The organism is Exiguobacterium sp. Leaf187 (assembly GCF_001423925.1).
GTDB lineage: Bacteria > Bacillota > Bacilli > Exiguobacteriales > Exiguobacteriaceae > Exiguobacterium_A > Exiguobacterium_A indicum.
This window is the reverse complement of record NZ_LMPR01000011.1, coordinates 155,409-213,079: the sequence shown is the minus strand read 5'-3', so window position 1 is coordinate 213,079 and position 57,671 is coordinate 155,409. Positions and strand designations below refer to the sequence as shown.

At 47.6% G+C, this 57,671-nt stretch carries 54 protein-coding genes and 4 riboswitches (1 of these 58 only partly in view); of the genes, 27 read left to right on the top strand and 27 right to left on the bottom strand.

The window, feature by feature from the left end:
• Positions 1–268, top strand: partial view of an SF0329 family protein gene (locus ASF99_RS15095; protein WP_055969762.1) — the 3' portion only. 245 nt of this gene lie to the left of the window's left edge; only the last 268 of its 513 coding nucleotides appear in the window; its start codon lies beyond the left edge, outside the window; its stop codon occupies positions 266–268.
• A 45-nt stretch (positions 269–313) separates the two neighbouring features.
• Here the strand turns inward: ASF99_RS15095 and ASF99_RS15090 are convergent, their stop codons facing one another.
• Positions 314–1,309, bottom strand: a complete 996-nt coding sequence (locus tag ASF99_RS15090; RefSeq protein ID WP_029343007.1) for a tRNA dihydrouridine synthase — start codon at positions 1,307–1,309, stop codon at positions 314–316.
• Positions 1,310–1,416: 107 nt separating this feature from the next.
• Positions 1,417–3,024 (bottom strand): FMN-binding glutamate synthase family protein, encoded by a 1,608-nt coding sequence (locus tag ASF99_RS15085; RefSeq protein ID WP_055969760.1) that lies wholly within the window; start codon positions 3,022–3,024, stop codon positions 1,417–1,419.
• A gap of 142 nt (positions 3,025–3,166) precedes the next feature.
• Between ASF99_RS15085 and ASF99_RS15080 the strand changes: the two genes are divergently transcribed.
• The gene (locus tag ASF99_RS15080) at positions 3,167–3,661 is read left to right on the top strand and encodes an LURP-one-related/scramblase family protein (RefSeq protein ID WP_055969757.1); all 495 of its coding nucleotides are present in this window, start codon (positions 3,167–3,169) and stop codon (positions 3,659–3,661) included.
• On the opposite strand, the gene ASF99_RS17640 is transcribed toward ASF99_RS15080, so the two are convergent.
• On the bottom strand, positions 3,658–5,163 hold the full coding sequence (locus tag ASF99_RS17640; RefSeq protein ID WP_055969754.1) for an MFS transporter: 1,506 nt from the start codon (positions 5,161–5,163) through the stop codon (positions 3,658–3,660). The two genes, ASF99_RS15080 and ASF99_RS17640, sit on opposite strands and share 4 nt — an antisense overlap.
• Positions 5,164–5,341: 178 nt before the next feature.
• Complete coding sequence (locus tag ASF99_RS15070; RefSeq protein WP_055969751.1) at positions 5,342–5,881, bottom strand: histidine phosphatase family protein; 540 nt, start codon at positions 5,879–5,881, stop codon at positions 5,342–5,344.
• A gap of 209 nt (positions 5,882–6,090) precedes the next feature.
• Positions 6,091–6,168, top strand: a riboswitch (glycine riboswitch).
• Between the two features lie 160 nt (positions 6,169–6,328).
• On the opposite strand from ASF99_RS15070, the gene ASF99_RS15065 reads away from it, so the two are divergent.
• Positions 6,329–7,696 (top strand): amino acid permease, encoded by a 1,368-nt coding sequence (locus ASF99_RS15065; RefSeq protein WP_023469822.1) that lies wholly within the window; start codon positions 6,329–6,331, stop codon positions 7,694–7,696.
• Between the two features lie 40 nt (positions 7,697–7,736).
• Here the strand turns inward: ASF99_RS15065 and ASF99_RS15060 are convergent, their stop codons facing one another.
• Positions 7,737–9,266 carry a cryptochrome/photolyase family protein gene (locus ASF99_RS15060; protein WP_055969748.1) on the bottom strand — a complete coding sequence of 510 codons (1,530 nt, stop codon included), beginning with the start codon at positions 9,264–9,266 and terminating at the stop codon, positions 7,737–7,739.
• A gap of 179 nt (positions 9,267–9,445) precedes the next feature.
• Here ASF99_RS15060 and ASF99_RS15055 point away from each other — a divergent pair, with 179 nt between their 5' ends.
• Positions 9,446–10,951, top strand: a complete 1,506-nt coding sequence (locus ASF99_RS15055; protein WP_055969745.1) for a glycosyltransferase family 2 protein — start codon at positions 9,446–9,448, stop codon at positions 10,949–10,951.
• Positions 10,952–11,144: 193 nt separating this feature from the next.
• Positions 11,145–12,638 (top strand): malate:quinone oxidoreductase, encoded by a 1,494-nt coding sequence (locus ASF99_RS15050; RefSeq protein ID WP_023469819.1) that lies wholly within the window; start codon positions 11,145–11,147, stop codon positions 12,636–12,638.
• Positions 12,639–12,683: 45 nt separating this feature from the next.
• Here ASF99_RS15050 and ASF99_RS15045 read toward each other — a convergent pair whose 3' ends face one another.
• Positions 12,684–13,226, bottom strand: coding sequence for an ECF transporter S component (locus ASF99_RS15045; protein ID WP_023469818.1), 543 nt, complete (start codon positions 13,224–13,226; stop codon positions 12,684–12,686).
• A 250-nt stretch (positions 13,227–13,476) separates the two neighbouring features.
• Between ASF99_RS15045 and ASF99_RS15040 the strand changes: the two genes are divergently transcribed.
• Positions 13,477–14,046 (top strand): hypothetical protein, encoded by a 570-nt coding sequence (locus ASF99_RS15040; RefSeq protein WP_055969741.1) that lies wholly within the window; start codon positions 13,477–13,479, stop codon positions 14,044–14,046.
• A gap of 43 nt (positions 14,047–14,089) precedes the next feature.
• On the opposite strand, the gene ahpF is transcribed toward ASF99_RS15040, so the two are convergent.
• The 6 genes from ahpF to ASF99_RS15010 form a co-directional block, all read right to left on the bottom strand.
• Complete coding sequence (ahpF, locus tag ASF99_RS15035; protein WP_055969738.1) at positions 14,090–15,619, bottom strand: alkyl hydroperoxide reductase subunit F; 1,530 nt, start codon at positions 15,617–15,619, stop codon at positions 14,090–14,092.
• Between the two features lie 14 nt (positions 15,620–15,633).
• Positions 15,634–16,197: an alkyl hydroperoxide reductase subunit C gene (gene ahpC, locus ASF99_RS15030; RefSeq protein WP_023469815.1), complete on the bottom strand. Its 564-nt coding sequence runs from the start codon at positions 16,195–16,197 to the stop codon at positions 15,634–15,636.
• Positions 16,198–16,418: 221 nt separating this feature from the next.
• Positions 16,419–17,819 (bottom strand): decarboxylating NADP(+)-dependent phosphogluconate dehydrogenase, encoded by a 1,401-nt coding sequence (gene gnd / locus ASF99_RS15025; protein ID WP_035395489.1) that lies wholly within the window; start codon positions 17,817–17,819, stop codon positions 16,419–16,421.
• A gap of 20 nt (positions 17,820–17,839) precedes the next feature.
• On the bottom strand, positions 17,840–19,186 hold the full coding sequence (locus ASF99_RS15020; RefSeq protein WP_055969735.1) for a GntP family permease: 1,347 nt from the start codon (positions 19,184–19,186) through the stop codon (positions 17,840–17,842).
• Between the two features lie 24 nt (positions 19,187–19,210).
• Complete coding sequence (gntK, locus tag ASF99_RS15015) at positions 19,211–20,752, bottom strand: gluconokinase (protein WP_055969732.1); 1,542 nt, start codon at positions 20,750–20,752, stop codon at positions 19,211–19,213.
• Positions 20,745–21,461, bottom strand: coding sequence for a GntR family transcriptional regulator (locus tag ASF99_RS15010; RefSeq protein ID WP_023469811.1), 717 nt, complete (start codon positions 21,459–21,461; stop codon positions 20,745–20,747). Before ASF99_RS15010 ends, gntK begins: the two co-directional genes overlap by 8 nt.
• A gap of 182 nt (positions 21,462–21,643) precedes the next feature.
• On the opposite strand from ASF99_RS15010, the gene ASF99_RS15005 reads away from it, so the two are divergent.
• The 3 genes from ASF99_RS15005 to mmuM all read left to right on the top strand — a co-directional run bounded on the left by ASF99_RS15005 (position 21,644) and on the right by mmuM (position 25,090).
• Positions 21,644–22,561: a ketopantoate reductase family protein gene (locus tag ASF99_RS15005; RefSeq protein WP_055969729.1), complete on the top strand. Its 918-nt coding sequence runs from the start codon at positions 21,644–21,646 to the stop codon at positions 22,559–22,561.
• A gap of 36 nt (positions 22,562–22,597) precedes the next feature.
• Positions 22,598–22,699: riboswitch (SAM riboswitch) on the top strand.
• 77 nt (positions 22,700–22,776) lie between these two features.
• Positions 22,777–24,180 (top strand): amino acid permease, encoded by a 1,404-nt coding sequence (locus ASF99_RS15000; RefSeq protein ID WP_023469809.1) that lies wholly within the window; start codon positions 22,777–22,779, stop codon positions 24,178–24,180.
• Positions 24,155–25,090, top strand: coding sequence for a homocysteine S-methyltransferase (gene mmuM / locus ASF99_RS14995; protein WP_023469808.1), 936 nt, complete (start codon positions 24,155–24,157; stop codon positions 25,088–25,090). Before ASF99_RS15000 ends, mmuM begins: the two co-directional genes overlap by 26 nt.
• A 68-nt stretch (positions 25,091–25,158) precedes the next feature.
• On the opposite strand, the gene ASF99_RS14990 is transcribed toward mmuM, so the two are convergent.
• Positions 25,159–25,581 carry a MarR family winged helix-turn-helix transcriptional regulator gene (locus ASF99_RS14990; protein WP_035395500.1) on the bottom strand — a complete coding sequence of 141 codons (423 nt, stop codon included), beginning with the start codon at positions 25,579–25,581 and terminating at the stop codon, positions 25,159–25,161.
• Positions 25,582–25,763: 182 nt separating this feature from the next.
• Between ASF99_RS14990 and ASF99_RS14985 the strand changes: the two genes are divergently transcribed.
• Positions 25,764–26,219, top strand: a complete 456-nt coding sequence (locus ASF99_RS14985; protein ID WP_055969726.1) for a CBS domain-containing protein — start codon at positions 25,764–25,766, stop codon at positions 26,217–26,219.
• Positions 26,220–26,245: 26 nt separating this feature from the next.
• On the top strand, positions 26,246–27,484 hold the full coding sequence (locus tag ASF99_RS14980; RefSeq protein ID WP_055969723.1) for an MFS transporter: 1,239 nt from the start codon (positions 26,246–26,248) through the stop codon (positions 27,482–27,484).
• Positions 27,485–27,533: 49 nt separating this feature from the next.
• Here the strand turns inward: ASF99_RS14980 and ASF99_RS14975 are convergent, their stop codons facing one another.
• Complete coding sequence (locus ASF99_RS14975) at positions 27,534–27,959, bottom strand: DUF1801 domain-containing protein (RefSeq protein ID WP_055969720.1); 426 nt, start codon at positions 27,957–27,959, stop codon at positions 27,534–27,536.
• 85 nt (positions 27,960–28,044) lie between these two features.
• On the opposite strand from ASF99_RS14975, the gene ASF99_RS14970 reads away from it, so the two are divergent.
• Positions 28,045–28,392 (top strand): hypothetical protein, encoded by a 348-nt coding sequence (locus ASF99_RS14970; RefSeq protein ID WP_035395505.1) that lies wholly within the window; start codon positions 28,045–28,047, stop codon positions 28,390–28,392.
• A gap of 66 nt (positions 28,393–28,458) precedes the next feature.
• On the opposite strand, the gene ASF99_RS14965 is transcribed toward ASF99_RS14970, so the two are convergent.
• Positions 28,459–29,631 (bottom strand): M20 family metallopeptidase, encoded by a 1,173-nt coding sequence (locus tag ASF99_RS14965; RefSeq protein ID WP_055969717.1) that lies wholly within the window; start codon positions 29,629–29,631, stop codon positions 28,459–28,461.
• A gap of 139 nt (positions 29,632–29,770) precedes the next feature.
• On the bottom strand, positions 29,771–30,601 hold the full coding sequence (locus tag ASF99_RS14960; protein ID WP_023469801.1) for an SDR family oxidoreductase: 831 nt from the start codon (positions 30,599–30,601) through the stop codon (positions 29,771–29,773).
• A 135-nt stretch (positions 30,602–30,736) separates the two neighbouring features.
• Here ASF99_RS14960 and ASF99_RS14955 point away from each other — a divergent pair, with 135 nt between their 5' ends.
• Entirely contained in the window at positions 30,737–31,606 is an 870-nt protein-coding gene (locus tag ASF99_RS14955) for a hypothetical protein (protein WP_055969714.1), read from the top strand.
• Between the two features lie 82 nt (positions 31,607–31,688).
• A complete protein-coding gene (gene htpG, locus ASF99_RS14950; protein WP_055969711.1) occupies positions 31,689–33,551 on the top strand; it encodes a molecular chaperone HtpG in 1,863 nt (620 codons plus the stop codon).
• 275 nt (positions 33,552–33,826) lie between these two features.
• Here the strand turns inward: htpG and ASF99_RS14945 are convergent, their stop codons facing one another.
• From ASF99_RS14945 to ASF99_RS14930, 3 genes are all read right to left on the bottom strand, one after another.
• Entirely contained in the window at positions 33,827–35,410 is a 1,584-nt protein-coding gene (locus tag ASF99_RS14945) for a Na+/H+ antiporter NhaC family protein (RefSeq protein WP_035395513.1), read from the bottom strand.
• Between the two features lie 110 nt (positions 35,411–35,520).
• Positions 35,521–35,699: riboswitch (Lysine riboswitch) on the bottom strand.
• A gap of 92 nt (positions 35,700–35,791) precedes the next feature.
• Positions 35,792–36,529 carry a uracil-DNA glycosylase family protein gene (locus ASF99_RS14935; RefSeq protein WP_055969705.1) on the bottom strand — a complete coding sequence of 246 codons (738 nt, stop codon included), beginning with the start codon at positions 36,527–36,529 and terminating at the stop codon, positions 35,792–35,794.
• A 124-nt stretch (positions 36,530–36,653) separates the two neighbouring features.
• A complete protein-coding gene (locus ASF99_RS14930) occupies positions 36,654–36,974 on the bottom strand; it encodes a heme oxygenase (RefSeq protein WP_023469797.1) in 321 nt (106 codons plus the stop codon).
• Positions 36,975–37,063: 89 nt separating this feature from the next.
• Here ASF99_RS14930 and ASF99_RS14925 point away from each other — a divergent pair, with 89 nt between their 5' ends.
• From ASF99_RS14925 to ASF99_RS14905, 5 genes are all read left to right on the top strand, one after another.
• Positions 37,064–37,723, top strand: coding sequence for an SAM-dependent methyltransferase (locus ASF99_RS14925; protein WP_081637345.1), 660 nt, complete (start codon positions 37,064–37,066; stop codon positions 37,721–37,723).
• 12 nt (positions 37,724–37,735) lie between these two features.
• Positions 37,736–38,617 (top strand): ABC transporter ATP-binding protein, encoded by an 882-nt coding sequence (locus ASF99_RS14920; RefSeq protein WP_055969703.1) that lies wholly within the window; start codon positions 37,736–37,738, stop codon positions 38,615–38,617.
• On the top strand, positions 38,614–39,420 hold the full coding sequence (locus ASF99_RS14915; protein ID WP_055969700.1) for an ABC transporter permease subunit: 807 nt from the start codon (positions 38,614–38,616) through the stop codon (positions 39,418–39,420). The genes ASF99_RS14920 and ASF99_RS14915 overlap by 4 nt, the downstream gene beginning before the upstream one ends.
• Before the next feature lie 124 nt (positions 39,421–39,544).
• Positions 39,545–40,618, top strand: coding sequence for a 23S rRNA (adenine(2503)-C(2))-methyltransferase RlmN (rlmN, locus tag ASF99_RS14910; RefSeq protein ID WP_023469793.1), 1,074 nt, complete (start codon positions 39,545–39,547; stop codon positions 40,616–40,618).
• 63 nt (positions 40,619–40,681) lie between these two features.
• Positions 40,682–42,118, top strand: a complete 1,437-nt coding sequence (locus ASF99_RS14905) for a DEAD/DEAH box helicase (RefSeq protein WP_055969697.1) — start codon at positions 40,682–40,684, stop codon at positions 42,116–42,118.
• A 21-nt stretch (positions 42,119–42,139) separates the two neighbouring features.
• On the opposite strand, the gene ASF99_RS14900 is transcribed toward ASF99_RS14905, so the two are convergent.
• The 5 genes from ASF99_RS14900 to ASF99_RS14880 form a co-directional block, all read right to left on the bottom strand.
• Positions 42,140–43,456 carry an NAD(P)/FAD-dependent oxidoreductase gene (locus tag ASF99_RS14900; protein ID WP_055969696.1) on the bottom strand — a complete coding sequence of 439 codons (1,317 nt, stop codon included), beginning with the start codon at positions 43,454–43,456 and terminating at the stop codon, positions 42,140–42,142.
• 76 nt (positions 43,457–43,532) lie between these two features.
• Positions 43,533–44,168: a nitroreductase family protein gene (locus ASF99_RS14895; RefSeq protein ID WP_023469790.1), complete on the bottom strand. Its 636-nt coding sequence runs from the start codon at positions 44,166–44,168 to the stop codon at positions 43,533–43,535.
• 52 nt (positions 44,169–44,220) lie between these two features.
• Positions 44,221–44,856 (bottom strand): nitroreductase family protein, encoded by a 636-nt coding sequence (locus tag ASF99_RS14890; RefSeq protein ID WP_055969693.1) that lies wholly within the window; start codon positions 44,854–44,856, stop codon positions 44,221–44,223.
• A 1-nt stretch (position 44,857) separates the two neighbouring features.
• Complete coding sequence (locus ASF99_RS14885; RefSeq protein ID WP_023469788.1) at positions 44,858–45,313, bottom strand: MarR family winged helix-turn-helix transcriptional regulator; 456 nt, start codon at positions 45,311–45,313, stop codon at positions 44,858–44,860.
• 154 nt (positions 45,314–45,467) lie between these two features.
• Positions 45,468–46,133, bottom strand: a complete 666-nt coding sequence (locus ASF99_RS14880; RefSeq protein WP_023469787.1) for a YczE/YyaS/YitT family protein — start codon at positions 46,131–46,133, stop codon at positions 45,468–45,470.
• A 152-nt stretch (positions 46,134–46,285) separates the two neighbouring features.
• Between ASF99_RS14880 and ASF99_RS14875 the strand changes: the two genes are divergently transcribed.
• The 6 genes from ASF99_RS14875 (at position 46,286) to ASF99_RS14850 (ending at position 51,963) form a co-directional block, all read left to right on the top strand.
• A complete protein-coding gene (locus ASF99_RS14875) occupies positions 46,286–47,071 on the top strand; it encodes a DUF817 domain-containing protein (protein WP_023469786.1) in 786 nt (261 codons plus the stop codon).
• Between the two features lie 87 nt (positions 47,072–47,158).
• Positions 47,159–48,424, top strand: coding sequence for a DUF2325 domain-containing protein (locus tag ASF99_RS14870; RefSeq protein WP_055969690.1), 1,266 nt, complete (start codon positions 47,159–47,161; stop codon positions 48,422–48,424).
• A 63-nt stretch (positions 48,425–48,487) separates the two neighbouring features.
• Complete coding sequence (locus ASF99_RS14865; RefSeq protein WP_023469784.1) at positions 48,488–49,126, top strand: DUF975 family protein; 639 nt, start codon at positions 48,488–48,490, stop codon at positions 49,124–49,126.
• A 112-nt stretch (positions 49,127–49,238) separates the two neighbouring features.
• Positions 49,239–49,341, top strand: a riboswitch (SAM riboswitch).
• 74 nt (positions 49,342–49,415) lie between these two features.
• Positions 49,416–50,474, top strand: coding sequence for an LLM class flavin-dependent oxidoreductase (locus ASF99_RS14860; RefSeq protein ID WP_023469783.1), 1,059 nt, complete (start codon positions 49,416–49,418; stop codon positions 50,472–50,474).
• A complete protein-coding gene (locus ASF99_RS14855) occupies positions 50,471–51,418 on the top strand; it encodes an ATP-grasp domain-containing protein (RefSeq protein ID WP_023469782.1) in 948 nt (315 codons plus the stop codon). The genes ASF99_RS14860 and ASF99_RS14855 overlap by 4 nt, the downstream gene beginning before the upstream one ends.
• Before the next feature lie 77 nt (positions 51,419–51,495).
• Positions 51,496–51,963: a hypothetical protein gene (locus ASF99_RS14850; protein ID WP_023469781.1), complete on the top strand. Its 468-nt coding sequence runs from the start codon at positions 51,496–51,498 to the stop codon at positions 51,961–51,963.
• A 40-nt stretch (positions 51,964–52,003) separates the two neighbouring features.
• Here ASF99_RS14850 and ASF99_RS14845 read toward each other — a convergent pair whose 3' ends face one another.
• The 3 genes from ASF99_RS14845 to ASF99_RS14835 form a co-directional block, all read right to left on the bottom strand.
• Positions 52,004–53,884, bottom strand: a complete 1,881-nt coding sequence (locus tag ASF99_RS14845) for a PhoX family protein (RefSeq protein ID WP_055969687.1) — start codon at positions 53,882–53,884, stop codon at positions 52,004–52,006.
• Positions 53,885–53,998: 114 nt separating this feature from the next.
• Complete coding sequence (locus ASF99_RS14840) at positions 53,999–54,379, bottom strand: NUDIX domain-containing protein (RefSeq protein ID WP_055969684.1); 381 nt, start codon at positions 54,377–54,379, stop codon at positions 53,999–54,001.
• A 64-nt stretch (positions 54,380–54,443) separates the two neighbouring features.
• Complete coding sequence (locus ASF99_RS14835; RefSeq protein ID WP_023469778.1) at positions 54,444–56,066, bottom strand: ABC-F family ATP-binding cassette domain-containing protein; 1,623 nt, start codon at positions 56,064–56,066, stop codon at positions 54,444–54,446.
• 299 nt (positions 56,067–56,365) lie between these two features.
• On the opposite strand from ASF99_RS14835, the gene ASF99_RS14830 reads away from it, so the two are divergent.
• Complete coding sequence (locus ASF99_RS14830) at positions 56,366–57,235, top strand: prohibitin family protein (RefSeq protein ID WP_035395536.1); 870 nt, start codon at positions 56,366–56,368, stop codon at positions 57,233–57,235.
• Positions 57,236–57,455: 220 nt separating this feature from the next.
• Positions 57,456–57,671 (top strand): hypothetical protein (locus ASF99_RS17635; protein ID WP_235515956.1); only part of this gene is annotated, 216 nt, incomplete at its 3' end.

Genomic DNA, 57,671 nt, shown 5'->3' with positions numbered 1-57,671 from the left:
CTGGTTGAAGCAGTCGCATGCGTTATCCACTGAGATCGAACGACAGGTCAAACAGGACGGATATCTAGAGAACTATGAGATGCAGCAAGACTTGTTGCAGTATCCGAATCTTCCTTTTGAACAAGCGCTCGTTCATCCACATCCTTTCATCCGTGGCATCGCACGTCTCGATCGGCGACTCGGCAAACGACGTTTTCTGTTGCTGACGCATCAGTCTGACTTTGAACAGTGGTGTGCGGATACGCGACAAACCGTTGAACACTGGTGACACGAAAAAGCACGCTTCCTCGAGACGAGGAGGCGTGCTTTGCTGTTAGATTGAAAACGAGTTGACCTCGTGAATCCCTTCTTCTTCAACGAAGGCGTCGAGTAAGGCACGCACTTCGTCCGTTGAGTTCGTCTCCATCAATTTGACCCGCAGTTCACTCGCGCCGCGGAATCCGCGGACGTAAATCTTGAAGAACCGGCGTAATGGTTTGAAGAGACGGGGCTCAAATTGAGCCGAGTAATGATCGTGCAAATCAAGCTGCAGACGTAACAAATCGAGGAGTTCTTGGCTCGAATGTTCTTTTTTCTCGACTTCGAACGCGAACGGATTGTGGAAGATCCCGCGACCGATCATGACACCGTCGACACCATATTTCTCGACGAGTTCAAGACCATGTTGGCGATCGTTGATATCCCCGTTGATCGTCAGTAACGTCTGTGGTGCGATCTCATCGCGTAACTTCTTGATTTCCGGAATCAATTCGAAGTGCGCTGGAACGGCGCTCATCTCTTTACGTGTCCGGAGATGAATCGAGAGGTTCGCGATATCTTGCTCGAGGATGTGGCGCAACCAATCGTGCCACTCTTCGACCTTCGTATAACCGAGACGCGTTTTGACGCTGACTGGGAGACCGCCCGCTTTTGCAGCTTGGATCAGTTCAGCCGCGACTTCCGGACGATTGATCAAGCCGGAGCCTTTACCGTTCACGGCGACGTTATGGACGGGACAGCCCATGTTGATGTCGATCCCGCTAAAGCCCATCTCTGCCATGCCGATGCTCATTTCGCGGAAATATTCCGGTTTGTCGCCCCAGATGTGAGCAACCATTGGTTGTTCATCCTCCGTGAACTCGAGACGTCCGCGGACGCTCTGCTTGCCTTTCGGATGACAATAGCTTTCTGTATTCGTGAATTCCGTGAAGAAGACGTCCGGACGCGCCGCTTTCGCGACGACGTGGCGGAAGACGACGTCGGTGACGTCTTCCATCGGTGCTAAGACGAAAAATGGTCGTGGTAAGTCCTGCCAAAAGTTCTTTTTCATAGTATATTAAACCCTTTCCTTAAGGTAATGCACATGTGTGGTTAAAGAATTTCATCAACTATACACTTTAAGCGCTCTGGCTAAAAAGTGCAAGTGAGTGCTATTCGTTACCGTGAGGAAAGAGAGCGATCCATCATATGCCGTGTCATCCAGTCCGGTCCCGGAATCAGGTGTCCGGCTTCGTCCTTGTAGATGACGTGTTCGGGGCGAAGTTCCGTCGGCGAGACGAGTCCTGCTGCCGCCGTCAGGTTATAAAGACCTTCTCGTAACGAAATGATGTAGTTCGTCACGCGGAAACTTTTTTCGTCGACGATCAGCGCCTTTTGCAGCTTCGGGTCGGTCGTCGCGACACCGACCGGACAGTGATTCGTGTGACAGACTTGCGCTTGGATACAGCCGACATTAAACATCAGACCACGTGCGATATTGACGAAGTCGGCACCGAGGGCGAGAGCTATCGCAATCTTATCGGCACTGATCAGCTTACCGGACGCAAACACTTTGACCTTGTCGCGTAAACCAGCTTCCGTCAGGAGTTGGTGGACGAACGGTAAGGCGGAAAAGAGTGGTAGACCGGCAGCATCCGCGAGTTCTTGGAACGTCGCGCCTGTTCCTCCTTCACCTCCGTCGACCGTCATGAAGTCCGGATGACGTCCGGATTCTTTCATATAAGCAATCAACTGCCGCATGTCTTCAAGATTACCGACGACGACTTTGATTCCGACCGGTTTCCCGCCGATCTCACGTAGACGTTCGACCCAGTCGAGCATCGTCTCTGGTGTCGTGAATTCGTTGAAGCGGTTCGGACTATCGATGCCGACACCGACTTTGACCTTCCGGACAGCAGCAATCTCTTCCGTAACCTTTGATCCTTCGAGGTGACCACCGCGTGTCTTAGCCCCTTGGGCGAGCTTGAGTTCGAAGGCTTTGACTTGCGGTAACTCACTTTTTTTCTGGAACTCATCGAACGAAAAGTCACCGTCTTCCGTTCGGACACCGAACAGACCGGGACCAATCTGACAGATGATGTCGACGTCACCTTTTAGATGAAAATCGGATAGCCCACCTTCACCGGTATTCATCCAGCTGCCTTTAGCGCGACCCAGTCCGATCGAGAGCGCAGTGATCGCCCGGTCACCGAGTGCCCCGAAGCTCATCGCGGATTGACCGATCAGTCCTTTCACTTGATAGGGATGCCGACAGGTCGTCGCGCCAATGACCGGAGCATCCTCCTCTTTTAAGAGGTATGGTGAAATTTGCTTCGCAACGAGATGTTCTTTACGTGTAAATAGTTCATCGCGGTCAATCTGATAGATGTGTGTGTCGACACGTTCCGACTGGTCGATGCGTAATTCCTGACGATTCGTTGGAAAGAGGGCGTTTTGTACATAAAAACCAGCTTCTTCAAAATCACGTTCCGATCCAAAACCGAGAATCCGACTTTGATATTTGCCGGAAAGGACGGCCGTCTTGTATTCATTACGGGAGAAGGGTTTCCCTTCGTTATTGTTGAGAAATAAGTATTGGCGGAGTTCCGGTCCCATGTTCTCGAGGATATAGCGCATTTTTCCGAGGACAGGGAAGTTTCGCAGGACCGCGTGTTCTTGCTGACGACGATCGGCGCGCCAGACATGCCAAAGAAGAAGCGGTGGGACAAGTATGATCAACAGGGCGATGGCGAGTAAAATGAAGAGAACAATCGTATCGATAGACATCAAAATTCCTTCTTTCCCGTAGATTCGTGATATGTAAGTTGATACCACCGAAATTCCGGACACAAACGATAATTTCCAGATATTGAATCTTTTCCGTCGATGATCGCGTAAATGAGACTATACACTAAAGGAGGAGACCGGTATGCATACACTCTATATGAAAGAAAAAGCGTTCAGTTTACGTGGACGATTCTCGATTCAAGACGAGGTAGGGCACGATGCCTATCACATCGAGGGTAGTTTTATGAAATTACCGAAGACCTTTACCGTAACGAACCGAAACGGAGAAGTCGTCGCCGAAATCGAGAAGAAAACGTTCAGTTTCCGACCGGTCTTTTATGTCGAAGCAGCAGGGCAATCATTTGAAATTATTAAAGAGCTTACCTTCTTCAAGGACCGCTATACGATTAACTCGGATCAGTTCGAAGTGACGGGTGACTGGTGGGATGTCGATTTTGAAGTTCTACAACAGGGACAACGGATTGGTCGCGTGCAGAAAAAATGGATTTCTTGGACCGATCAGTACATCATTGAAGTCGAAGATGAAGCAATGGAAGAATTGTTGATCGCCCTCGTCGTCGCGATTGATTGCGTCAAGGCGGAGGAAAGTTCAAACTCTACATCTTTCATTGATTAAAAGGGGCATGATTTAGGATGGAACAGTGGGACGTATACACAGCAGATCGTAAGAAAACAGGACGGCTCTGGACACGGGGAACGCCACATACAGCCGGCGATTATCACATGACGATTCACGTCTGTGTTTTTAACGCCAAAGGAGAGATGCTCGTCCAACAACGGCAACCGTTCAAATCTGGTTGGCCGAACATGTGGGATGTGACGGTCGGAGGCAGTGCGATTAGTGGGGATACGAGTCAGATGGCAGCGCAACGGGAACTGTTGGAAGAGCTTGGACTCGATATCGATTTCACAGGCATTCGTCCGTTTTGGTTTTGTTTCTGGTAAGAAGAACGTAAAGAACAGATACACGGAACAGCAGAGGAAGAAGACGATCATCGAGACCGTATATCCCGCATGGCCGAGTGCGTAACTCCAAATGATCGTAAAGATCGTCTGCGTCGCATAAGCGATTGCCCAGAAGAGACCGAATAAGACGGTAATCTTTTGCGGTGTCATCCCTTTTCGTTCGTGTGCCAAGTTCATGAAGATCGGATACTGGATGTACATCGCAAATCCGGAAATGAACGCAAAGACATACGAAACGAGTGGCGAGATGTTTCCGAACAAGACCGTGACGAGGAAACTCGCGATCATGACCGTCCCGCTGATCAACAGAATCGGTTTACGAGGTGTTCCTTTGTTACCGATCCGTAGACCAACGAACGTTCCGACGATTCCGGCACCGGAGACTAGCAGATTGACGAGCGAACCGTTCAACTGCGTGTACGTATCGAACACAGGTTTCAAGCCAACGAGCGATAAGATATAGAGCGTCAGGAAACCGCCGAAAGCAACCGCATATTTCCAGAGGAATGGATCACGAACAGCATCTCCGTAACCGTAAGGCGTTTCGTCCGCGTCCGGAGCATCGTTCAACTCGAACGATTCACTACCGATCCACCATGCGAAGAAGAGGATCGCTGTCAGACTCGCGAAGATCGTCAACGTCAGTTTCCAGTCACTGACGAATTGATCAGCGAACAAGGTGAACAAGAGCGAAACAACGAATGCACCGACGTTATAGGAGACAGTATTGAAAGCGTTGATGCGTAATTTTTCAGCCGGATCTTGAACGTAACGTGTCACGACCGGGTTCATATAGACGATGACCATTGAACCACCGAGTCCCATGACCATGCGAGCGACCGTATACGCCCAGTAGTTCGGCAGGTAGATGGCGACAATCGACATCATCAGGAAGAACAGTGCGAGTAACGGTGCTTTTTTCGGACCGAGCTTCATCAAGATGAGCGCGGCGAGAATGTTGGCGAAGACACGCGCCGTCGTAATCGAATAATTGACGAGTTGTGAGATGAGGGGGTCAACGGTCTGATTGCCGAAGAAATGCGCCGTGATTTGTGGCGTCAACGACGAACCTGCAACCCAGTTCATGGCGAAGGTCGCATAGGCGAACCAGAGGACGATCATCATGAAATAGCCTTTTTTTGTGGTAGACATAAAAATCCCTTCTTTTCTGAAGTTCCGTTTCATACCTGAATCGAAAACTACTTAACTTTATTATCAATTCGTTTAATATAAAGCCGTTTCGAAGGGAAGTAAAATAGATAGTTCTTATGCTTTTCATAAGTAAAAAGAATAGATTATATCAAGTCATATGCCTAAAATGAATAGATTTTCAAAAAGCTTCCAAGTGTTCGACGATTGTTTGTTGCTGAATACGTGTCACCTTAAAAATATCCGGATTCTTCAGCTGTAAACTTTCTTCGAATCCAAACGTAGGGTCAATCGAATGCAGATATAAAGATAACAAATTCCCATGTGTCACGAGAATGGAACCATCATGCTGTTGCAACGCTTCTTCAACGACACGCGTGATGCGCTTAGTTGCTATCCGGCTAGATTCACCACCAGGACACGTATAGTCTGGATCGATGAACGTTCGACGAAGATGGTCCTGCCAATCGTCAAGTGGAATAGCACTTAACCGTCGTTCTTTTAAGTCCTCTTCTTGTGCAACGGGTAGTTTCAGAGCAGTCGCAAGTGGTTGAATCGAGTCGAGCGCTCGGCGATACGGACTCGAAATAAGATGTGTGATTGGAAGCTCAAATAACTGCGTACACAGTCGTTGCGCCTGTTCTTCTCCACGAGGTGTTAACGGGGCTTCCGGTGCTTGACCAGTCGTTTCACAGTGGCGAATCAAGTAAATCGTCGACATGAATGTTTCATCCTTTCGTGATCAAGTCGTGCTGTATGATTTCTGGAAAAGATGGTAAAGTCCTTTTCATAGATTGAAAAATCATTTTGAAAAAGTCGTTGACAAACGCTGTCGAGATTACTAGAATTAGAAACAATTCATCGATGCAGCGACGCATCGGATAATCAAATAAAGAGAAAGCTATGATTGTCATGGGTCACACTATGGCAGGAGCAGCTTCTGGAGAGACCGTGTCGACACGGCGCCGAAGGGTTCACAATCTCAGGCAAACGGACAGAAGAGTAATCACATGCAGCGACGGGCATTCATGGAATGTCGTAGTGGCGTGTATGGGTTATTCCTTTGATTTTGTTGAGATTGGACATTCGTCCAGTCTCTTTTTTTCTTTTTCAGGACCGACAGAACGGTCTGAAGCGTAGAGAAACCATCACAAGGAGGAGTTCAGGTTTGGAACAGCAAGGATTAAAGCGGGATTTATCGAATCGTCATGTACAGTTGATTGCCATTGGTGGAACGATCGGAACAGGGTTGTTTTTAGGATCAGGAAAAGCGATCCAACTCGCCGGACCATCGATCATTTTTGCCTACTTACTCGTCGGGATCGCGATCTTCTTCGTCATGCGCGCACTTGGGGAATTGTTATTGTCAAAAGCAGGTTATCAGTCACTCACGGATATCGCAGAAGATTATCTCGGACCACGTGCCGCATTCGTGACCGGTTGGACGTATTGGTTCTGCTGGATCATGACAGCGATGGCGGACATTATCGCTGTCGGTCTGTACGTCAAGTATTGGTTTGATATCCCGCAATGGATTCCAGCCGTTCTTGCACTCTTGATTTTACTTGGTTTTAACTTATTAACCGTTAAATTGTTCGGTGAACTCGAGTTTTGGTTCGCCTTGATCAAGGTCGTGACGATCCTTGCCTTGATCGGTGTCGGAATCGTCTTACTCGCCATTGGTTTTAAAACAGACGCTGGTCCCGTGACGGTATCGAATCTCTGGTCACATGGTGGATGGATGCCAAACGGAATTACTGGATTCCTGCTATCGTTCCAAATGGTCGTCTTTGCCTATGTCGGTGTTGAGCTCGTTGGGGTATCCGCAGCGGAGACAGCGGATCCGAAGAAGAACATCCCATCCGCGATCAATAAGATTCCGCTTCGGATCTTATTCTTCTATGTCGGTGCCTTACTCGTCCTCTTGATGATCAACCCATGGACAGGATTAAGTGCGACAGAAAGTCCGTTCGTCAAGACATTCAGTCTGATCGGGATTCCACTCGCAGCAGGAATCATCAACTTCGTCGTACTGACATCTGCTGCTTCTGCATGTAACAGCGGAATGTTCTCGACGAGCCGGATTCTGTATAACCTGGGAAATCAACAGCAAGCATCGAAAAAGTTCTCGAAGTTGAACAAAAACCATGTCCCAGCAAACGCCTTGTTCGTCTCGACGATCGTCGTCTCAGTCGGTGCCTTGCTCAGTAAACTGTTACCAGGACAAGCGTTCAGTATCGTCACGACGATCAGTGCGATCTGTTTCATCTGGGTTTGGGGTGTCATCCTCGTCTGTCATCTCCGGTACAAGAAACAAAATCCGGAATTGCATGCAGCGTCGACATTCAAAGCACCATTGACACCACTCGTCAATTACCTCGTACTCGGATTGTTTGCAGTCATTCTCGTCGTCATGCTGTTTGCTGACGATACACGTCCAGCTTTGTTGCTGACACCGGTTTGGTTCCTTGGACTATTCGGACTGTATCACCTCCGGAAAAAGAAACAACAAGCAGCTAATCAAAAAAGTGCGTAAGCCAAAACAAGCCGGTCGGATCTAATCCGACCGGCTTGTTTCATGGTGTATCGAAAGCACCATCCTGTAATTGTTTCCGGAGTGCTTTAGCTTTCTTTCGAATATCGCGTTTGCTGTCCGCATCGCGCTTTCCCCATTGCCGATACATCATCGACATCCGCTGATTATCAGCGAAGCGTTTTTCATGCCGGTCGATGAAGTCCCAGTACAAGGCGTTAAACGGACAGGCATCCTCTCCGAGCATGTCCTTTTGATGGAACGGGCATCCCTTGCAATAATCACTCATCTTATGGATGTAATTTGCCGAAGCGATGTACGGTTTAGTCGATAACGTTCCCCCATCGGCATGAAGCGCCATTCCGAGGACGTTCGGTAAGACGACCCAGTCGTAGGCATCGATGTACATCTCATTGAACCAATCTGCCGTCTGTTGCGGCGAGATCGCAAACAGATTAGCGAAGTTCCCGAGCACCATCAAGCGTTGGATATGGTGATTGTGGGCATGCTCGACGACGGGACGCAACGATTCTGCGACACAGTTCATGTTCGTCTTCCCGGTCCAGAAAAAGTCCGGTAGATCCGCTTCGTGACGTAGCGCATTGACGGAAGCATAGTCCGGCATCTCGGCTAAGTAAACAGCGCGCATGTATTCACGCCAGCCGAGGATTTGTCGAATAAAACCTTCGACCGCATTGAGCGGAGCATCTTGATCTTCGAGGGCGGCTTCGACTTGACGAATGACTTCTTCCGGTGTCAACAAGCCGAGATTGATTGCTGCTGACAAGAGTGAGTGCGATAACGTATCTTCACCGGTCAGCATAGCGTCTTGATATGTCCCGAACGTCTCGAGTCGTTCTTCGACGAAACGATGGAGAGCCCGCGTCGCTTCCTTTCGCGTAACCGGCCAATGGAAGGAATCAAGTGCTCCCGGATGATCGGAAAAATCACGCTCGACCTTGTCGATGACGTCCTTTGTGATACGATCGGGACGAAACTGAACGGGATCCGGAAACGTCGTTCCGGACTTCGCTGGTTTTCGGTTCTCGGCGTCAAACGACCACTTTCCACCAATCGGTTTAGAGCCGTTCATGAGAACGTTTCGTTCCTTACGCAGTTTGCGATAAAACCGATCCATCTTGTATGGTTTGTCGCCGATTGCTTCAATCGCTTCTTCCTGTGTCAGTAAAAACAACGGAACGTCAGAACAGACCTCGACCGTGATCTTCTTCGGTAAGGCGTCTTGCCACTTGTGCATTGCCTTGCGCATCGGTTCGTCCGTAATCGCCGTATAGAATACATGATCCGGATCATGATCTTTCCGGTGCGCCTTGAATGCCTGATCGAACGAGTCGGCTTCCCGGTAATCAACGGTGAAGCCTTTCTCGCGTAGTTCTTCAGCGAAATGCCGCATCGCCGAGAAGACGAGGACAAGTTTTTGTTTATGGTACGTCTTCCACTTGGAGCGTGAGGACGCTTCGACCATTAGGATGACGTCATCTTGTTTGTTTGCTTCCTGCAATAAGGGGAGATCGTGATTCAATTGATTACCAAATATCCAGCGTGTCGCCATGAGAGTCCCTCCTTTATCTTTGTTATATGATTACCGTTTTTGAATAAATTCATACGTTCGTGTGTGTTCCAAACGATACTTGCAGGACAATTAAATTTTGTTTATACTATAAGTATTTTACATTAAAAACCAATATAGTTGATAAATTGAATCACCTTTGAGGATGAGGAGTGAATCAAGTGAGGTCAAAGATTTCATCAGTACCAAAAGACTATGAGGTTTTAAATGCAAAACGTCTAAGACGTCATGTTGCTGTTACAGTCGTTATTCCAGTGTACAACGCGATTATCTATCTTGAACGAACGATTAACTCCGTTTTAGTACAGACGATCGGTATTCGAAACGTGACGATCATTGCGGTAGATGATAAATCCACAGATGGCTCACGCCGTCTGTTAAGACGCTTATCTTCCTTATATCCTCAACTTGTCAGCATACTGCTGAAAAACAATACGGGCACGCCTGCGATGCCACGTAATCTAGGTTTGGCTCTTGCACGATCGAAATATGTTACGTTTTTGGATGCGGACGATTGGTTAGCGCATGATGGATTACGAATTTTGAATGAGACGATGGATCGAACCGGAGTGGACTACGCCGTCGGACGTACGATTCAAGTGTCTACGAATCAACCGAACCGAATCATCGGTGTTCACGAATCAAATCGTAATCGTGATCACGTTTCTCCTTATACGTTAAAGCATGCGTTTTATCATCTCGGTCCACGTGCCCGTATGATGCGTCGAGACTTTCTGCTACGTCATGCGATTCAATTTCCTTCGATGAAATTCGCCGAAGATAAACAATTTTTTATCGATGTCTTAATACGAACGGATGCGATATCAACGGTCACTGCTCCCATCTATTATTTGAACCGTCTCGAGGAAAATGACTCATTAACGAAGCAGACTGATATCATGGAAAAGATGGAAACGAATCTTATCGTCTTACGACGTGTGTTGGAATATAAATTACCTGTTGAAAAGGAGCGTCTCATCCTCAATCGACTGATTGAGTTTGACTGCATCACACGTTTGTACGATCGTAAGCACTTTCTCAAGAGTCATGATCCGTCAGCCTATCATCAAATGTTTGCGCGCGTCGTTGCCTTATTTACGCAACACCGTTCCTATCCCATCGATTCATTGATTGAAAAGCCGTTCAATCGTCTGTTGTATCATTACTGGAACACCGGACGTTTTGATGATTTCATGGATGCTGTCAAGTGGTCGAAATCGAGAGAAACAAAGGAAATCGAATGGGTGGATGATCAACCTTACTGGAGTATTCCATTAGGCAGTGATCAGAAACAAATGCTAGCTCTCCCTCTATATGTGAAGGTGCACGAATTACAACTGACAGAAGAAGGACTCGAGCTAACGGTTCAAACACTTGGAGATCGTCGAATTCGTGTAGAAGGGATTACACTGCAACATCGTAATTGGATGGAAGAAACGCATCTTTTAAAGACAGATGTCACAGATCTTGAAAAACATTATTATCGCTTGCAGGTAGAACTACCCAAACAAATGGAGCGGGGGAGTTATCTTGTTTATCTACGTTTTGATGACTATGGACAGCAGGTCATGGCTATTTCGATGGAGGAGCCAGTGATTCAAAAAAGCTATCACACCTATCGTTGGTATGAAACCATTAAAGGAAACTTAGGATTACGCATCAAATGAGCGGAATCGTCTGCTTCGAAAAGAGGCAGACGATTTTGTAAAATCAGCTGCCGCGGCACATTTCTGAATGTAAAAGAAGTTCCTTTCTGTGCAAGCTATGATAGGGTTATAATGGAAAGGTAAGTTGTCGTCATGAGGGGGAAGTTTTTCATGACAGGTAGTCCATAATATCAACGGGGATAGGAAGGATATCATGAGCAGTATGCCTAAAAAAACAGACGTTATTTTAATTGGTGCCGGAGTCATGAGCGCGACGTTAGGGGTCTTATTAAAAGAACTCGCGCCTGAGATCAACATCAAGGTATTCGAGAAACTCGCGAGTGCCGGGGAAGAGAGCTCGAACGAGTGGAACAATGCAGGAACAGGTCACGCCGCATTATGCGAACTGAACTATACGACGGAAAACGCTGATGGTTCAATCGATATCAGTAAAGCGGTCAAAGTAAACGAACAGTTCCAACTGTCACGTCAATTCTGGTCGCATCTCGTCAAGGAAGGTGTCTTGCCGAATCCGAAAGAATTCATCATGCCGATTCCACATATGAGTATGGTTGAAGGAACAGAAAACGTAGAATTTCTGAAAAAACGATTGGAAGCGCTATCAGCTAATCCGTTGTTTGCGGGAATGGAATATTCAGAGGATCCAGCGAAATTAGCCGAGTGGATTCCACTCATCATGAACGGTCGGACGTCACCCGAGCCGATTGCTGCGACAAAAATCGATTCAGGAACGGACGTCAACTTTGGTGCGTTGACACGAATCCTGTTTGAATATCTCGAACAGCACGATGTAGAGATCAACTATCAGCACGGTGTCGAGGATTTGAAACGTGTTGACGGAGGTTGGGAAGTCAAAGTGAAGAATGAGCGCGATCACCGGATCGAGCATCATACGGCTCAGTTCGTCTTCATCGGGGGTGGCGGCGGTAGTTTACCATTGCTCCAAAAAACAGGCATCGAGGAATCGAAGCAGATCGGTGGTTTCCCAGTCAGTGGCTTGTTCCTCGTCTGTAAAAATCCTGAAATCATTGAACAGCATCATGCGAAAGTCTACGGAAAAGCGAAAGTCGGAGCACCGCCGATGTCAGTACCGCACTTGGATACACGATACATCGATGGGAAGAAATCACTCCTCTTCGGACCGTTCGCTGGCTTTTCACCGAAGTTCCTTAAGACAGGATCGAATCTTGATTTGATTGCGTCCGTCAAACCGAATAACGTCTTGACGATGCTTGCTGCGGGAGCTAAAGAGATGGGATTGACGAAGTATCTGATCGAACAAGTCCTCTTGTCGACGGAACAACGGATGAACGAGTTACGAGAGTTCATTCCGAATGCGAAGACAGAAGACTGGGATGTCGTCGTCGCTGGTCAACGTGTCCAAGTCATCAAGGATACACCACAAGGAAAAGGGACACTCCAGTTCGGAACAGAAGTCGTCAGTGCGGCCGACGGATCTGTCGCTGCCTTACTCGGGGCGTCACCAGGTGCCTCAACAGCGGTTCCAGTCATGCTCGAAGTACTCGGAAAATGTTTCCCGTCCGAATTACCGGCGTGGGAAGCAAAAATCAAGGAGATGATTCCGTCTTACGGGATCTCACTCGTTGAACATCCGGAGCTGTTCGAACAGATCCATGCCGAAACAGCAAAAACGCTCGAACTCGAACAAGGTCAACCGATTCGCTAAACGAAAACCCTCCGACTCTACGAGGAGCCGGACGGTTTTTTTGATTTAGCGGAAGTTACGGAAGAAGCGTGTTTTCTTCAGTGCAATCCCGACTGGAATCGCGACAAGGATTCCGAGGACGTTTTGAATAATGTTTCCTGTAATGGAACCGAATGGTGCGACCCAGTTGCTGAACATAATCCCTTCATGTACGAAGTAGACGAGCAGCATGACAGGAGCGGAAGCGATCATCCCGATCAAGTTGAATGTGACATTCGTTCCGTTGCGACCACCTGACCACGCGATGTAACCAACAATCAGCCCTTGAAGTCCACGTGCGATGATCGTACCAGGGGCCCAAATCGTATAGCCCAATAGAAGATCAAATAAGCCCATTCCAACAGCACCGGCAATCAATGCTGTCCGTGGACCGAATAAAATGGCAACAAGAAAGAGCATCGCTGTTCCCATATGAATGAGACCACCGTTTGGAGCGATGGGTAATTTAATATTGATGAACATCGTTGCAACAAGAACAAGTGCGATTGACATCGCAGTGATGACGAGCTGGCGGGTACGAGTGCTAGAATACGGTGCTGCTTTTTGCATGTGGCTAACCTTCTTTATGATAGATTTTAAGATATCTTCAATCTATCAGATGACTGGACTAGTCAAAAGTGTCAACTTTGAATTATTTATAGGGGTCAGTTTTGAATACAAATCTTGATCTGTTCTTAATTCCATAAGAGTACGATCTATTGATACACTCTTGAATGAAAAAATCCATAAAACGGTTGTCGTTTTCGAATCTATTCCTCGTTTTTTTCGTACAATGAACAGCGAAAGGGAGGGGAAGTCAGTGAAATATCAGATTGCGACAGCTGTTTTTTTATTCGCTTCATTGTCATCAGTCACATCAGAGGCAAAGGACCAGACGACACAACACCAACGTTATTACGCAGCATATGAAAAAATCGTGGAAAACATAAATCGGACACATGAAAATGCGGACGTCACGTTGCTTGCAGCAAATCAATTCGCAGACGAGGACTGGGTTTCGCCGGAACGTTTTCAAGAACGGGCACTCGAACGGTTGAAGCCGCTACGTGTCCAAACGAGCTTAGAGTGGGATAGTGAACGAACGCTTGAACGTACGGAACGTGGAAACGATGTCCGGATCATCGGAAATTTCGAGACGGAACTCTTGGAACAGAGTAAACGCCAACGATTATCCGATGTCTTTTCGATGACGTCTCTTGCGATCGATGGTGGAAAGTGGATGCAAACCGGATTCTCCGGTACTCCAATCGATGCTTTGCAAACGATGGTCGTAACGGTCAGTGGTACATACGCGAAGCAAGGCATCTTAACAAGACATCACATCACGAAAGAATATCATTGTTCATGGTACGGTGAAATCTACTATTGAGGCAGAAAAAGAGCGAAACTCGTTTGAGTTCCGCTCTTTTTCATTAATTCCGGATCAAGTGATCGAAAGCACCGAGTGCAGCTGTTGCACCAGATCCCATCGAGATGATGATCTGTTTATACGCGCTATCTGTGCAGTCTCCTGCAGCAAAAACGCCTGGTACGTTCGTTGCGCCGTGGCGATCGACTTGGACTTCACCGAACTTGTTACGGTTCACCGTTTCACCGAGCCAGTCTGTGTTCGGTACGAGACCGATCTGGACGAAGACACCCTCGAGCTCGACGTGACGTTCGACGTTCGTTTCGCGCTCGATGTACGTGATACCGTTCACTTTGTCCGTTCCTGTGATTTCCTTCGTCTGTGCGTTGACGACGACCGTGACGTTCGGAAGTGAAGCGAGGCGTTCTTGAAGAACAGCGTCTGCTTTTAATTCCGGTGCGAACTCAAGGACCGTGACATGCTTGACGATTCCTGCGAGATCGATGGCTGCTTCGATTCCTGAGTTTCCGCCACCGATGACTGCGACACGTTTTCCTTCGAACAACGGACCATCACAGTGTGGGCAGTAGGCGACGCCTTTGTTCTTGAATTCGAGTTCGCCTGGGACACCAACGTTACGCCAGCGTGCACCTGTTGAAAGGATCAAACTCTTCGTTTTCAAGACAGCACCATTCTCAAGCTCGAGCTCAAGGAGGTCCTTCTTCTCAAGGCGAGTTGCCCGTTGTAGGTTCATGACGTCGATGCCATATTCCTTGACGTGCTCCTCAAGACTTGCGACGAGTTTTGGTCCTTCCGTGTACTTCATGCTGATGAAGTTTTCGATGCTCATCGTATCCATGACTTGTCCACCGAAGCGTTCTGCGACGATTCCTGTCCGGATACCTTTACGGGCTGCATAGATGGCAGCACTCGATCCAGCTGGACCACCACCGACGACGAGGACATCGTATGGATCTTTATCAGCGAAATCAGAAGCATCGGCACCTGTGCCAAGCTTCGCCAAGATTTCTTCAAGTGACATCCGTCCGTTACCGAACGCTTCGCCATTGACGAAGACCGTCGGAACAGCCATGATCTCTTTTTGTTCGACTTCTTCCTTAAATGCCGCACCATCAATCATCGTGTGACTGATGTTCGGGTTGAGGACGCTCATGACGTTCAATGCTTGTACGACATCTGGGCAGTTGTGGCAGCTCAAGCTGATGTACGACTCGAAGTGGTACGTTTCTTGAATGCCTTGAATCTGCTTGATGACTTCCGCATCGACCTTCGGTGCTCGACCGCTGACTTGTAGCAGAGCGAGAACGAGGGACGTGAACTCATGACCGAGTGGGATTCCCGCGAACGTGATTCCGCTTGTCTCACCGACACGGTTGACTGTGAAACTTGGTGTCCGGGGAAGGCTTGCCTGCTCGACGGAGATGCGTGGTGTCATGCTTGCGATCTCTTCGACGAGTGCGCTCATCTCAAGCGAGACGGCGTCTGTCCCAGCGCTAACCGCTAGGACGAGATCGCCTTCGAGAAGCTCGAGGTATTGCGCGAGTTGTGCTTTAATGTCTGGTGCTAAAGCCATCGCGAATCCGCTCCTTAAATTTTTCCGACGAGGTCAAGGCTTGGTGTGAGTGTTGCAGAGCCTTCTTCCCATTTCGCTGGGCAGACTTCGCCTGGATTGTTACGTACATATTGTGCCGCTTTGATTTTGTTGACGAGGGTGCTCGCATCACGACCGATACCGCCTGCGTTGATCTCAACTGTTTGGATGACGCCGTCTGGGTCGATGATGAACGTACCGCGGTCAGCAAGACCATCTTGTTCGTTCAAGACTTCGAAGTTACGTGAGATGACGTGTGATGGGTCGCCGATCATGACGTACTCGATTTTACCGATTGTTTCTGATGTTTCGTGCCATGCTTTATGTGTGAAATGCGTATCTGTTGAAACAGAGTAAACTTCAACGTCAAGCGCTTTGAGTGTTTCGTATTGGTTTTGAAGATCTTCGAGTTCTGTCGGGCAAACGAATGTAAAGTCTGCAGGGTAGAAACATACGACACTCCATTTACCGCGAAGGTTGGCATCCGTTAGGTCAACGAATTCTCCGTTGTGGAATGCTGATGCACTGAATGGTTTTACTTCACTTCCGATTAAAGACATGATAAAAATCCTCCTCAAGGGTTCTATTTTTAGAATCTGTTCTAGTGCATACAAGGAATCTGTATTTATCACACTAGAATAATTCTAATCTAATACTAATTTCATATAGACCAACACTTTTGTCAAGGTATAATCGGCAATTTCTTATTTCAGGAAAGATTGTGTGAACAAAAAAAGAAATCCCGACTCCTAAATGAAACAGGAGTCGGGAGCTGTATTCTTTATTGCCAGTCCGTGTGGAAGATCCCTTCGCGGTCTGTCCGAGCGTACGTATGAGCACCGAAATAATCGCGTTGTGCTTGCAACATGTTGGCATTCGAATTCGCTGTCCGGTAGCTATCGTAATACGTCAGTGACGTCGATAGAGATGGGAGTGCAAAACCAGATAATGCACCCTCGGCAACGACGTGACGTAACGATTCTTGATACGCCTGTACTTTCTCAGCGAAGAACGGGGCGAGCATCAAGTTCGAGAGGTTCGCATCATTTTTGAACGCTTCACTGATGACGTTCAAGAAGTCGGCCCGGATGATACATCCACCACGGAAAATCAAGGCGATTTCCTCGAGGCGTAAGTTCCAGTCATACAACTCAGACGACGTTCGGTACTGGGTGAAGCCTTGCGCGTATGCGGCAACTTTCCCCATATAAAGCGCTTGACGAATCCGTTCGACCCACGCGTCTCGCTCAAGCGTTGACAAGTCTTCTGGTCCCTTTAGGACAGCAGACGCTGCGACGCGTTCTTCTTTAATAGCTGAAAGGTAACGCGCGAACAGGGCTTCTGTAATGATCGAAGAGGCGATCCCATTATCAATGGCTTGCAGGCTCGTCCATTTTCCAGTTCCTTTTTGACCGGCTTGATCGAGAATGACATCAATCAACGGTTGCCCTGTCTCGTCATCCGTTTTTCGGAGGATATCCGCTGTGATCTCAATCAAGTAACTTTTCAGTTCACCTTCGTTCCATTCAGCGAAGATATCCGCGACTTCCGTGACGTCGAGTCCAAGACGGAAACGGAGGAAGCTATACGCTTCAGCAATCAGTTGCATGTCCGCATACTCGATTCCGTTATGGACCATCTTGACGAAGTGACCAGCGCCTTTCGGACCAATATAAACACAACATGGATCTCCTTCGACGTGAGCGGCGATCTTCGTCAAGATCGGTGCGACATGTTCGTAAGCTTCTTTCGATCCACCAGGCATGATCGCAGGACCGGTCCGCGCACCGACTTCACCACCCGATACACCGACGCCGATGTATTCGATCCCATGGCGTTGTAACTCGTCGAAACGACGCTCTGTATCGAGGAAGTGAGAGTTCCCACCATCCATGATGATATCGCCTGTTTCGAGATGCGGAAGCAACGATTCGATGACTGAATCAATCGCGCTACCAGCCGTGACCATCATGAAGATTTTCCGTGGACGAGCGAGTGATTGAACGAATGCTTCAATGTCATAGTACGGATGAAGAGGTAGTCCCTCATCATGTGCGACGAGATCGTCCGTTAAATCACGTGTGTAGTTATAGATAGCGACTTCTTCTTGATGACTCGCCATATTCAGTGCCAGGTTGCGTCCCATGACGCCAAGCCCGATGACTCCGATAGAATGTTGCATAAGTAGAACGACTCCTTTTCTTAGACGACGAGGCTGAGGAGAAGAACGAACCCAAGTCCACAAACGGAAATGATCGTCTCAAGCACAGTCCATGTCGCAAACGTTTCTTTTAATGATAATCCGAAATACTCTTTAAACATCCAGAAGCCTGCATCATTGACGTGTGAAGCGATCAGACTACCTGCACCAGTCGCGAGAACGACGAGCGCTAAGTTGACGTCGGATTGCTCCAGTAACGGAATGACGAGACCTGCCGTTGATAGGGCAGCGACTGTTGCGGAACCAAGTGAGATCCGGAGAATCGCAGCAATCAACCAAGCGAGTAGAATCGGGGATAACGCTGATCCCTCAAATAATTGGGCAACGTATTTCCCGACACCACCGTCAATCAAGACTTGTTTGAAGGCACCGCCACCGCCGATGATCAATAGCATCATCCCGATTTGGGCGATTGCCGTCGTACAAGATTCCATGACCGTTTGCATCGGAATCTTACGCGCGATCCCCATCGTGTAGACCGCGACGAGTAATGAAATCAACATCGCCGTCGAGGCGTTCCCGATAAACTCGATTGCCGAGATGACGCTGTTTTCACCCCATCCGAGTGTTTCTTGTAAAAGCGTGAAGATCGTTGCGACCGACATCAAAAGAACCGGTAGCATCGCCGTGAAGACACTGATGCCGAAGCCTGGTGTCTCGTCTAAATCAAATTCTTTTTGTTCCCCGAGTGACGCGATGTTTCCTGTCCGTGTAAACGATTCAGGAACGAGTCGTTTCGCGATTTTTGTAAAGATAGGACCAGCGATGATGACTGTCGGAACAGCAACGATGAAACCATACAATAAGACTTCCCCGATATTGGCTTTATACTCCCCAGCGATGACGGTCGGACCCGGGTGAGGTGGTAAGAAGCCGTGCGTGACGGATAGGGCAGCGACCATCGGGATCCCGAGATATAGAATCGAGACACGAAGTTGACGTGAAATCGCAAAGACGATTGGAATCAACAAAACGAGTCCGACTTCGAAGAAGAGGGCGATCCCGATGATGAACGAAGCGACGACAACCGCCCACTGGATGTTCTTTTCCCCGAATCGGGCGACAAGCGTCATGGCGATTCGCTGCGCCCCCCCGGCGTCAGCAATCAGCTTTCCAAGCATGGCACCGAGACCAAAGATCAGTGCCAAGTGACCAAGCGTTCCTCCGATACCGGCTTCGATCGTCTTGACGATTTGATCGAGCGGCATGCCGAGTAGTAGTGCAACGCCAAAGGAAACGATGATGAGTGAGACGAACGTATTTAATTTCAACCCCATGATGAGAACGAGCAACGCGACGATCCCAATTCCTACGATGACTAAAGGCATGATGACTTCCCCCAAAAGATTAAGTTAGTTTTCTTCTTGAATCAAGCTCCGTTGATACGTAGCGATTCGTTTGTGATCCTCAGACAATGTCCGCGCTAGACTAATGAAAATTGGTAAGAGCTGACGATATTCATGCATCGCTTCTTCATTTGGTACATGGCGATGCGTTTCCCCGATCATCTCAGAGACGACTTCGAACGAATCGACTTCCCCTGTCGCATACAGTCCGAGAATACAAGCACCAAGACATGAACTTTCAAAGCTTTCCGGAATGACGACTTCTGATTCAAAGATGTCCGCCATCATTTGGCGCCAGACTTCGGACCGAGCAAACCCACCCGTTGCCTGAATCCGTGTCACGGGACCGTCCATGCACTCAATCAGAGCAAGGAAGACGGTATAGAGATTGTAGATGACGCCTTCTAGTGCCGCCCGGATCATATGCTCTTTTTTGTGTGAGAGCGTCAAACCGAAGAACGAACCGCTGACATCCGGATTCCAGAGCGGCGCTCGTTCACCGGACAAGTAAGGATGGAACAATAGCCCGTCGGATCCAGGACGGACGCGTTCGGCAATCTTCGTCAAAACAGCGTACGGATCGATGCCAAGGCGTTTTGCTGTCTCGACTTCGGCTGAAGCGAGTTCGTCTCGGATCCACCGTAAGACCATTCCACCATTATTGACGGGTCCGCCGATGACCCAGTGGTCCTCGGTCAGCGCGTAACAGAACGTCCGTCCCTTTTCATCGGTCTGCGGACGATCAATGATTGTTCGGATGGCACCGCTCGTTCCGATCGTGATCGCAATTTCCCCTTTGCGAATCGCGTTGACACCTAAGTTAGAAAGGACACCGTCACTGGCACCGACTAGGAACGGCGTATCGGCGGAGAGTCCCATTTGTCGTGCGTAATCAGCGTTCAGTCCGGTACATGTCGTCGTCGTCGGTACGGGTTCCGATAAGTAGCTTGCATCGATCCCTGCGACGTGTAACGCGCCCGTATCCCAGCCTAATTCATGAATGTTGAAGAGACCGGTCGCTGAAGCGAGAGAGTGGTCGATGACATATCTGCCGAACAGTCTTTGGAACACGAATTCCTTGATCCCGACATATTTTTTCGTTTGAGCGTGGAGCTCCGGACGATCTTCGACGAGCCAACTGATTTTGCTGAGCGGTGACATCGGATGGATCGGTGTTCCGGTCCGGTGATAGATCGATAGACCATATTGTTCCTTGATCTTGTTCGACCATGCTTCACTCCGACTGTCTGCCCACGTGATGCAGGCAGTCAATGGTTGATGCTGTGCGTCCATTGCGATCAAGCTGTGCATAGCACTACTGAACGCGACGAACTTTGGTGGCATGATCGGATGACGTTTCGTGATCAAGCGGATCGATTCGAGTACAGCATCAAAAATTTCTTCCGGATCCTGCTCCGCCGTCGAGCGATTTGGTGTATGGAGCGGGTAACCGACGTTCGTTTGTCCGATGACCTCTCCTTTTGTCGTAAATAAGACCGCTTTCGTACTCGTCGTTCCGATATCGACGCCTAACATGTATTCAGTCATGTGAATCGACTCCTTTCGACATCATTTGTTGCGTTTTCCAGAGATCTTCGACTTCCTGGACGTCATCAAAGTTCTGATGTAAGGAAGCAACCATCCGTTCACGGTCCCCTGTCTCGATCGCTTCGATGTACAAGGCGTGGTTCGCGAGGATGCGTTCGAAGTCTTCGATGTCTTCCTCGAATCGTACCCGCATCGATAGGAGGATGAAACTTTCCATGACCGGTTTGAGATTTTGCCAAATCATGCTGACATATCCATGATCAATCGAGCGGATGATCGTTTCGTGAAACAGTACGTCCTGGAAGGAGAATTCATCGGCATCCTTGTATTTGATGGCAACTTTCATCATTTCGAGAATTTTACTGAGTTCACGGACGAGTTCTGCCCGTTCGATTTTGACGAGTCGTTCGAAGACGAACGTTTCAATGAGTAGCCGGACATCATAGATTTCCTGAATGTCGCGCTCAGACAAACCGACGACGACCGCTCCCATTCGTTCGAGACGAATCAATTGTTCGGATGCAAGGACCTTTAACGCATCACGGACGGGCGAGCGACTGACTGAAAAATCAGAGGCTAATTTGTTTTCGGATAAAATGGTACCGCTTTCAATCTTTCCTGAAATGATGCGCATCCGTAGCTCGTGTGCGACACGATCTCCAGCGGAAGCTTTTGCTAACCACTTCAAGGGGTATAACAGTTCTGACATGGAATCACCTGATTTCTAAAGTGAGTATACTTGTATACAAGTTAGTATAAACGTTTTTTTCTAAAATGCAAACGCTTAACTTACATTTTAGTGATTCAAGCAGGAATCAGGAAAATGGTTTCCGATATGTTAGGGTGAAGGAGTAAGTAACGAATCGATTAGTTAAAAAGGAGGTAATGCATATGCATGTTTTAGTCGTAGGTGCCGGAGCAGTTGGAGGTTATTTCGGGGGACGTCTTGCTGAGAAAGGGGAACAGGTGACATTCCTTGTTCGTCCGAAGCGCTATGAACAATTACAAAAGACAGGGTTACAGATCACTAGTCCTCATGGTGATGTTATGATCACGCCTCAGTTAGTGACACGAGACATGCGACTGAATCACACATTTGATGTCGTCTTACTTTCGACGAAAGCCTATCACTTGGATGATGTCCTACAGGATCTTGCGCCATTTGTTTCGAGCGAGACGTACATCATTCCTTTGTTGAACGGCATGCAGCATATACGACGGTTAACAGAAGTCTTCGGAGGAGATCGAGTACTGGGCGGGCTTTGCTTCATTGAATCGACGCTTGATGCAGAAGGGCGTATTGTACAGACAAGCCCGTCGCATCGGCTATTGTTTGGTTCACGAACCGGTAAACCAACAGCGCGTTTAGAGGAGATTGCAACACGTTTTGCGAAAGCGAAGGCACCGATGGCGTACTCGATGCATATCATGGATGACATGTGGCAAAAGTACCTCTTCATTTCGACATTTGCGGGCGTGACGACACTATTTCGCTCTGCCATCGGTCCAATTCGCAAGGACCCAATTGGTCATCAGATGATTCAAGACGTCATGAAGGAAGCGAAGCAAGCGATGGAAGAACAAGGCGCAGTCTTTAATGACGATGTAGAAGCGGTCTTGCTGAAGCAGATGCATGCAATGGAAGACACGATGAAATCGTCAATGTTACGGGACATGGAAAAGGGTCAGCCCGTCGAAGTGAAACATTTCTTTAGTACGTTGCTCGAAACACGCTCTTCACGTCATCTTCAACTGATTGAATCTAATTTATGGATCTATCAAAAAAATCGGGAAATGCCTGTTGACTGAATTATCTGCATTCTGATATGGTTAGGAACAATTACATACTTATCCAGAGAGGTGGAGGGACTGGCCCTATGAAACCTCAGCAACAGGTCGAAAGATACTGTGCTAATTCCTGCGGGTGCTGCACCCGATCGATAAGATTTCCGAATTGTCGACCGACGCATCCGTGAGGATGCGTTTTTTGTTTGAAATAGGTGGAACGAGGAGGAAATGGATTCATGAAAACGAGCGGAGCATTTCGACGCAAGATGGAATCACGTCATCTGATCATGCTGTCGTTAGGTGGTGTCATTGGAACAGGATTATTTTTAAGTACAGGTTATACGTTGGAACAAGCAGGACGTGTCGGAACGATTTTATCGTATTTGATCGGAGCCGTTGTCGTTTACTTAGTCATGTTAAGTCTCGGTGAACTCGCCGTGCACATGCCGGAAACCGGATCATTCCATAAGTACGCAACGAAGTACATTGGACCTGGCACCGGTTATACAGTAGCCTGGCTCTACTGGCTGACGTGGACGGTCGCCCTTGGTTCAGAATTCACGGCAGCAGGCATTTTGATGCAACGTTGGTTCCCATCGATTCCGGTTTGGGTGTTCAGTGCCTTATTCGCTGCGATGATCCTTGGTATCAACGTCTTGAAGGTTCGCGTGTTCGCTGAAGTCGAGTTTTGGTTCTCCGCCATTAAGGTCGTGACGATCATTGCGTTCATTTTACTTGGTGCGGGAGCGATCGTCGGCTTCATTCCACTGCAAGATGGTAGCCCAGCCCCATTCTTTTCTTCCTTAACGGAAGGTGGATTATTCCCAAATGGTGCTTTCGTCATCTTCATGACGATGCTTGCCGTGAATTTTGCTTACTCGGGAACGGAACTGATCGGTGTCGCAGCGGGTGAAGCAGTCGATCCGAAACGGACGATTCCGCTTGCGATCCGGACGACGATCTTGCGACTCGTCCTCTTCTTCGTCGGTACGATCATCGTGTTAGCCGTCTTATTGCCAACGGATGGGAAAGGTGTACTCGAAAGTCCGTTCGTCGCCGTGTTCGAACGGATCGGAATTCCCTACGCAGCAGACGTGATGAACTTCGTCATTTTGACAGCGATTTTGTCGGCAGCGAACTCTGGACTTTACGCCGCCTCTCGGATGCTCTGGTCGCTTGCGAACGAACGTATGATTCCACGCTTCTTCGCCCAAGTGACACCAAGTGGGGTTCCACTTCGAGCTGTATTGTTCAGCATGCTTGGCGGAGGACTTGCCTTGCTGTCTAGCATCTATGCAGCAGGGAGTGTCTATATCGCGCTCGTCTCGATTTCCGGTCTCGCTGTCGTCGTCGTTTGGATGAGTATCAGCATTGCTCAGTATCGCTTCCGGAAACAATTTCTCCGCGAAGGGCATACGGTCGACGAATTGGTCTATCGCACACCACTCTTTCCATTCGTGCCAATCGCCGCTTTCGTCGTCTGTTTGATTTCCCTGATTGGTATCGGATTTGATCCGACACAACGAATCGCCTTGTACTGTGGTATTCCATTCATCGTGATCTGTTATGTCGTACATGCGTTCACGAATTCTTCTCAGAAACGGAGTGTTGAAGATGTCCCGAATCAAAAATCCAGTTGATCAACGATTACAGGAAGTTCCCTTTCTCATTTTAGATGGTGCCCTTGCAACCGAACTTGAACAGAAGGGATTCGACCTGAACGATCCGCTTTGGTCAGCACGTCTCTTAATCGAAGCACCGGAACAAATCGAACACGTCCATCGTGACTACTTTGAAGTAGGTGCTGATGTTGCCATCACTTCAAGCTATCAAGCAAGTATCGAAGGGTTCAAGCAACGTCATATCACGACAGAGGAAGCACAGGCGCTGATTCGACAAACGGTCACCTTGGCGCAAAACGCACGCACGCGTAGCGGAAAGCGTGACGCATTAATCGCAGGATCAGTGGGTCCTTATGGTGCCTACTTAGCAGATGGTTCTGAGTATCGCGGTCATTATGGGGTGTCAGCAGATGTGCTAGAAGCCTTCCACAGACCACGGATCGAAGCATTGATTGAAGCGGGGGCTGATCTGCTGGCATTTGAGACGATTCCGTCGCTCGAGGAAGCTGTCGTGTTGTTCCGGATTCTCGAAGCGTATCCGGAAGTGTCTGCTTGGCTGACGTTCTCGCTTCAAGATGCGACACACATTAGTGAAGGAACGGCACTTGCGACGTGTATTGAAACGGTCGGACAACATCCACAGCTCGCAGCAATCGGTGCAAATTGTTTTCCGGCATCTTACGCGACCGACTTTATCCGTCACGTCAAGGCGTTGACGGATGTGCCAATCATCGTCTATCCGAACTCTGGTGAGGTCTATGATCCGGTCGCAAAAACGTGGTCAGGTACGAATCAGTGTACATCGTTCCAAACCGTCGCGAAGACATGGTATGAGGCAGGGGCACGATTGATCGGTGGTTGTTGCCGAACGTCACCTGAACATATCGCACAAATTCGTTCGGTTTGTCAGGTTTCTCATACATCATGAATAATGATGAAAAAACGGACGCGAAATCGATTGATTTCGCGTCCGTTCCTTTAAATGGTGTGATTTCGTTACCGCTCGCGCAAGGCACGGTTGAATTGTTGCAATAGACGTCCAAAATCTTCGGCATCATCCGATGGCCAGTCCGTCAGTAGACGTTCGATGCTCGCGAGGCGCGCTGTCCGGTAAATCGTGAGCTCTTCTTGTCCTTTATCCGTAATATGATAGAAGAAGGCACGACCATCTGTCGGATCTTTTACTTTTTCCACAAGTTGCTTCTGATCGAGCGCTGCAGCTTGGCGACTGACGGTCGAGACATCAAGCTGGAGTTCACGAGCAAGTGTTTTGACACCGACGTTGCCGGAATCCGCTAGTTGTCGCAGTAAAAGGTAGGAAGCACGATCCAAATTACGATTGTCTGCCGTCGCTGTCGTCAAGCGCCGGATCAGAATTGCTAACTCTAATTCAATGGTTTCGAGTGCTTGTTGAGACATCGGGTATCTCCCCTTTCAATAAGGTCTCTCTGTCCCTCATGATTACCCAATGTGGATAAGCTGTCAATGCGAAAAGCAGGAGGCTTGACAGAGTTGTAGTTGTATTATACAATCATTTTTGTTCTTTTAATTGTATCATACAACTTTTTCATATGAGAAACGAACGACAAAGGAGAATTCAGATGAAAGCTTATGAGTCGATGAAACAAGAGGTCATCACAGTAAACGATACAGATCTGATTCGTACGGTCATCGAACGATTCATTCAATCTGGTATTAGCGGCGTACCTGTCATTAATGCTGAGCAAGAGGTCGTCGGGTATATCAGTGACGGAGATATCATGCGCGCGATTGGAAAACACAAGGACATCATCGTCGATACATTCTTATATGTAGATGTCATCAAAGGAGACGAAGAAGATTACGAAGATCGGATTCGTCATATCTTGAATCGACCTGTCATGGAACTGGCACGTCGGAAAGTCGTAACAGCGGACGCTGAAACAGAAATAGAAGAGATTGCGGCGACACTTGGCGCAAAACGGATCAAAAAGCTTCCGATCCTGAAAGCAGGACGGCTTGTTGGGATCATTAGTCGAGGCGACGTCATTCGCCATTCGTTTAAACAGTTCATGTAACACATTCAATAGAAAGAAGGGACACTATGGCACTTGCTGAAAAAACAACGACGCTTGAGCCGGAAACGGTATTAGCAGAAAGTAAACAGGGATTATTCCATCAACCGGTTGCTGTTTGGGCAGTCTTTTTCGCCAGTATTACAGCATTCATGGGAATGGGTCTCGTCAATCCCGTCTTACCGACGATTGCCGAGAATTTAGAAGCGTCAAAAAGTGAAGTAACGCTCTTATTTACAAGTTATAACGCCGTCATGGCATTCGCGATGTTAATTACAGGCGCGATCTCATCACGGATTGGTCAAAAAGGAACATTGATGCTCGGGATTGCCGTCATCGCAACCGTTGCTGGTTTTGCTTCACAAGCAGACAGCATTTGGACGCTCGTCGCGTTACGCGGTGGATGGGGACTTGGGAACGCTTTGTTCGTCGCAACCGCACTGGCTGCGATCGTTTCGCTGTCGTCAGGCGGAACAGCAAAAGCCATCATTTTGTATGAAGCAGCCGTTGGTCTTGGGATTTCGATTGGACCGCTATTAGGCGGAACACTCGGTTCGATCACATGGCGCGCACCATTCATGGGTGTTGCGACAATCATGGTCATCGCGTTTCTCGTCTTGCTCTTCTTGATGCCAAAACCAGCAGCATCTGCAGCACCGAAACAGAAGTTATCATTAAAAGCACCGTTCCAAGCGATGAAGCATCGTTCGCTCTTGACGCTCGGAATCGTAGCGGCACTTTATAACGTTGGGTTCTTTACGATCATGGCCTATGCACCATTCGTCATGAAACTACCAGCGCAAGGACTCGGATTCGTTTTCCTCGGCTGGGGAATGTTGCTTGCGATCACATCGGTCTTAACGGCTCCGAAACTGAAACAATGGTTCGGAACAATCAAAGCGATGGTCATGATGTTGATCATATTCGCAATCTTGCTTCTGTTAATGGGGATCTTTACGGAAACACCAGCCGTCGTCATCGTCTGTGTCATTTTGGCGGGAGCCGTGCTTGGGAATAACAACACGCTCATCACGACAGCTGTCATGGACGCAGCACCTGTTGAACGTTCGACAGCATCTGCGGCATACAGTTTCCTACGTTTTCTCGGGGCAGCCATTGCGCCATTCATGGCCGGTAAATTGGCTGAAATCTTCAACGCAAACTTACCGTTTTATGTCGGAAGTGGCTTTGTCCTCTTATCCGTCATCATCATCGGGGTCAATCTCAAACACATTCGCCATATCGATCGGACAGAAGGCGGACATTAATTTCAAAAAACAGCCGAAGCGAATCCGCTTCGGCTGTTTTTGATTGAAATCAAGACGGGTACATGTCTCTTAACGTGCGAATCGAGTGCTCAATCATTTCCCGAAGGACGTTTAAATCGATGTCAGTCAGTCGTTTTACGTAGAGGCAGGATTTACCACGTCGATGCGTACCAAGAGTGGCAAGCAGTCGTTCCGATACATCGTCTTCACCAAGCGCGAGGTAAAGGACGAGGTTCGTCTTGCGCGGAGAAAAGCCAACATAAAAGCTGTCGCCCTCGTGACCGGAGGCATAGTGATAATGATAGGAACCAAAACCAATCAAGGAAGACCCCCAAATGACGGCTTCGTATCCCGTGACATCTTCGAAGAACTGACGTAACGTGATACCATCTGCTTGACGTAGTGGCGGTTCGACTTGTGCCAGAAAGGCATCAACGGACTGTTCAGTAGGACCTGTCTTTGGCGTATCAGACATAAGCAGACTCCTTTCGGATGAAGAAGATATCGGTTACTTTCGAGAAAAGAAAGCGAAAATCCTTGTACATAAAGGAGGAAATCGAATGAAGCATCGCATCGTGTTTCGAGGAGAAGAAAGCAGCGTATCGTGGGACATCTTACACGTATATCCAAAGCAAGAGGAACTAACGATTCAAATGACGGGAGAAGATAGTGAACACGAGTTTTCAGTTACATTTAATCAATATGATGCGTTCATCCGTAACTTTGCTCGCGTCCATGAGTCGTTATACGGTGAAGTCGTATTCGAGCAGGGCGTGATTCGTCTCCGTTTACGATATGACCGCCTTGGTCGTGTCTTCATCAGTTGGTCTGACGGACAAACGAGTCATCAGTTTCGCAGTGATCAAAGTTATTTAAGTGAGGCGTTGGCACAGCTTGGTGTGTACTAAACTAAACACAGTAAAAGTAGAAGGGACGACTCTGGGTATTGCACCCGAAAGTCGTCCCTTTTTTATTTAAAGTGATGGAAGCGATTGATGTAATGGTGTGTTGATCAAGTTAAAGCAAAACGCAATCGTTTGTTCATACTCGGATAACAGAATTGACTCATCGACTTGATGCGCAAGGCGGAAATCATGGAAAGAAGCGATTGCAATCGGAAATGACTTTTTCGCTTGGCTGAACATCGCACCATCCGTTCCACCTGGGATGGCGATTTTTCGTGGTGTCACGCCGCTGACCTGCTCCATCGTATCTGCGACCTGTTGCAAGAAAGGCGCTTGTTCATCGGTTTCACAAGAAGGAATATCCTTGATGACGGTCACGCTCATGTCAAAGTTAGGATCTTCTGCAACAAGTCGACGCTCAATATCCGTAAAGGCAGCAAGAACGTCCGCCCGACCGAATCCAGGAATCGTCCGGATGTCCATATAAAACGAAGCCTGACTCGGAACGACATTCGGTCCTTCGCCTCCTTTTATGGATGTGATTGACGCGACGACCGGACCGAGTGCCGGGTGATGATTCGTTGTGATCGAGAAACGTTCTGACTTCACTTCTTGAATGATGCGATACACGTCATCAATCGCGTTACGACCGAGTTGCGGAGCAGAGCTGTGCGCACTTTTCCCGCGGCACGTCACTTCAATCCCAACGACTCCTTTTTGTGCATATCCAATCATCCCGCTCGTTGGTTCTGTGATCAGTAAAGCATCTAAATCATCCGCGTGTCCTTGTTCGGTCAAATGACGAGCACCCGTCATGCCATTCTCTTCATCGGATGTAATCAGAAGTTTGACGGTGTTCGGACGGTCTTGACGTTCCTTGTATTGAATGAGCGCTTGCACCATCGCCATGACACCTGATTTCATATCCGAAGCCCCACGACCATAAATGCGTCCGTCTTCGATTTCACCACCGTATGGATCTTTCGTCCAGCCGTCTCCTTGGACCGGAACCGTATCGAGATGACCAGATAGCCCGAGTACGGAAGGGCGTGAAACCTCTTCACTCGCAGGAACGGTCGCGACGAGACAAATCCGTTTCGGTGAGACTTCGATCCATTCTGTCGAGATGTGATGATCAATCAGTACATCGTACACATAACGTGCGACGGCTTCCTCTCCGTCCGTCGGATTAACGCTTGGAATTTGAAGACATCGTTGTAAGTAAGTAATTGCTGTTTGCATAAGTATTTCCTCCTTTACCTATCCTGTACCCTGATAAAAATACTTCAGGGAGGTAAACGAATTCGGAAAATAATTTACGGAGCTGAACGTCTTGAGATAAAAGAAAACGGTGCAACCAGAAGGTTACACCGTACCTTACTCATTCACTTTTTTCTGCTTCGTCTTTCCACTTCGAATCGATTAACATCTCTCCCGGCCATGTATAAGCCATGATGCCGCCGTCTGCTGTGATATCCTCACCTGTAACATATGAGCTGTCGTCAGAAGCGAGGAAGAGGGCGACTGTTGCCATCTCGCGTGGTTTACCGAGTCGTCCGAGTGGTGTAATCCAAGCGTTCGCATCGCGGAACTGTTTGCCTTGCTCTTTTTCTTTTTCACCGACGAGTGTATCGATGAGTGGTGTTTCGATTGTTCCTGGTGATAACGAATTGACACGAATGCCATGACGCGCATAATCGATTGCCATCGCGCGCGTGAAGTTCGCAATCCCACCTTTCGCTGCGTTATAACCGGATCGGTTCAAGTCAGCTGCGCGACCAGACATCGATGACGTATTGATGATTGAACCACCGTTATCAAGCATGAGTGGAATCAAGAATTTACTGACGAGGAATGTACCGCGCAAGTCGACCGCGATGATCCGGTCGAAGAGATCGATTGGATACTCGTGGACTTTCCCGCCTTGTTCATCGATTCCGGCATTGTTGAAGAGGACGTCGATCGTACCGTATGTCTCTTTGACGTGCTTCGCAAGTTGCTCGACACTCTCGACGTCTGAGACATCGACATGGACGGCTTCCGCTTTCCCACCTTGTTGTGTAATCTGTTCTACTGTTTGTTGTGCTTTTTCAAGTGAGACATCGGCACAGACGACCGTTGCTCCCTGTTCTGCGAAGACAAGTGCAGTCGCTTGTCCAATCCCTGTTGCCGAGCCGGTAATGACAGCTACTTTTTGATCGAGTCTACCCATTATTAAATCCCTCCTAAGTCGTATCGTTCACCTTATGAAACATTCCCGGAGAAATGGAGATTAAACCCATCGATGCGTCTAGTGTTAGAGGATAGGGGGTACATCTACAACAGCACAATCGCTGTATAGAGGGAGATGAGAACGCTGACATCCGATCAATGGCAACTTGCCAAAAAATTATTACACGAAGCCGTCCAGTACCAAATGACACTCGAGAAGAGTGCATTTGCAAGTGAATTGATCGACCAAACGACACCTGTCCTCTGGTTTGGTGATGCGACGCGTAGCAGTTGGGTGACGATCGCGACGAACCCATCCCGATCGCAGTTTTTAGACCGAACAGGTGCATTACGATTTGACGAGCACGGTCCACTTTTCATACGTCCACAATCCATGACGTGGAATGCGTATTTACAAGAAGAGACATTGACGGAATCGATCCGACGCTTCAATCGTTACTTCAAACAACCAAATGTGTACCGAACCTGGTTCGGTCGACCAGGTGGCGGTAAGCTCGAAGGATTCTTGAACGGACTCGGTGCGTCGTTTTACGAGACGACGTTTGATCCGGTCATTCATCTGGATTTTTTCCCGTTTCCGACACACCACTACATGGGAGCGATCAAAGAACGCAGCGTGTTGGAAGATAGTCCGTTCGGTCAGACATTTTTGTTACGCCTGCTTGAACTGTTCTCGATAAAAGGAATCATCCTGCTCGGTAAGGAACACACGGAACGATTTGCGAAGCTCGAACCAGACATCGCTTGGACGACCTATCGACCAACGGATTATCCGGACGCGATTTTTCAAATCGGCTTCTCGTCACGATTTCAGGTATCCGTCGTCGGACTCCACTTCAAACCGAGTGAGCAGTTCATCGGTCTCGGTAATCGAAAGGATGAAAACGGTGTCAGCCATGGCACCTATGGGTCAGCAGAACACTTACGTCAAATCGGAAAAATCGTCCGTGAAAAAGTCGTGACATACAGTGAAAAAGGTGATTGACAGATATTTCGAACTCCCTAATAATAGGAGATGAATTAGCACTCTGTATGATTGAGTGCTAAAAAAGGGAGGCAGAATGAGCATGGAAACGAAACAATTTAAGGCGGAATCAAAACGATTGCTGGAGATGATGATTCATTCCATCTATACGCATAAGGAGATTTTCCTGCGCGAATTGATCTCGAATGCAAGTGACGCCATGGATAAGATGTACTACAAAGCATTGACGGACGAGACGATTTCGTTCGAAAAGGAACACTACAAAATTACGATCGAACCAAATAAAGAAGCGCGTCAACTCATCATTCGTGATACGGGAATCGGAATGACGAAGGAAGAACTAGAAGAAAATCTCGGTACGATCGCGAAGAGTGGATCGCTTGCCTTCAAAGCAGAAAACGAAGCACAAGATGGTCATGATATCATCGGTCAATTCGGTGTCGGATTCTATTCTGCATTTATGGTCGCAGACGTCGTCACTGTTGTTACGAAACCATTCGGCGGTGCGGTCGCTTATAAATGGGAATCGCGTGGTGTCGAAGGTTATACGATCGAGGAAGTCGACAAGGAAACCGTCGGAACGGAGATTACACTCCACATCAAGGCGAACGAGGAAGAAGAATCGTATGATGAATACCTCGAGACATATCGTCTGCGTAGCATCATCAAAAAATACTCGGATTTCATCCGTTATCCGATCGAGATGAAGGAACTCGAACGTCAGCCGATCGAAGGCAGTGACGAGACGGAAGAGGTCGAAGTCGTCAAGACGATCAACAGCATGGTGCCGATCTGGCGGAAGAATAAACGGGAATTGACAGACGAAGACTATACGAACTTCTACCAAGAGAAGCGGTATGGTTTCGACACACCGGCGAAACATATTCATATCAGTGTCGACGGCGTTGTTCGTTATCAATCGATCTTATTCATTCCGGAGCAAGCACCGTACGATTATTATTCGAAGGAATTTGAAAAGGGTCTTGAACTCTATGCCAATGGTGTCTTGATCATGGAAAAATGCAGCGACTTGTTGCCGGATCACTTCAGTTTCGTCAAAGGGATGGTCGATTCGGAAGACTTATCGCTCAACATCTCGCGTGAGTTACTGCAGCACGATCGTCAATTGAAATTGATCGCGAAAAACATCCAAAGTAAGATCAAGACACAACTCGAAGCACTTCTGCGCGAGGATCGCACGAAGTACGAAACGTTCTATCAAGCGTTCGGACGTCAGCTGAAGTTCGGTATGTACAATGATTACGGCATGCATAAAGAACAGGTGCAGGACCTCATCCTCTTCTACTCAGCGAAGGAGAAGAAGTTGATCACGCTTGCGGAATACGTCGCAGCGATGCCGGAAGATCAAGCACATATTTACTACGCCGCTGGTGAGAGTACGAATCGTTTAGACAAGTTACCACAATCCGAACTTGTGCGTGATAAAGGGTACGACATCTTGTACTTCACCGAAGAGATCGATGAGTTCGCGATCCAGATGCTCGTGACATATAACGAGAAGACGTTCAAGTCAGTCACGAGTAGCGATCTAGGGATTGAAGCAGAAGCGGCAGAGACGACGGACGCACAAGCGGAGATGTTCCAAGCAATGCAGGAAGTGTTAAGTGGACAAGTCAAGGAAGTCAAAGCATCAACGCGTCTAAAATCGCATCCCGTCTGTTTTGCGACGGACGGCGCCGTCTCGATCGAGATGGAGAAAATCTTGAAGGCGATGCCGAATAACGAAGGGGTAGAAGCGGTCAAGATTCTTGAATTGAATCCGTCACACGCGGTGTTCCAATCTCTTGAAGCAGCGTATCAAAACGATCGTTCGAAATTCGAGCGCTATACCAAACTGATGTATCAACAAGCATTACTTGTCGAAGGGCTTCCACTCGAGGATCCGGTAGCGTTCGCGAATGATGTGTGTGAACTTATGGTATAAGACATGACATGAAGTCGAAAAAAGGGGCTGACTCAAAGTTGGTCTCTACAAAGATAAGGGTGGCAGAATGATGATCTGCCACCCTTATCTCGTAACAAAAAGAATGGCGCGTCACACGCCACTCCTACAGGAAAAGCGCATTTATGCGCTGTCAGAGACGAATGAGATCCGTTTTCCTGCTTCATTTAAGCAGGAAAACAGGCTTGTGTCTCGCCTGAGGAAAGGGCGTGAAAAGACGCGTCATTCTTTTTTGAGTCAGTCCCTTTTTCATTTCATCAATCCGTTTGTAAATCCGAAGCAGTTTCGCCTTTTTTCGAGAGAACGTTCAAGACGACGACGAAGAGTACGAATGTGACAAGAGCTCCGATGAAACCGAAGACCGAAGACTCCGTGAAACCGATGACTAAATAACCTACTGCCGCAGTGACGGCACCGACTAGCGCATACGGTAACTGTGTCGTAACGTGATCGATATGATGGGATCCAGCCCCTGTCGAACTGAGGATCGTCGTATCGGAAATCGGTGAACAATGGTCACCGAAGACAGATCCAGCAAGAACAGCAGCAAGCGTCGGTAATAAGAGTGAGGCATCGACAGCCATGACGAGATCCGCACCGATTGGCAACATGATCCCGAATGTGCCCCAACTTGTTCCTGTCGAGAATGCCATCAAGCCGGCAATCAAGAATAATAAGAACGGCAAGTACGAAGCAGAAATCGAGTTGCTGATGAAGCTTGCGAGATAATCGCCTGTTTTCATATCACCAATAACAGCGATGATCGTCCAAGCAAATAATAGAATCACGACTGCTGGCCACATCGAACGCATACCAGCGACGATGCTTGCACGGTAATCGCGACCCGGAATTTTTCGTCCGATCAGCATCAAGAAAGCGACGATTAAACTGATGACGACACCTGCGACAAGTGAGCGTGTGACGTCTGTTGCCTCAAATGCTCCAATTAAAGTAAACGGACGGTTGTCGGCTGCAAGTGCCTGAGCACCTGTCCCGAGTAACGCACTGATCGTAGCAATGACGAGAACGACGATCGGAACGACGAGATCCCGGACTTTTCCGTTCGTATGTTCGTTGACCTCTTTTGCCATCCCCATCGGTGTTCCTTTTGACGCATCAAAAAGTTCACCATTCGCAGCGCGGCGTTCATGCTGTTTCATCGGTCCGACAGAGACGCCAGAGTAAGCGATGTAAAGTGTTAAAAGTAACGCGAAAATCGCATAGAAGTTCATTGGAACGATCATCATGAAAGCACTAAACGCTGAGTAATCCGTAATCGAGTGCGTCGTTAAGATACCGGCGATGATGGAAATGATGAATGCGCCCCAACTCGAAAGCGGACTGATGACACAAACAGGCGCAGCTGTTGAGTCAATCAAATAGGCAAGCTTCGCACGTGAGACACCACGGCGATCCGTTAGCGGACGACTGACATTGCCGACAGCGAGACTGTTGAAGTAATCATCGATGAAAATCAAGATACCGAGACCGAAGGCGACTAAGCGTGCACCACGCGCTGTCTTGACGTGTGTAGAAGCCCATTCACCGAAGGCGCGAGCGCCACCAGATGTTTGAATTAATGTGGAAAGGACACCGAGCAATAACAAGAAAACAAGTAATAAAACGTTCCACTCGTTCAAGGCACCATCCGCCCAAAAGAGGCTAAAGATATTCTTGCCGAGATAGGTTACCGTATCGATCGGGTTAAAACGGTGAAGTAACAGGGCACCGACGAGAATGCCGACACCTAACGAAAGAACGACCTTTCGGGTAAAGATGGCTAATAAGATAGCTAGTAAAGCAGGTACAAGGGCAATAATGGAATCTGAATAGTTGACCATGAAAAATATCCTCCTCTTTAAAAATGGCTTAAAGATGAGACCCCGCGGCACAAAAAAAGCAAGGGCACCGGCAACAAAGCCGACACCCTCGCTGGATGCGTCTTTCTTAGCCGAATTGGAGCGCTCCATACAACTGTTATGTATGGCAATCGATCGGGTATTTCCCGAATCGACCAACGACGGTATGCTCGACGCATACTGTCATTTCGGCGATGTCACCTTTCCTGTAGTCGTCTTCGTTGTCATCCTCGGACCAAGTACTGATTGAAATCGCGCCTCTACCTCATCGATAGAATAGTCATATTCTGTTCTTATGGACACTTTATCACGTATTTCAAAAAAGATTCAACCATATATTCTGATAATTTAAGACAAAGTTGCTCATTCGGCAAAATGTTGAATGAGCTGTTTCATCAAATAGGCTTGGTTTTCTTCGAATTGTTTTTTTCGATGACCGTTCGCGCCAGATGGATGGGGGAAGTTGGAAAGAAGCTGATGTTGTTCGATTCGTCCATCCTGAATCAATCCACGGACTTGCGTCTCGACGACCCGACCGAGTGGAATTAATAACGCTGGTTTTTGTAACTGATTGATCTCAGCGACGAAGTGTTCTTCCGCGTAGTGCCTCAATAAAGGACTACGACTAATTTTCGGTTGATGACCCGAGTAATTCTTTTCGCGATAAAAGACGGGTTGCTTTAACAGTGATGTTGGATGCAATAATTTCTGATGTTGATGGAATAAGCTAGTAGCCGTCTCAATTCCGAGTAATGCTGGAAGCTCGAGTGTATCAAGCATCTGGACGAGATTACGTCGCATCGTTCCGGCAAAACTGGCTGCATATTTGACGATGCGTGCCGTCCCTTCTAGTGAAGCCCCATGATGGAGGGCATCCGTTGCTTCTTCGAAAGCGATTCGCATCTGTTCAAAACCTGGTGTGATCCCGATGATGACGACTTTTGCTTCAGTATTGACATATTCGCCAATCGGAGAGTAATAGACGGTCAGCTCGTTCTCCTGTTGCAATAAAAAATCGTCCGTCCATAATTCATCACGTCGTAACGTACGATCATCAGGTAAGCTACGAATGGCTTGTTCAAATATAGTTAATGAATTCATGAAGAACCCTCTCTCTCTGTATTGGCACTATAATAACAAATAATACCATTTGAGACAATTACACCCTTTCACTATTTGTGTATAGGTATATAAAAAAGGACTCGAGACGAGTCCTTTTCGTGCATCATGCGCGTTCTTTGACCGAAGCAACTTCATATGTCAGAATCTCGCTGCCGAGCATTGGCGATTCTCCTGCCTCACTACTCGCAGGTCGACTATGTGACGCTTTGAAATCGTCACTCTCCCGCCATGCTTGAAAACTCTTCATGTCTTCCCAATACATGTTGACGTTCATTTCATCATGTTCTTCGATGTTTTGCGTCAATAAGACCTCGACGCGGATGAATCCGTCCATCGTATCAAGTCCACTTGGACGCGTAAAACGAGGAGCGAGAGCTGCAGCCATCCCTTTTTTGACTTTAATCCGGTTCGTAACGACGATCATCATAAAATCCCCTTTCAAAAAACGAGTAACGTACTTCTTCAGTATAGTACGATGAAGGCAAGAATGCCGGAAAGAAGGAACAAACGACAATGAATGAACAGGAATACGATCAACGATTACGAATCGAGACCATTGAGATGCAACACCTCTATGGTGTGTTTAGTCACTACAATCGATATGAACCAACGCCTTATGCGGCACTAGACGAATTATGCGAAACGTATTTGTTTCAAAAACAGGACACGGTCATTGATTTCGGGTGTGGGAAAGGGCGTTTGAACTTTTACTTACACGACCGATTCGATTGTTCCGTCATCGGAATCGAGATGAACGGACAATTTTACGAGGACGCACTCCGGAATATGGCGAACTACCAAAGTCGACGGAAGCGGCGTTCCGGAAGTTTGCGATTTGAACAGACGTATGCCGAGCAGTATGCCATTCCGGATGAGACGAATAAGTTTTATTTCTTCAATCCATTCTCTTCACAAATTTTCATGAAAGTGATTGATCACATTTTAAGTTCGGTCGAACGTTCCCCGCGTTCGGTTGATCTCATCTTGTATTACCCGACCGATGAATACCGGGAGTACCTGGAGCGTCATACCGTATTCGAGCAAGTCGATGAGATTCGATTACGAGACCTCTATGAAAAAAATCATGACGAGCGGTTCGTCATCTATCGCTTTGATCCGAACAAACTGCTTCAAAACGGGTATGAATACAGTGAGGAAAGAAATAAAAGATAAGGAGGTCGGATGATGATCCGTTTAGAGCATGTCACGAAAGAGTTTGCACCGGGGCGTGGAATATTCGATGTCAGTTTTACAGTTGATCCGGGGACGATATTCGGTTTCATCGGACCAAACGGATCTGGAAAATCAACGACACTCCGACATCTGATGGGACTACTGGCTGCGGACGGTGGAAAGGCGACGATCGGCGGTTTTGATTGCTGGAAGCAAAGTAAAGAAGTGAAGAAATTGGTCGGTTATTTGCCGGGGGAGATTAGTTTACCTGGAGACATGACGGGAGCAGACATGCTGGATTTGATGCAACGACTACACGGTAGCGATCCGGCACGACGACAACTGTTGTTGAAACGATTTCCTTTTGAGACGAAGACGAAAATCCGCAAGATGTCAAAGGGAATGAAACAAAAACTGGCACTTGTCGGTTGCTTCATGAAGGATGCACCCGTCTATCTACTTGATGAGCCGACCAGTGGACTCGATCCTTTGATGCAAGAGCGTTTTTTAGAGTGGATCGAACAGGAGAAGCATGCTGGAAAAGCGATTCTGATGAGTTCACATCACTTTCCGGAGATGGAAAAATCGTGCGATCGAGCGGCTTTAATCAAAGCAGGGCGCATCATCGTCGAATCGGATATTCATGAGTTGGTTCGATCGAGTCGAAAGACGTACACGATCGTCTTCCGAACAGAGGTGGAGGCGGCACAGTTCGCGATGCAAGTCGGTGTTGAACCGAAGCGGCTGGAAGTCAGTTTTCAAACGGACGAGACGCTGAGCTTAAATCAGGTGATCGCTTATTTAACCCAGTATGATGTACGGCTGATTCGTCCGTCAGCAGATGATTTAGAACAGGTCTTTTTGCATTATTATGGGGAGGAGGAATCGTCGTGATATTGCTGATCCGCTCTTTATTCAAGCAGGTCAGAAAGCCCGTGCTTGCTTATGCGATTGGAACGAGTCTCTACTTATTGATGCTTGCGTTGCTATATCCATCGATGATGAAGACCGGTTTACTAGAAGCAAAACTAGAAGCGTTACCTCCGGAAGTCTTAAAAGCATTTCAATACGATAAGGTGACAGGGTTCGAGAATGTACTGGATCTGCTCGGGGGAAACTATTACGGACTGATTTTTCAAGTCATTGCGAGTCTATTCTTGCTCTCATTAGCAGCGCGACTCGTTGCGCGACCAATCGACAATGGAGAGCTGATTGTCTATCTCGCAGCCCCGATCACCCGGAATGCGTATACGTTTGCTGTCGCGATCGTCATGGGTATCGCAAGTATGGTTCTCGTAGGACTGAATGGACTCGTCTTGATGGTATCCGACTGGTGGATGACAGATATTTCGATCAATGACGTCATCTTATGGCGGATTCAACTCAATGCGCTATTGTTACTCTTGGCGATCGGTGCCTTTACGTTATTCGTTGCGACGTTATTTGACGAAGAACGTCGTGCTTTTTCGCTTGCTGGTAGTGTGCTTGTCCTATCGATCGTCTTGACGATTCTGTCGGAACTAAGTGACAAGACGGAGTGGCTCCGTTATCTATCCGTCTTCTCCTTATTTAACACGACGCAATTACTAGAAGGAACGAATCATTTTCTTCTTCATTCGATTCTTTTACTTGTCCTCTGTCTCGTGTTCTTGACTGGAGCAGTCGTTCAATTCGGACGTCGGAGTCTGTCGATTTGATCGAAAGTGGCGCAAAAACTTTACAGAAAGTGAACATTTAGGATTTGAACGTTGCGTCATGCGCTGATTTTTACTAAGATAAAGGAATGTTGTAGTTCTGGAAAAAGAAATGAGGTCTTTCGAAATGAATAAACCATCCATTTATGGATTAACGCTTGAGCAGATGACAGAATGGTTATCGAATCAAGGGCACAAACCATTCCGTGCCAAACAAGTATGGGATTGGCTCTACCGTAAACGTGTCACGACTTTCGCGGAAATGACGAATGTCAACAAGGATTGCCTTGAGTTGTTAGATCAGAGTTTTACGATTGACTCGATGACAGAAGCGGTCAAGCAAGAATCAGCAGATGGAACAATCAAGTTCCTTTTCAAATTATATGATGGCAACTTGATTGAAACGGTCCTAATGCGTCATAAGTACGGTCTTTCTGTCTGTGTTACGACACAGGTCGGCTGTAACATCGGCTGTAGCTTCTGTGCAAGTGGTCTGATCAAGAAGAGCCGCGACTTGTCAGCAGGCGAAATCGTTGAGCAGATCATGAACGTCCAGCATCACCTCGATGCAGTCGGTAACGAAGAACGTGTCAGCCACGTCGTCGTCATGGGTATCGGTGAACCGTTCGATAACTTCGACAACATGGTCGACTTCTTAAACGTCATCAAGGACCACAATGGTCTTGCAATCGGTGCGCGTCACATCACGGTTTCGACAAGTGGTTTGGCAGATAAAATCTACAAGTTCGCTGACTTGAAACTCCAAGTCAACTTGGCGATCTCGCTTCACGCACCAAACAATGAATTGCGTACGCAAATCATGAAAATCAACCGGGCGATCCCGCTTGAGAAATTGATGCCAGCAATCGATTATTACGTTCAAACAACGAACCGTAAAATCACGATCGAGTACATCTTGCTTCGTGGCGTCAACGACCAAAAGGAACACGCAGTCGAACTCGCAAAACTGTTCGAAGACAAACGTCACTTGACGTATGTCAACTTGATTCCGTACAACCCGGTCGATGAGCACGGTCAATATCAGCGCAGTACGTCTGAAGATATCACGACGTTCTACGATACGTTGAAAAAGAACGGCTTGAACTGTGGTGTTCGTCTTGAGCACGGAACAGACATCGATGCGGCGTGTGGTCAATTACGTAGTAAGCAAATCAAAAAAGATAAAGTAGCATCCAAATAATTCGTTGGGCTTCTCATCGTTTCGGTGGGAAGCTTTTTTTACGATAAGAAATGAGGACATTCTATGACACGTACACGATTCAATGATTTTAACTTAAGCACACCGATTCTCGATTCAATCGAGCAACTCGGTTACACGACACCAACCGAAGTCCAACAATCGGTCATTCCGGTCGTATTATCCGGAAAAGACGTCATCGTCAAATCACGGACGGGGAGCGGAAAGACGGCATCGTTTGCGATTCCACTGTGTGAACTCGTCGAGTGGGAAGAAAATAAACCACAGGTCTTAGTCTTGACGCCAACACGTGAGCTTGCCTTGCAGGTCAAAGAAGATATCATGAACATCGGACGCTATAAGCGGATCAAAGCGACAGCCGTCTTCGGCAAGCAACCGTTCCGCGGGCAAGTCACGGAGCTCAAACAAAAGACACACATCGTCGTCGGAACACCGGGACGCGTACGCGATCATATCGAGCGGGGCACGTTATCACTTGAGAAAGTCCGTTACGTCGTTTTAGATGAAGCGGATGAAATGCTGAACATGGGCTTCCTCGATCAAGTCGATGCCATCTTGTCCGAGTTACCAAAAGAGCGGATGACACTGTTGTTCTCTGCGACCTTCCCGGAAGATATCGAACAGTTGAGCAACCGCTACATGGATGCACCAAAACGAATCGAAGCGGGTGAGACCGTCGTCTCGACGATTGCGCATAGTTATATTCCGGTAACGGATAAGACGAAATTCGCGATTTTGAAAGATGTTCTCGTCGCTGAAAACCCGGATCGCTGCATGATCTTCTGTCGGACGAAAGAACACGTCGATTTCGTCGCGAATGGTCTCCGCGCCCATGACTACCCGGTTGAAGCAATTCACGGTGGAATGGAACAAGACGATCGACTCGATGCGATGAAAGCCTTCCGTGCCGGGAAGTTCCGAATTCTTGTCGCAACAGATGTCGCAGCACGTGGGATCGATATCGAGAACATCACGCACGTCATCCAGTATGATCTCCCTGTCGAACGAGAAAGCTACGTTCACCGGACCGGTCGGACGGGGCGTGCAGGAGCAGCAGGACAAGCAATCAGTCTCGTCACGCCGGCAGACGAACGTCGCCTAAAGGAAATCGAGCAGTATCACGGGAAGCTGACACGTCGCCAAGCACCGACAGAAAAGGACTTGATGCGGACAGCGGATGCATTCGAGGAGAAGATGGCGACGGAAGATACGCGTTCTTCGAAAACGGAACAGCTTGATGCGGACATCATGAAATTATTCTTTAACGGCGGGAAAAAGAAAAAACTCCGTGCCGTCGACTTTGTTGGAACGATTGCTAAGATTGAAGGCGTCACGGCAGACGACATCGGCATCATCTCGATTCAGGATACGTTGACGTATGTGGATATCCTCAACGGGAAAGGTCCGCTTGTCCTCCGGGCGATGAAGACGACGAAGGTCAAAGGGAAACAATTGAAAGTGTACGAAGCATTCAAGAAATAAGACAAGCCGGTCATTCTCCGCTTAAGCGAAGAGGGACCGGCTGTTTTGCGTCAAGGCATAGCCAAGATGGAGTCCGCTAGCAGCTGCTTGGGCAAGCGAGTGTGTCGCACCGGAACAATCACCAATCGCATAGACACCGGGACATGTCGTCTCAAACGTCTCTGACGTCTCAAGCATCGGTGCGTAAAACTTGCCATCTAATCCGTAAAGCAACGTATCTCCTGGAAGTTCCACTTCAAGGAGTTGCTCAAGGCGCTCTAAAAACGCTTCTAAGACAAGCAGGTCTTCTGCAGGTACTTCTGCATGCAAATTACCGGGAGACGCGGTTAGGGAAGGGATGACCGTGTTACGACTCAATTGATCGTGTGCCGTCGCTCGCGATGTTCGGAAATCACTGAGTCGCTGAATGAGAATGCGATCACCACCTTGGTTGATTCCGCCAATGATGCGCGCGGCATACGCATTCGCTTTCGCTAGTGTCGAAAAATACCGCGGGAGAAATAGTGTAAAGTTCAGATTCGTCGAGCCGTCTGCCGTCTCGTGGACGTTTTGACCGTCCGGCATGACGAGTCCTTCTTGATATTTGCGGATGATCCGTCCGCGCGGATTCATGCAATAGGTGACGGCTTGACCGTAAGGCGAGTCGTAACCGAGCTTCGTCTCGAACGTCTCCTGTAACAATGTCCGAAATAGTCCCTCATCCGTCTCAATTCGCACCCCGAGATCGAGTCGAGTTCGCTGTGGGGTGACACCAAGCGTCGCTAACTGGTGCAACGTAAAGTCTGCACCTGAACGACCTGTCGCGAACACGATCCGTTGACTGACGAAGGTCTCGTCCGCTGTTTTGATCGTAAACGACTTCGACTTCGTGATCTGCTCGATTGTCGTTTCGAATCGGGCATCGAGACGCGGTAATAAGGCGTCCTCAAACGCCGTGAAGACAGCAGCTGTCCGTACTGTGCCTAAATGACGGACGGTCGTCTCGACCGAATGTAGACCGGCGCGGCGGGCGCGAGACGCTACAATAGGGGAATGCGTCGAATAGGTCTCAACTGTACCTCCACCATATGTACATAAAAGATCATCGACTTCTTGGAACAGTCGTCGAGTCGTCTCTTCACCGATTTTTGAGACGAGTTCTCCACCGAATCCCGTCGCATAATTAAACTTTCCTTCTGATTTGCCAAGCCCTGCGAATCCAAGATACGCATCTTCTGCTGTTCGTTCGCGAATCGGTTTTCCGGCATCGAGCAGTAGGACGCGTTGTCCGTCTTCAACGAGCTGATGGGCGAGGAAAATTCCTGCTACACCAGCTCCGATAATCGTCACATCATACATCGCTGACACCTCCTTTTCTTTGAGTATACAAAAAAGCCGGATTCCTATGAAAGGAATCCGGACTAGGTGAAATCGCTTATTTCCACTCTGCGATGTCAGCGATTGGTAGACGAACCGATGGGTATCCTGCGTCCACTGCTTTACCGATTGAAAGCAACATGACTGGGAGGTAACGTTCTTTTTCAAGACCGAATGCTTCTGCGATTTGGTCTTTTTCGTAACCACCGATTGGGTTTGTATCGTAACCGTGTGCACGAGCAACGAGCATCAATTGCATCGAAACGAGACCTGAGTCGATCAAGATGCTATCACGTAATGTTTCAACGTCTTCTGGACGGTAGAACCCTTTGATAGCTGGTACTTGGCGATCACGTACTTCTTGCGGCATAAGACCTTTTTCCACAGCCATATCATAGATTGTCTCGATGCTATCGACTGCGTTCATGTCACCGAAGACGGCGATGACAGCAGAAGATGTCTCGACTTGAACTTGGTTGAATTTTGCGAGTGGTGCGAGTGTCGCTTTACCTTCTTCGCTATCGATGACGAGGAAACGCCATGGTTGCATGTTAACTGAAGATGGTGCAAGTGTTGCTTCTTCAAGGATTTGTGTCATTTCTTCTTTTGAAATTTTTACGTTTGTGTCGTAGTTACGAATCGAGCGGCGTCCTTTGACGATTTCCATGAAGTCCGTTGTTGTTTGAGTAGTCATAATTATTCAATCTCCCTTGTGTGTGTTTTCTTTTTTTATAGTGTAAAAAAACTTATTTCCAGTCTGCGATGTCGTTGATTGGTAGGCGAACTGATGGATATCCAGCGTCCACCGCTTTACCGATCGATAGCAACATGACCGGTACATAACGATCTTTTTCAAGACCGAATGCTTCCGCGATTTGATCTTTCTCGTAACCACCAATTGGATTTGTATCATATCCGTGTGCACGAGCGACGAGCATCAATTGCATCGAGACGAGACCCGAGTCAATCAAGATGCTGTCTTTCAAATCGTTCGCCGATACACTGCTGTACATCCCTTGGATCGCTGGTACTTGGCGATCGCGTACTTCTTGTGGCATGAGTCCTTTTGCGACAGCTGTATCGTAGATGTTCTCGAGTTGATCAACAGCGTTCATGTCACCGAAGACCGCGATGACAGCAGAAGATGTCTCGACTTGGACTTGGTTGAATTTCGCGAGTGGTGCAAGTGTTGCTTTGCCTTCTTCGCTATCGATGACGAGGAAACGCCATGGTTGCATGTTGACAGAAGAAGGTGCGAGTGTTGCCTCTTCAAGAATTTGTGTCATTTCTTCTTTTGAGATCTTCACGTCTGTATCGTAGTTACGGATCGAGCGACGTCCTTTGACGATTTCCATGAAGTCTGTTGTTGTTTGCGTTGCCATATTAAATCGACTCCTCTTTTAATTTAGGTAATGTGTCGGCGTTCGCTTCGATGCGTTGAATCATCTCAGCTAGCGTCCGTTGTTCTTCAGCGGAGAATCCTTCGAGTAAGTTCTCGAGGAACTCATCTTTTTGTTCGCGTAATCGTGCAATGCGCGTCGCCCCTTGTTCCGTTAAGGAAACAAGAATCACCCGATTGTCAGCGGCTGACCGCTCGCGAGCAATCATCCCGGTCGATTCCAGATGTTTGAGATGACGGGTCACTGCTGCATGATCGACATTGACGCGTTTTTGCAATTCTTTTTGACTGATCGTTTGATCGACTTGTAGTTGAGCAAGTAGGTCCATTCGAGTCTGACTGAAACCATCCGTACAGAGATCGAATTTTTGAGCAATCGTCTTATTGACGGAGACGAGTGCATAGATCAAACGTCCTTTTTCGGTGCAGGAAATACTCAATCCATCACATCCTTCCCTTCGTTCGAAGAAACCTTTGACGTATCAAAGATTGATATGTAAACGAATATAACTTGTTTATTTTGATGGCGCAACTTATCTGCTTCTGACATAAAAAAAGATATCATTCACGCAGAATGATATCGAGTCAGGCGACTTAGCTAATTTGGCGTTCAGACGCTGGAATTCCTTTTGCATCAATCGCTGCAATGATCCGGCGGAAATAAAACAACCAAAATTGCAGAAACGGTCCAATCAGGAAAATCGAGAGGATCGTACCGAAGAAAACAGGTCCCCCAAGCAACCAACCGATGCCGCATGCCGTGACTTCCATGATCGTCCGCATCAGACGAATCGACGTTCCGAAGCGCTCTGCAAGTGTCAGCGTTAACCCATCACGTGGACCAGCCCCGTATCCGACAGCGACATACAGACCAGCGCCCATCCCAATGATGAAGATACCGAAAATCAGCCAGAGCGTATTCAACCAGATCGATTCAAAAGAGGGTAAGAGATGAGAACCAAGCACAAGATTCATGAAGACACCAACGAAAATCGCGTTGACGAGCGTTCCGATTTGCGGTGTGACGCGGTCTAATGCGTACTTAACGAAAACGAGTAATAGACCGACAAGCAAGATGATCGTTCCGACGGATAGCGGCGTCTTTTTTTGGAGACCGAGATGCAATACATCCCACGTCGAGACACCGAGTTCAGCTGTGATCATCATCGATGAGCCAAGGGCGAGTAAAAATAAACCAAGTAGGAAGAGCCCCCACTTTAACGTAGCGCGTAACAACCAGGAAGCACGATGACGCGTCATGTCTGGCACCTCATTTCTTAAAAATAATTGATTTGTTAACTGTATCATGAGGAAAGTGGAAGAAGAAAGACGAAATTTTCCGTTTTTTACATCCTAAGTAGGAGGGGAAGGATAAAAGAGAAACGTATACTGAAGAAAAAGGAGGGAGAAAAATGAAAGCGATCCGGCACCTGATTCGTTTTACATACATAGAAGCCATCTGTTGCGTCTTTCCCGTGATGATTTTTGCGGCGCTTGCTCTTTCACGTTATCTTCCTACTGAACCGGTTGCTCGATATGATCTTTTGTTGCTTTGGTGTATTCTCGTCCAAATCGTCTTACTCGTCACGCGTTATGAAACGATGGAAGAATTCAAACTGATCTTATTGTTTCACGTCATTGGTCTAGCCCTTGAACTGTTTAAAGTGAACGTCGGATCTTGGAGTTATCCGGAAGACGCTTTGACGAAAGTGGCTGGTGTTCCCTTGTATGCAGGATTCATGTACGCAAGCGTTGCGAGTTATGTCTGCCAGGCGTTTCGGCGATTTCATTTACGATTTATAGCATTTCCACCACCTTGGCTTGCGATCAGCGTCGGGAGTCTCGTCTATCTCAACTTCTTCACCCACCACTGGATCTTCGATGCACGCTGGCTATTGATGGTCCTCGTCGTTCTCGTCTTCTATAAGTCATGGGTTCATTTTACGATCGAGCAAACGATCTACCGGATGCCGCTCGTCCTGTCCTTTTTATTGATCGCCTTTTTCATTTGGATCGCGGAGAACATCGTAACGTTCTTTAAAGGATGGGTCTATCCGCATCAAGAAGGCGGATGGGCAGTCGTTGATCTTGGAAAATTGTCTTCTTGGTTCCTGCTTGTGATCATTACGGTTTTGATCGTCATCGTCGCAAAATATAAGCGTCAGGATCCGGCTGTGGAAATTCAACAACGTACCTAAACAAAAAAACAACCAGGCTGTTTTTTTGAACTACTTCCGCGTTTTTTCGTTGCTATAGTGAAAAAAACGCAAAGGAAGTGGTCATGGATGATGCAACAGGTGATGGAACGAGCAACTGAATTGGTACAGATGAAATTAGCGGCCGTGGAGCGGTATGAAGATTGGCAACTCTGGCTCGACGAAGTAAACGGAATCGATGAATGGGTCAAGATGTCAGCGTATTATGCACCGCGCGACGTTCAAGAAACATTGGTCATCGATGAAGCAATAGAGCTAGAGCAGACCATCGTCATTCCACCGCAAGTACCGGTCGAGCCAGTACGCAAGCAACGTTATGCCTATACGTTTCAGCGGGGGTTAAAAGGCGGTACTTTACTAGAATGGTCGGGCAGTCATATTTCTGAACGAGACGTCCGCGATTGGAATCTCGAGCACGGCATGGAAGTTCGGGTCCGTGTCGATCGTCAGGATGATCAAAAAAAGATATGCCGTATCGAAGCCGTCGTCTCGACGGAGCGAATGAGAGAGAATCCGGAACGTGTCGTGTTTGAACAAGCAATCGTCAAAGCACATGGAATCATTGAGGAAACGGTGAATGGTCCACTGCAAGATGAGTCGGGCAGATCGTTCTATTATGTTGTACCGGTAGAAGACATGCGCTATTTCCGACTAGAAGCAGGGCAACTTGTCGATCTCGTCATGTGGCGGGGGCGGAAGGATACATTAACGATTGCTTGGAAGCATCCGTTCACGTATGAAGAGCCGATCGTCAACGCATCATCCAACCGTCCGTCAGCGATAGAACAACAGGTAGTGAAGACGCCTGTGACAACAAAAAAGTCAAATCGGTATGCACGAAAAATGAAACGGCAACCAGTGCCGAAAGCTAAAAAAGCGCAGCGTCGCGTCCGTATGCCAAAAGAGCAAACGATTGAACCGATCGTAACAACAGCCGTACCGGGACAATTGATGGATTTCGTTGATAAGACACCGTTAGATTTCACGCGCTTCACAGGCATGCGTCTTGTTATCGTTGGAAACGAACAACAGACCGCTGTCTATCGTGAGTTCTTTGTGCCGACGGGGATCGAATTAATTCATCTAGCAGGGGACGCACAGTCCGCGAAAAAGATTGCTTGTCTCGCCAAAAAGACGGACGCGATCGTCGTCGTGACGAGCCGTGTCTCTCATGCAGCGAGTGCACATGTCATCGCTCAGGCGAAAAAGCATGGTATTCCATTCGCGATGGAACGCCTCGACGGTCGACGTTCGTTATATACAGCGTGTGAGCGGCAACTTGAGCGCGCTTGGTTGAAACAGAAACAAGAGGGGAAATTATTGAAAAATCAGTGAAACATTAGAAGTTATTAGCCGTAGAGTAAGGTGAGAACTTATTTTTCAAGGAGGACCTTACTCATGTCATCTCAATTAAAAAAAGCAGCGAAGGAGTCGCTCAGCGGTCGTTGGGGATTCGCAGTCCTAACAGTTATTCTGTTTAGTATCATTCAAGGTGTGCCTGGATTATTTGGATCAGATATAGATGAACCAGCTAATACGATGGATCTCGTCGTATCGTTGGTATCGATTTTATTGATCCCGGTCGGAGTCGGTTGGACTTGGATTGCGATGTCGATTGCTCGCGGAGAAGAAACGAAAGTGACGGATTTATTTGAACCATATGGTATGTTTTTCAAAGTGATTGGTCTAGCCATCGTACAACTCTTTTTTATCTTCTTATGGTTACTGCTATTAGTCGTACCGGGAATCATTAAATCATTTTCTTACATGCTAACGTTCTATATTTTGCGAGATGAACCATCGATTGGTATCTTAGAGGCCATTACACGCTCCCGAAAAATGATGGACGGGCATAAAATGGAAGCATTCCTTCTTCTACTGTCGTTTATTGGTTGGGCTCTTTTAGGAATCGTTACCCTCGGCCTAGCATTCTTGTGGATTACACCATATTTCAGTGTTACCTTTGCAAAATTCTATGATCGTGTTCGTGGTGAACAAACGCCAGAGCCAACATCAGATTTCGTCGCACCATATTAATACCGGATCCCGACACGATGTCGGGATTTTTTATGCTCGAAATAATTCCGATTGGAAAAGACGGTTTAATGGTTGCTTTAGTTCAGTGAATTTTGTACGATGAATGCAACACATCTTATCTAGAGAAGTCGAGGGACTGGCCCGAAGACACTTCAGCAACCCCGCCGTGGCGGAAGGTGCTACTTCCAGGAAGGGATACCTTCCGAAGATAAGAGCGGACAGGACAAGATACCGTCGCTCTTTTCGAACTTCGAAAAGAGCGTTTTTTTATGATAAGGGGGACGATGGAGTGGAGTATGGTTTTTGGTTACCGATTTTTGGGGGATGGTTACGTAACGTCGAGGATGAACAGATGCCACCGACCTTCGATTATGCGAAACAAGTCGCACAAACAGCAGAACGGATCGGCTTCTCGACGACGTTGATTGCGGAATTGAACTTGAATGATATCAAAGGCATCAAGGAACCGAGTCTTGAGGCATGGACGACGGCAGCAGCGATTGCTGCAACGACGGAACGCCTTGAGATCATGACAGCGGTTCGTCCCGGGTTCCATAATCCAGCGACGACAGCGAAGATGGCGGCAAACATCGATCAGTTGAGTGGTGGACGCTTTACGCTCAACGTCGTTTCAGCGTGGTGGGCAGAGGAAGCGAAACAATACAATGGTATCTTCACAGCACACGATGAACGCTATGCTCGGACGGAAGAGTTCGTCACGGTCATGAAGGGACTATGGGCAGATGCGTCACCGTATAGCTTCTCCGGTCATCACTACACGATCGAGCAAGCAGAACTCCATCCGAAGCCAGTCCAGCGTCCAGGGATCAAGCTCTACGCCGGTGGAGAGAGTGAAGCTGGAAAACGGACGATCGTCGAACACTGTGACGCTTATGTCATGCATGGGGGTACTGTTGAAGAAGTAGCCCATAAAATCAATGACATGAAAGTACGCCGGGAAACGACGGGACAAACGCCGCTTGAGAGCTTCGGTCTTGCTGCCTACATCATTTGTCGGGATACGGAAGAAGAAGCACTTCTTGAATGGCAACGCATCACGGACGTTAAGGAAGACAGCGCTGGTTATGCCGGTTATCAGGATTTCATCAGTAAATCGCAACTGGAGCAACAGGTCGAACGAAACGATTATTCCGTCTCGAACCGTGGTCTACGTCCGAATTTAATCGGAACACCAGAACAAATTGCTGAACGCATTCTGGCATTCGAAGCTGTTGGTGTCACGTTACTCTTATTACAATTCTCACCACAACTCGAAGAAATGGAACGCTTTGCCCGTGACGTAATGCCACTGGTCGAAGCGAAACGAAAGGTAGGTCAACAATCATGACAAAAATTCATATTCTCCACGAAAACCAAGAATGGACGGACCATCTCATCAAACGTCTCGAAGAACTCGAGTTACCGTATGAAGAGTGGCACTTGAATGAAGGGATTGTTCCGCTGGATGAACTGCCGCCAGAAGGCGTCTTTTACAGCCGCATGAGTGCCTCTTCGCATACGCGGGGGCACCGTTACGCGCCGGAGTTGACGGAAGGAGTGCTCGCTTGGTTAGAAGAGCATGACCGGACTGTCTTTAATGGAACGCGTGCGCTTCGTTTAGAAGTCAGCAAAGTCAATCAATACACGGCGTTGCGTAAGGCTGGGATTCGTGTACCGAAGACGACGGCTGCCGTCGGACGCGATCAAATCGTACAAGCAGCAAAAGAAATTGGCGTTTCGTCATTCATCACGAAACATAACCGGGCTGGGAAAGGTCTCGGCGTCCAGTTATTCCACTCGATTGAAGCACTTGAAGCTTATCTCGACGGTCCGACATTCGACGAACCAGTCGATGGCATCACGTTGATTCAAGAGTATATTCAAGCACCTGAACCGTACATCACGCGCTGTGAGTTCGTGGGTGGAAAATTCGTCTATGCGGTTCGAGTCGATACGTCAGAAGGTTTTGAGCTTTGCCCAGCGGATGCATGTGTGATCGACGACTTGTTCTGCCCAGTCGGTGAAGAAGCGCCACAAACGCCGATGAAGTTCCAAATCGTTGAAGGCTTCGATGACCCAATCATTGAAAAATATGAAGCATTCCTCCAAGCGAACCAAATCGCGGTCGCCGGTATCGAGTTCATTAAGGATACGTCAGGTACGATCTATACGTATGACGTCAATACGAATACGAACTATAATTCGGATGCTGAGGCAGCTGCAGGACGCTACGGTATGCTCGAACTAGCGAAGTTCCTCGGTGCAGCCCTTGAAACAAGCACAGTAAAATAAGAATCTGCTCTCGCCCTGTCGCCGGACGTTACAAGACCGGATGACAGGGTATTTCTATAGAAAAAGGGGGCAGGTGTATGATTACGTGGAGAGAAGAACGACAGCTCGATATTCCGATTGAAGAAGCATGGCACTTGTTTGATCACACGCGACTGCAGCGTTTGATTCCAAATGTCGTCCAGCACGAGGTGATTGAACGAAAACCGGGTGTCGTCGGTTCGACCTATCGCCAAACGTATATGCAGGGCAATCGACTCGAAACCTATATCGTGACCGATTTAGCCTATACGAACGAGCCGGACTTCAAGCAAAATACGATTGGATTCACATTGGCTAAAATATTCAAGATCGAGATGACCTTTACGCTCAAACCGATCGACCATGATCGCTGTCTGTTGATCTATACGGGAAAAAATGAGGGGGCGAACTTTGTTGGAAAAAGTCTCTTGTCACTCGGTGGCGAGCGGGAGAACGAGAAAATCGTTCATGGACTGCTGCAACGTGTGGAAGAAGAGGCAGCAAAACAAAAGAAGAACAACGCATAAAAAAACGGATTCCCGCGCTTGGGAATCCGTTTTTAGTATCTTATCGATGCGTATACGATTTATGACCGCTCGGTAAACCAGAGAGGTAACCGACACCACCTGTTTTTTGAATCCCGATGCCGTCTTTCATCGCTTGTTCGAGCGCTTTTGGATCGACGGCCGTGATTTGTTTCCCTGTCAATGCTTCACCTGGGTGCTGGTAGTTGCTCAAGAGATAGCTATACCCACCAACATGATCGAGTGAACGGAGACCAGTTGCTTCCGCTCCGACTGGAACGGACAGAATCCGTGAAAGCTTCTTCGTCTTCAGATTATAGGCCCAAACGAAGTTATTCGTATGCAAGGAGCTATCTTCACCGATAAAGAGCGTATTAGATGTCGCGGAATAAGCGAGGTTATCTGGATTCGCGACGAGATCCGGATTCGCTGTGTTGCCGTAAGCATCCGGCTTCTTCAAATCTTCACCAATGACGAGTGCCTGCATATTCGTTGGTACGTAACGGCTGTCGATGCCTGTTGCACGGCCAAGATCGATTTCGAATGTTGCACCCGATTCGCGTTTTTCAAGCTGGATGTCGTCTTGGACAGCACCTTCTTGTTTTTCGGTACTGCCTGACACATAAGACAAGGCGATGTAGGCTTTTTTGTCTTGCTCGTTGACCGTGATGCCTTCCATCTTGTTGAATTCTGATGTTGCGCCAAGCAACGCACCATAACGGCGTGATTCAAGGAAGGCAGCTTCTTTTTCCTTACCAGGCTTGAGCTTCAAGTATTCGACTTTTTTGCTAGCAGCTGTTTTGACCGCTTTAAAGCCCGGAGTTGGCGCATCTGCTGTCTCAAAGATGTCGCTGAACTTCGTCCCTTTATCAATCAAGCGTTTGACTTCTTTATCGGAAGCATGACCAAGCTTGATCCATTCGAGATCACCCGCTCCGCCTTCTGTTGCGCGTGTTTGTTTGAACTTCGCCGCGTAAAGTGTTCCTTTTGAGAAATCACGTTTTTTGTCCGCGACGTACATGAACATCATCGTATTGTTTCCGTCGTCACCGAAGATCGCTGTCTTTTGATCCGGCAGAATCTGCATCATCTCGTGCGAGAAACGACCTGTACTGTAGTGTTTGACTGCTGTCGCTTTCCCTTTTCGGTCGACCGAGATTTCCGGTGTGAAGCCGTAGAAGTAAGGATTTGCTTTTTCGGTCGTTCCGAAATAGTGCTCAGCGAAGGCATTTACTTCTTTATAAGCAGCTGACGTTTTGTCTGACTCAAACGCACGAGCATCTGGTTCATATTCCTCTGACCCAAGGTGCGTTCCCCATGGCGTCGTCGAACCGTTACATGGTGTCCAGAGTCCATTGACGTTCTCAAAATCAATCTTGCTGGCTTTTTTGACAGCAAGTTTCCCTGTCTTTTTATCTTGTACGACTTCTGTTAATGTCATCGATGCTGGAAGTCCCTTGACTTCATTACCAGCGTTGTCGATCGAGTCATACTCGAAGTGAGAAACCATGTATTTTTTTCCGTGGACTTCAAGCAGACTGTTCGAGTCGGGTGCATCTGAGACGAAAGCTTCCGGTTTGTCCGGTACACTGCGGTCGATGATCGGATTACCTATAGCATCGATTGGTGTACCTGCTGCAATCATCTCTCCTTTGTTTTCGACGATTTTATCTTGCGACAGGAACAGTTGATTATAGTTCAACGGTTTCACTTCTGTTTTACCGTTCGTATACGTGACTTTAACTTTTGCTTCTGTATAGGTTTTTACCATCTGATCGATTTTCGTCGGTGCATCCATCGACAAGAATTCGACCTTCTTGATGTTGCGTGTACTATGAGAAGAACTATGGGCATCCGCGAACATCGGGACCATACTTGATGACAAGACCGCTGCTGATAGACCAACCATGAGTGTTCGTTTCATTTTCGTTTCCCCCAAATGAGTTTGTGTTGTTGCTACATTTCCATTTAATCAGTCGATTATGTAGAGGGTGTAAAGAAGCCTGGTCAGTTTTATCTCAGTTAGTTAATCTTTCCTTTACAATAAGGTCAGTAAACGAGCAATCTGTGGATCATCGTGAAGTTCCTTTAATGGTCGGAAACGGACGGTTCGTAATTCTTGTTGGTCGAATGGGAGTTCGGGATCAATCCCGAGTCGAGGTACAGAACTGCCTAAGGCACTTCGGACGAGAAAGCATGTCTCTGTTCCTTGATCAATTGAAATCTCGTAGAGTTGCCGTTCGATTGTGACGTGAAGGTGTGTCTCCTCTAATACTTCCCGCATGACGGCTTGTTCTTTTGTTTCGCCACTCTCGACACCTCCGCCCGGTAACGTCCAAAATGTCCGGGAAGGCGTGTGTAATTCGACCATTAGAATCTGTTGTTCTTCGATCAACGCAGCGCATACGCGGTGCCTCATGTCGTATTCCTCCTTCAACGTGTTCAAAAAAGAGACCGAAACGACAGTTCCGGTCTCCTCAAAATCATTGCGCGTATAACGCTGTTAGTTGCTGTTGGATCGTATCATTGTTCAAGTACTCATCGTATGTCGTTTCTTTATCGACGATACCGTTCGGCGTCAACTCGATGATCCGGTTCGCGATTGTTTCGACGAACTGATGGTCATGCGAGCTGAAGAGCATCGCGCCTTTGTAAGCAATCAAGCCATCGTTGAGTGCTGTGATCGATTCGAGATCCAAGTGGTTCGTTGGATCGTCGAGGACGAGGACGTTAGCACCACTGAGCATTGCTTTTGAAAGCATACAACGGACTTTTTCGCCCCCAGATAAGACAGAAGCTTTTTTCATGACTTCTTCTCCTGAGAAGAGCATCCGACCGAGGAATCCACGGAGGAACGTATCGCTCTCATCTGCCGGTGAGTACTGACGGAGCCAATCGAGGATCGTCTTGTCCGAGCCTTCGAAGAATTCCGAGTTATCTTTTGGCAAGTACGACTGCGAAGTTGTTACGCCCCATTTGAACGTACCGCTATCCGGTTCCATCTCACCCATAAGGATCTTGAAGAGAGTCGTGATTGCGATATCGCTCTGACTGATGAACGCGACTTTATCCGTCTTGTTCAACGAGAAGCGGACGTTATCAAGGACTTTGACACCATCGATCGTCTTCGAGATGCCGTCGACCATCAAGAGGTCATTTCCGATTTCACGTTCCGGTGTGAAACCAACGAACGGATAACGGCGTGACGATGGACGAATGTCGTCGAGTGTGATTTTATCAAGCAATTTCTTCCGCGACGTCGCTTGTTTCGCTTTTGAAGCGTTTGAGCTGAAACGCGCGATGAAGGCTTGAAGTTCTTTGATTTTCTCTTCTTTTTTCTTGTTTTGGTCACTTGCCATACGCGAAGCAAGCTGACTTGACTCGTACCAGAAATCGTAGTTTCCGATATACAGTTGAATCTTACCGTAATCGAGATCCGCCATGTGCGTACAGACGTTGTTCAAGAAGTGACGGTCGTGGGAAATGACAATGACCGTGTTCTCGAATCCGATCAAGAATTCTTCGAGCCATTTGACGGCTTTCAAATCAAGTCCGTTCGTCGGCTCATCGAGTAAGAGAATGTCTGGTTTACCGAACAACGCTTGCGCAAGCAAAACTTTGACCTTTTCCGATCCTGTCAGCTCAGCCATCGTCTTCGAGTGAAGGTCTTCCTTGATGCCGAGTCCTTGAAGAAGCATTGCGGCTTCCGACTCCGCTTCCCAACCGTTCATCTCAGCGAATTCACCTTCGAGTTCAGCAGCACGCATGCCGTCTTCGTCCGAGAAATCTTCTTTCATATAGATGGCATCTTTTTCTTTCATGACTTCATAGAGACGTTTGTGTCCCATCATGACCGTTTCGATGACTTGGAATTCTTCGTATTCGTAATGGTTCTGACGGAGAACGCCTAAACGTTCGCCTGGTGTGATGATGACATCGCCTTGTTGTGCTTCGATGTCACCAGCGAGAATTTTCAAGAATGTCGATTTACCAGCGCCATTTGCACCGATCAGACCGTAACAGTTACCTGGTGTGAACTTAATGTTGACGTCTTCGAATAATTTTCGATCTGCAAAGCGAAGACCGACGTTTTGTACTGTAATCATATAGAGATGAACCCTCGTTTCTAGTAAGTGATGTGCTCATTCGAGTGTACCACAAATCGTGATCTGTCGTAGAGCAGGCAAAGTTCCCTCCATATTAGGACAGAAATTAAAAATAAGCAACCGGACATTTAAAAAAATGAAACATTTTCCAGATGGATACGTAGAACAAAGTAAGGAATTCGTTAGAGGAGGGGTTAGATGGCCATCTTTTTCACATTATTGTTTTTCGCCCTCATCGTTTTGCTTGGCATGGAACTCTACCGCTATATCCAAGAAAAGATCGATAAAGGAGATTCAGAATGAGAGAAATCAAACCGAAGAAAAAAATTCGCCCATCGATGATCATCGCAGGTGTTCTCGTACTAGCGTTGCTTGCAACAACACCGTTCATCGTTGAACAAATCGAACCTGGACAAGTTGGGGTCGTCTATACACCGTCAAGCGGTGTCAAAGATGAGACGTTATCGCAAGGTTGGCATGTTGTTTCACCGATCACACGGGTGACAGAGTATCCGATTCGGACACAGACAAAAGCGCTTGAGAACATGACGCTTGCGACTAAGGACGGAAAGAACATCGTCGTTGACTTTACATACAGCTTCTCCGTCTCACCGGATAAGGTGACGAAAGTCTTCAATAAGTTCGGACCGATTGAAATCGATGAGATTGCAAAAGGATATCTGAAACAACGTCTCTATGATGCATCGCGTGAGCAAATCTCAAAAGTCACCGTCCTTGAACTATTCGGTGAAAAATCAGGGAATGTCTCAACGAGCATTCAAACGCAGTTTGCAGAAGACGTCAAGGACATCGGTTTCATTATCGAAGATGTCGCACTCGGTGCACCGAAACCAGATGAAAAGACACAGGAAGCGATCGATGCGCGTGTCAAAGCGTCGCAGGAACTCGATAAAAAGAAGACGGATCTTGAAATCGCTAAAGCAGAAGCAGAGCGTCTTCGCGTAGAAGCGAAAGGAGCAGCTGATGCCCGTTTGATCGAAGCTCAAGGGTTGGCAAAAGCTCAAAAAGAACTACAGAAGACATTGACGGAAGAAATGATTCAATACGAAGCTGTCAAGAAATGGGACGGGAAGTCACCACTCGTCAGTGGATCGGGGAGTATGGTTCAATTACCGATTCCAGATGCTACAACAGAAGAAAAGAAATAAAATAGACCTAATTTATAGGTCTATTTTTTATGCTGTAATAATAAATCAGTAGATTAAAGATAGATGTATTATTTAATTTTAGTATAGAGATAAAAAAACTTTTATTTTATATTTTTTAAATGTAAAATTTATGGTTTAATTCCCTTATTTAGAAGGGAAACGAACGTAAAAGAGCATTATTCAATTGAAAATAAGTATCAAAAAATAGGGGGGATAATTTTTGTATAAAAATCGATCACCAAATACATTTATTATCTTCATGATTCTATTTGCGACAAGTTTTTCGATTCCGCACAGTCATGCGACGACCGACGAGCTAGAAATACCAGGCCCTTTGACGTCATCGTTTTGTGAAGAGACGTTGAATGATCCAACGAAAGAGGACTTGCTAAAAAAAGAAGAACGGATACAATGCGAAGAACTCTTAGAACTAGAG

What these genes read in the sequence shown, in the direction of transcription:
- ASF99_RS15090 (WP_029343007.1), bottom strand. Translation starts at nt 1,309, where the DNA reads ATGAAAAAGAACTTTTGGCAGGACTTACCACGACCATTTTTCGTCTTA.
- ASF99_RS15085 (WP_055969760.1), bottom strand. Translation starts at nt 3,024, where the DNA reads ATGTCTATCGATACGATTGTTCTCTTCATTTTACTCGCCATCGCCCTG.
- ASF99_RS15080 (WP_055969757.1), top strand. Translation starts at nt 3,167, where the DNA reads ATGCATACACTCTATATGAAAGAAAAAGCGTTCAGTTTACGTGGACGA.
- ASF99_RS17640 (WP_055969754.1), bottom strand. Translation starts at nt 5,163, where the DNA reads ATGTCTACCACAAAAAAAGGCTATTTCATGATGATCGTCCTCTGGTTC.
- ASF99_RS15070 (WP_055969751.1), bottom strand. Translation starts at nt 5,881, where the DNA reads ATGTCGACGATTTACTTGATTCGCCACTGTGAAACGACTGGTCAAGCA.
- ASF99_RS15060 (WP_055969748.1), bottom strand. Translation starts at nt 9,266, where the DNA reads ATGGCGACACGCTGGATATTTGGTAATCAATTGAATCACGATCTCCCC.
- ASF99_RS15050 (WP_023469819.1), top strand. Translation starts at nt 11,145, where the DNA reads ATGAGCAGTATGCCTAAAAAAACAGACGTTATTTTAATTGGTGCCGGA.
- ASF99_RS15045 (WP_023469818.1), bottom strand. Translation starts at nt 13,226, where the DNA reads ATGCAAAAAGCAGCACCGTATTCTAGCACTCGTACCCGCCAGCTCGTC.
- ahpF (WP_055969738.1), bottom strand. Translation starts at nt 15,619, where the DNA reads ATGGCTTTAGCACCAGACATTAAAGCACAACTCGCGCAATACCTCGAG.
- ahpC (WP_023469815.1), bottom strand. Translation starts at nt 16,197, where the DNA reads ATGTCTTTAATCGGAAGTGAAGTAAAACCATTCAGTGCATCAGCATTC.
- gnd (WP_035395489.1), bottom strand. Translation starts at nt 17,819, where the DNA reads ATGCAACATTCTATCGGAGTCATCGGGCTTGGCGTCATGGGACGCAAC.
- ASF99_RS15020 (WP_055969735.1), bottom strand. Translation starts at nt 19,186, where the DNA reads ATGCCTTTAGTCATCGTAGGAATTGGGATCGTCGCGTTGCTCGTTCTC.
- gntK (WP_055969732.1), bottom strand. Translation starts at nt 20,752, where the DNA reads ATGACTGAATACATGTTAGGCGTCGATATCGGAACGACGAGTACGAAA.
- ASF99_RS15010 (WP_023469811.1), bottom strand. Translation starts at nt 21,461, where the DNA reads ATGTCAGAACTGTTATACCCCTTGAAGTGGTTAGCAAAAGCTTCCGCT.
- ASF99_RS15005 (WP_055969729.1), top strand. Translation starts at nt 21,644, where the DNA reads ATGCATGTTTTAGTCGTAGGTGCCGGAGCAGTTGGAGGTTATTTCGGG.
- ASF99_RS15000 (WP_023469809.1), top strand. Translation starts at nt 22,777, where the DNA reads ATGAAAACGAGCGGAGCATTTCGACGCAAGATGGAATCACGTCATCTG.
- mmuM (WP_023469808.1), top strand. Translation starts at nt 24,155, where the DNA reads ATGTCCCGAATCAAAAATCCAGTTGATCAACGATTACAGGAAGTTCCC.
- ASF99_RS14990 (WP_035395500.1), bottom strand. Translation starts at nt 25,581, where the DNA reads ATGTCTCAACAAGCACTCGAAACCATTGAATTAGAGTTAGCAATTCTG.
- ASF99_RS14985 (WP_055969726.1), top strand. Translation starts at nt 25,764, where the DNA reads ATGAAAGCTTATGAGTCGATGAAACAAGAGGTCATCACAGTAAACGAT.
- ASF99_RS14980 (WP_055969723.1), top strand. Translation starts at nt 26,246, where the DNA reads ATGGCACTTGCTGAAAAAACAACGACGCTTGAGCCGGAAACGGTATTA.
- ASF99_RS14975 (WP_055969720.1), bottom strand. Translation starts at nt 27,959, where the DNA reads ATGTCTGATACGCCAAAGACAGGTCCTACTGAACAGTCCGTTGATGCC.
- ASF99_RS14970 (WP_035395505.1), top strand. Translation starts at nt 28,045, where the DNA reads ATGAAGCATCGCATCGTGTTTCGAGGAGAAGAAAGCAGCGTATCGTGG.
- ASF99_RS14965 (WP_055969717.1), bottom strand. Translation starts at nt 29,631, where the DNA reads ATGCAAACAGCAATTACTTACTTACAACGATGTCTTCAAATTCCAAGC.
- ASF99_RS14960 (WP_023469801.1), bottom strand. Translation starts at nt 30,601, where the DNA reads ATGGGTAGACTCGATCAAAAAGTAGCTGTCATTACCGGCTCGGCAACA.
- ASF99_RS14955 (WP_055969714.1), top strand. Translation starts at nt 30,737, where the DNA reads ATGAGAACGCTGACATCCGATCAATGGCAACTTGCCAAAAAATTATTA.
- htpG (WP_055969711.1), top strand. Translation starts at nt 31,689, where the DNA reads ATGGAAACGAAACAATTTAAGGCGGAATCAAAACGATTGCTGGAGATG.
- ASF99_RS14945 (WP_035395513.1), bottom strand. Translation starts at nt 35,410, where the DNA reads ATGGTCAACTATTCAGATTCCATTATTGCCCTTGTACCTGCTTTACTA.
- ASF99_RS14935 (WP_055969705.1), bottom strand. Translation starts at nt 36,529, where the DNA reads ATGAATTCATTAACTATATTTGAACAAGCCATTCGTAGCTTACCTGAT.
- ASF99_RS14930 (WP_023469797.1), bottom strand. Translation starts at nt 36,974, where the DNA reads ATGATCGTCGTTACGAACCGGATTAAAGTCAAAAAAGGGATGGCTGCA.
- ASF99_RS14925 (WP_081637345.1), top strand. Translation starts at nt 37,064, where the DNA reads ATGAATGAACAGGAATACGATCAACGATTACGAATCGAGACCATTGAG.
- ASF99_RS14920 (WP_055969703.1), top strand. Translation starts at nt 37,736, where the DNA reads ATGATCCGTTTAGAGCATGTCACGAAAGAGTTTGCACCGGGGCGTGGA.
- rlmN (WP_023469793.1), top strand. Translation starts at nt 39,545, where the DNA reads ATGAATAAACCATCCATTTATGGATTAACGCTTGAGCAGATGACAGAA.
- ASF99_RS14905 (WP_055969697.1), top strand. Translation starts at nt 40,682, where the DNA reads ATGACACGTACACGATTCAATGATTTTAACTTAAGCACACCGATTCTC.
- ASF99_RS14900 (WP_055969696.1), bottom strand. Translation starts at nt 43,456, where the DNA reads ATGTATGATGTGACGATTATCGGAGCTGGTGTAGCAGGAATTTTCCTC.
- ASF99_RS14895 (WP_023469790.1), bottom strand. Translation starts at nt 44,168, where the DNA reads ATGACTACTCAAACAACAACGGACTTCATGGAAATCGTCAAAGGACGC.
- ASF99_RS14890 (WP_055969693.1), bottom strand. Translation starts at nt 44,856, where the DNA reads ATGGCAACGCAAACAACAACAGACTTCATGGAAATCGTCAAAGGACGT.
- ASF99_RS14880 (WP_023469787.1), bottom strand. Translation starts at nt 46,133, where the DNA reads ATGACGCGTCATCGTGCTTCCTGGTTGTTACGCGCTACGTTAAAGTGG.
- ASF99_RS14875 (WP_023469786.1), top strand. Translation starts at nt 46,286, where the DNA reads ATGAAAGCGATCCGGCACCTGATTCGTTTTACATACATAGAAGCCATC.
- ASF99_RS14870 (WP_055969690.1), top strand. Translation starts at nt 47,159, where the DNA reads ATGATGCAACAGGTGATGGAACGAGCAACTGAATTGGTACAGATGAAA.
- ASF99_RS14865 (WP_023469784.1), top strand. Translation starts at nt 48,488, where the DNA reads ATGTCATCTCAATTAAAAAAAGCAGCGAAGGAGTCGCTCAGCGGTCGT.
- ASF99_RS14855 (WP_023469782.1), top strand. Translation starts at nt 50,471, where the DNA reads ATGACAAAAATTCATATTCTCCACGAAAACCAAGAATGGACGGACCAT.
- ASF99_RS14850 (WP_023469781.1), top strand. Translation starts at nt 51,496, where the DNA reads ATGATTACGTGGAGAGAAGAACGACAGCTCGATATTCCGATTGAAGAA.
- ASF99_RS14845 (WP_055969687.1), bottom strand. Translation starts at nt 53,884, where the DNA reads ATGAAACGAACACTCATGGTTGGTCTATCAGCAGCGGTCTTGTCATCA.
- ASF99_RS14840 (WP_055969684.1), bottom strand. Translation starts at nt 54,379, where the DNA reads ATGAGGCACCGCGTATGCGCTGCGTTGATCGAAGAACAACAGATTCTA.
- ASF99_RS14835 (WP_023469778.1), bottom strand. Translation starts at nt 56,066, where the DNA reads ATGATTACAGTACAAAACGTCGGTCTTCGCTTTGCAGATCGAAAATTA.
- ASF99_RS14830 (WP_035395536.1), top strand. Translation starts at nt 56,366, where the DNA reads ATGAGAGAAATCAAACCGAAGAAAAAAATTCGCCCATCGATGATCATC.